The following is a 41,561-nucleotide window of genomic DNA, read 5'->3' as shown; positions in this document are numbered from 1 at the left end:
GATAGTTCGTGCTGGTTGCCGTAAACGTGGTCGAGCCGCCAGAGCCCGGCACACCAGCACCCCAGGTCACGCTTTCCTGACCGGCAAAGCCCTGGCTGTCCTTGAAGATGACCGAGAAGCTCGCACCCACCAGCGTCACAGCCTGCAGACCGTCGGAACCGGCAGTAAACAGGGTGCCGGGACCACCGGATACCGTCTTGTAGTTCGGGCTCGCATCCGTGCCGTTGAACGGCAGGTTCGAACCGTTGTTGCCCGGGAAGACGGCCTGTGCTTCGTCGTCCAGAACACGCGCCACAACCACGTCCTTGGCAACCGGAACGTCATCGTTGACGAGGACCTTCAGCGAGCCGGTCGACTTGTCGCCGTCGCCGTCCGTTACCGTGAAGCCGATCGTGATCTCTTTGTTCTCTTCCGTCGTGCCAGCCGTCTCATGCGCAACAGGCGCCTTCAGCTCGAACGAGTAGGAACCGTCGACATTGATCTTCAGAACAGCGGCAATCTGACCCGACGACGCACCCGTCGCGGTGAAGGTCGTTGCACCGTCCAGGCCCTTGGCGCCAGCGTCCCACTGAACGTCTTCGACCTGAGCAAAGCCACTTTCCGAGAAGACCACCTGGAACGCACCGCCGGAGATCGTCATCTCCGACACACCGTCCGCGCCAGGAGCAAAGAGCGCCCCGGCGGGACCGGTCGCGACTTTCGCATCTGCGACGTCGCCGCTACCGCCGGAATTACCCGGGAACAGCGTCTGCGCTTCATCGTCAAGCGTCACCGCATTCGTGACGGTCTCGGCGACCGGCGCGTCGTCTTGAATATCAATATTGAAGTTGCCAGTTACGAAATCGCCGTCGCGGTCGGTGACCGTGTAGGTGAAGCTGAGCCGCAGCAGATCCTCGAGACCAGCCTGCGAGCCGTTCTCGCCGGCGTCTGGATGATCCAGCTTGCCGAAGAGTTCGAACGTGAAGTCACCCGTAACACGGTTGGTGACCGTAATGGTGAAGATGAGATTGCCGGCGGAATCGCGACCTTCGAGCGCGAGGAAGTCGAGGTCAGCACCATCGGTAGGCGCCGGGAAGCTCGTGACGGTGATTGGAAGACCGCCCGAGGTGAAGCCGCTCAAGGTCTTCAGACCATCGCCTTCGTCTACATCAGATGCACCAGCGAAGCCGATGGCAGAAATGGTGCCGAAATCCGGACCCGGATTGAAGGGCAGACGGCCGCTGATGACCTTTAGGCCTGCGCCGCCGACAATGACGGCTTCGTCGTAGAGGAACGGCTCTGTCAGAGGCGTCGTAATGGACGGACGTCCATTGCCACCGAAAATGGCGGCAGAATTCACCTCGTCGCCAAAGCTTGTATCGCCCAGCAGATCCACCAGGGCAAAGTCTTCCGGGCCCGCATCGATCGCATTGTCGACGAAGTTGCGGCTCGCCTCAGGCGACGACAGGGCCGAGAAGGTGCCGTCGGGACCTGCCGCGACGTTGATGTTGCTTTCCTCAAGTGCGGCGAAGAGCGCGACCTGCGGCAGCTCGACATCGCCGATCACGAAGGTCGGGATGTTGGCGGCGCCGCCGATCACGGTGATTTCGGTGCCATCCGCCAGAACGAGGACCAGATTTTCGCCGTCCACCTGAAACTCGAGATTGTCGAGCTCGATGCCGGCGGGCAGGGTCACGATGTTTTCGGCGTTCGGCGTCACTTCGCCGGGAACGACTGCGGCGGCAACCACGACCGGCGGCTGAGCCGGCAGGCGATCGGTGCGGCCGGCGTCGGGCGTTTCCGCCTGAGCCACTTCAATTCCGCCTACGGTCTCGCTTGCGAAACCCAGATGCTGCTCGACCGCGGAGTCGAACTCGTCGGCTGCGGAAGTATTGTCGATGCTGGACAGGCGCGGATCTTCGATGGACATGGTAACTCACCCCTTAACAAGTTGATCGCAGTTAAATCGCGATGAAGGGGCGAGCGCAATAGTCTGTTAACCCATTGCGCATAACCGGTTATGCCGCTACCGACCATTATTGAAAATGGAGTTAATTTCGGGAGTGAAAAGCAAACAATTTCTGTAGTTTATTAAAATTTTACCAATCGGGAGCGGGTTCTGATGGGCCGCGAGACCGGGACGGTTTCAGCAAGTGGAGACTGCCAGATCTTCGTGAATAGCGATCGAGTTCCTCTGCCGGAACAGAGCAAGTCCGCAGCAGAAGACCTCAGTGTGTCTAATACTTGGCGCCATAATGTTATCAGCCATCGAAGACATCATGGGTCTGTCGTCAATGGCAGTGTGACGGCAAGCAGCTACGCGGAAGAGCAGGGATTGCGAAGAACCCGCCCGAAATGCAACTTCTGAATCTTTGGAGGGGGCTCGTGATGTGCAATTTATACAGTATCACCACGAACCAGGAAGCGATCCGCGCCATCACCCGCGCGATGATCGATCACGTCGGCAACTTGCCGCCTTCACTGGATGTCTATCCCGATCGTGCGGCCCCGATCATCAGAGCAACCGCAGACGGCCGCGAGCTCACCAACCTGACATGGGGCATGCCGTCACCTCCTTCCGTTACGGGTGGCAAGCCTGACAGCGGCGTGACCAATATCCGCAACACCAGCTCGCCGCATTGGCGCCGCTGGCTTGGACCCGAGAACCGATGCCTGGTCCCATGGACGAGATTTTGTGAGTGGGAAGACACCAAGCCGAAAAAAACGAAACGGTGGTTCGCAATCAATGAGGAGATGCCCCTCGCTTTCTTTGCCGGCATTTGGACGTCTTGGAAGGGCGAGCGTGGCTCGACGAAAAACCCAAGACCTGGGGAGCACCAGCTTTTCGGGTTCCTGACGACTGAGGCAAACGAGGTGGTGAAGCCGATCCATCCCAAAGCGATGCCAGTAATCCTGACAACAGAGGAAGAGCTGGACACCTGGCTTCAGGCCTCTTGGGCTGAGGCAAAGGATCTTCAACGCCCGCTATCAAGAGAACAGCTGGTATTGCTGCCGGTTACCCCATGAGGTGGGAAATGCTCCTGATCGCAGCGCTGATAGCCATGACCCTGATTTCGGCAGGCGGGGCAATTTACCGTTTCATCGGACAATAATAGGCGGACAAGGTCGTTCTGCTTTGCTCACAACGAAGAAGGCGAACAAATTGAATGCCTGTCTGGCCGAAATGGGTTTTAACACCGATTGGCACGCCGCCTTCGCCCCAAGGAAAACCTCGGACCGGACCAAGCTCCGGGACAGGCCATGGCTATGAACCACGTGGGGGGGTCATCCACGATGTGGGCGACTGGACCGAGTTGTCCGTGCGCAGACATCTAAAGACGTAAAGCGTCTGGTCACTCGCTTGTGTCCAGGCATAAGGACCTGCAGGGAGTATGCCCAGCAGCGGACAAGGACCGCTTTGAAGAAGAAGTGTTCCAACGCGAGACTTGCTTGACAAGAACTCAAGGCTCCTGAACATGAACACGTGGGAACCGTGAGCGTGCAAGGCATTGTAGTGACGACTGAATCCGAAGATCTCCAGCTTATCGCTCAGAAACTGAAGACGACACGCAAGGAACTCGGCTACTCGCAGAAGCGTGTTGCAGAACAAGCTGGCATTTCGCGGCTCCGATACCAGGATATCGAAGCCGGACGCAGCTCCGCACGTGCGGTCACGCTCATCAATATCGGACGCGCTTTGGGTCTTGAACTGGTTTTTGTTCCTCAGCCCTGGGTGCCGGCCGTCAACGCGCTTATCCGGCCTGACAACCACGTCGATGATACCCCAGGGCTCATCTTTACCCAGCTTGACGATCCTGACGAATGACTTACGCGTCAACGAGCGCCCGCTTGCCCATTCAATGGAATGTCGTGCGGGCCTGGCCACAAGTGTCACGCCGAAGCAGGCGAAATGGCGCAGCCCATTAGTCGCATTGAAGCCTGCCGCATGAATACGGCGTTGTAAGCCCAGTCACAACCTAGCCGCTCTCACCTGCCCGATCGTCTCAGCATACTGGCAAAATCAATGAGGTCGTCACGAGTGGCCGTCTCATCATCCTTGCGCCAGGGCGTACCGAGCTCAATCAGATCGAGGCACTGCACCTTCTTCACCGCCACATCCCTGCTGGTCAGCTCTCGTTCATTCTGGGACAAAGGCGGCACCAAGACCTGGTGACACAAGTAAGATAAGCGAGAAGACGCCTGTGGCAGCTTTATCCACCCCGGGTTTGGCGATTGCCTTCCATCGCAATGACCGCGATCAAAAGGAGCCGCGTCCTCTTCTGACATGTCTGTCCGCATGGATCGCTCCATCCGCAAACATCATTTCCCCTCACAAACGAAAGTTGACATCCGGTTTGGCTCATCCTTCGCCGACGACAGATCTTCAGACATGCCCTCCCATCCGCGAAATCACAGAATACACGCAAAAGTCGTTTCGACTTTCCTCGGTCGATCGTCTTGATCAAAACTTCAGTTCACGACGCTCCAAGTCTGCCCCCATCCGGCGCGACAGAAGAGAGCGAGTGACAAAGGATTTAAACATGTCTCCCGCCACGATCCAACTGTGCCTATACAGAGAGCCTGCTCTGCCTCATCAAACAGGATAAATTCAAATATAGCATGTACTTGTCAGAAATACTGACGTGAACTTGGTCCCCGGATTCATGGAGGCAGCACTTCACCAGCTCCGGTCTCAGACAGGCCCGGCGTACGACTGATGCAATTTGGTAACGCATTTCTGATTCTTTTCGTAAGCGCGCTAGAGTTGTCTTGCCAAATATCCTCTACTGGCTAATGCGTGGCATTAAGCAACATGGGGTTGAAATTTATTGATGACCAGATTTCTGGCCGGAGCGGGATTTCTCGTTCCGGGAGCTAGCAAATCATCGACAGAAGGTGGCTCCGACAGGAGTGTGATCGCGTATGTCGCACCCACGTCACTCACGTCACCCGCGTTGCGAAACTCGGCCGTCATTCTCTGTGCAGTTCTTTGCTTCGCGCCACAACCCACATTGTCACGAGATCAACTCGAAGGGCGGGCGCCTTCGGAGGCAACCGCGGTCGAGACAGAGCCAGATGTGGGTGCATCGCAGGAGCCTGCCCTGACGATCCAGACATTCCCAGGTCCCGCATCTAATCCCACATCCGACAATGCGAAGTCGGGTCCATCACCCTGTTTTCCCGTAGACGCCATCCGCATCGAAGGCGGCCACCAACTCGTAGGCAGCCAAGCTGTGGAGAAGGCGACCAGACCCTTCGCTCTTTCCTGTCAGAGCAATGAAAGCGTCGGTGGATTGCTCAAGGCAGTAAACGGCCTTTTTGCCGAAAGAGGCTTTGCTACGACGCAGGCCTGGTTGCCGGAGCAAGACATCGCCGCCAGCAAGACCCTTGTAATTCGCGTTGTGCCCGGGCGGATCAATACGATTGTCTACAAGGAGGAGCGGCAGCCTCACAAGGGTTTCTTCCCCCGAATGAGGGAGCTCAGTGGCAATGTGGCAAAGTCCACGTCCCTATCCGAATTCGTGCAGCGGGCCGATGCCTGGCTTGAGGGTATAGACGACGATCTGGAACGGCTGACCTTGTTGCCGCCATCCGCTCGGATCGCATTGACCAGCACAATTGCAAAGAACGATGTCCTGCACGTCGATCGCCTGCAGGACACCCTCGACAGTCTCAACAGGGTTCCTTCGAACAAGGCAAAGGCGGAGCTCATGCCGGGCCAGAGGCCGGCGACTTCCGACGTGCAGATCACCAACCGCGTCGATGATGCCTTCAGGCTCTACGGCGGCTACGACACGGAATCGATCGAAGGTGTCGACAAGCTTCGCTTCGGGATCACGGCGGAGAAAGACAATCTGATCGGCATCAACGACATGTGGGGCCTGACGCTTAAATCTGGCATTGAGACCAACGAACTGAGCGGCAATATCGCTGTTCCGGTGGGACGCGCCACAATGCGGCTGAAGGGCGACTGGTCCGAAAACATGATCGACCTTGGCCCGCTTTCCGAGTTGTTCATGACCACCTGGAACGTCAGCGCGGGCGCCGACTGGATCGTACATTCGTCGCGTACCGAGCGGCTGGTCGCCGATTTCTCGGTCGCCCATCGTGAACAGAACCGTTACATCAACGGCGTTGGACTGATGGACCAGCGCGTCTCTCCGCTTCAGGCAGGTCTGACTTACAGCCGCTTTTTCGAGCGCGCCAGCCTGTCGGCCCGGATCGGTGCCAGCCAGGGGCTGTCAATCTTCAACGCGCGCGACGACGCCGACGATATCGACGCGTCTACGCCCCACAGCCAGTTCACAAAGCTGGATGCTTCCCTTTCTGGGTCTTATGTCTTTCCTGGGCATGCCTCCGTTACCTCCAGCCTGTCGACACAATGGGCGGCAACCGCGCTTTATTCCGACGAACAGATGACGATCGGCTCGCGCAGTTCGGTCCGTGGCTACTCCAACGGAAGCTTCAAGGCCGACCAGGGGGCAGTGTGGCGAAACGAGGTCGCATTCGCCATGCCGGTCGACTGGCTTTTAGGCAAATCCGGCTCAAGCACGCAATCAGACAGCCAGGGCCCGGTGCAGGTATCCGCCTCGCCGTCGGAATGGGCGCGATCGTCCCTCTCGCGTCTGAACCCCTATCTCTTTCTCGATGCAGGGCTCGGCCGCGACATCGCGAATGAAGTCACCGGCTATCGGGTCGGCAGCGGGGTGGGGCTTAGGTACGGCGGCCCCCGGCTTTCCTTCGACCTCGGATACGCCTTTAGGATTGCTGAAGATCATCGAAGCCAGCGCGTCAGCGAGGAAAAAGGTGAGTTGTTCATGTCAATGCGTTTGAAGGTTTTTTAAGCCATGCCGGTTTTGTTCGATCCTCCTTCAAGAGACGCCGGCGATAGCAGCCTCAAACTCGGCCCCAGTTCTCGGTGGCTCGCATCGGCGCCCGGCATCGGCATGGCGCTTTTTGTCGTCGGATTGCTGCTGGCCGCTCCTGCCTCAAAAGCAAATGCGCAGGACGGCGGGGCTCCAGCTGTTCGGGACGACGCTTCCGGTGTTGTGGCAGAACCGGCCGCAGGAGCCAGGCTTTATGGCGACTGGGAACTGGTCTGCAAACAACAGACAGATACTGCCACTGCGAAAGTGGAAAGCACGACATGCCGCCTGCAGCAGGCACAGGCCGTCAATGGCGGGAAAGATGTCGTCTTCCTGTTCAACATCGCGAGGCAAGGAAAGCAGCGGGTCGCGATCATTTCGACGCCGCTGAATGTCTATTTGCCGGCAGGCCTTGAGTTGAAGATCGATGGTGGACAGGTTCAGCGCGTTATCTTCGAGACCTGTAACATCGCCGGATGCCATGCCGGCTTTGCTCTCAACGGCTCGCTGCTCGGCGCGTTACGCAAAGGGAACGTTCTGACGGTCGCTCTCAAGGACACCAAGGCGACCACTATTCCGCTCAAGGTTTCACTTCGTGGGATCAGTGCGGGGATCGACGCGCTGGATGCGGCCACGCCATGAGACCAGACAAGGATATAGGCGTGCGGATAGCGCCCCGTGTGCTGGCCGCCGGGCTGATGGCGGGAATCTGGCTATCAATGGCTGCGCAAGGGTTGGCGGCACCCGGCGAGTTCCCAGAATGCCCAGGCAGGATCGAAGAGGTGTCCAGCCGTCGCCCGATCTCGTTTGCAGACCTCGCTGGTCGCGTCGGCAAGGTGGATTATCTGCTCTTTGGTGAGCGGCATGGCGTCAGGGAACAGACGGTTGCGTCGGCTTGCGTGCTGTCGGCTATGGCCAAGGATGATCGTCGGATTACCGTCGTCATGGAAATGCTTTCACGCGACGATGACACGGTAATTGCCCGCTATCGCGAAATGCACCCGGAGAGCCCGGCCGGACTGGGTACAGAGCTGAAATGGTGGACACGAGGCTGGCCAGCATTCGACAACTGGTTGCCTCTCGTCCAACGCGCATTCAGCCTTCGCGCTCCGTTACGGGGCGGCGATCTGGCGGAGAACGAAGGTCGCCCCAGCGAGCTGACGCCAGACGAGAAAAACGCGATCCGCAAACGCCTCGGTGCCGCGGAAACTTCCATCCGTCAAAGCTGGACGACAGCAATGATGGCTGCGCATTGCGGATTGATCTCGGACCGGCAGGCCGGGCTAAACGCCGACCATCAGATCCGCCGGGATCTTTCCATGGCAGACGCGGCGGAGCAGGCCGGGGAATTGAAGCATGGTGTCCTGCTGCAAGTCGGTCGAGGCCACAGCCGGAAGGACCGTTCTCTTTATCAGGCCCTTGCGCAGGCAGAGGCGTCGGTTCTGACCGTTGGTGCTTTCGCCGAAGGTGAAAACATCACTGACGAGGAGCGCGCGCTCTTCGATTACCTTTGGATCGTCGGCAAGGCCGAGCAGGCCGACCCATGCGCTTTGATAAAGCTGACGAGCAATTCAGGGGAGTCGATCTCCAGATGAGACCTACGTTCCACTTGGCAAACATGCAGCCTGTTCTCGCAGCGAGCCTGTCCTTGCTGCTGTGCGGCGTCTCACTGCCCGCCAGTGCGCAAGTCATTCCCGACGGAGGCAGCAATACGACCACCAGTATCGACCCCACTGGCGGCGCCACGAATGTCCAGATCGCGCCAGTCGGCAACCCGACATCGGCCATCAGCCACAACAGCTATACGGAATTTTCCGTCGATCCGCTCGGCGTCAATCTCGACAACCGGACGGTCAACGCACGCACCATTCTCAATGAGGTAACGTCTTCCCGCATTTCGAACCTTAACGGTCCTCTGGAAGTGCTCGGTGCCCGCGCCCATGTCATCATTGCAAATCCGAACGGCATTGCCGTCGACGGAGCAAGCTTCCGCAATACCGGAGGTGTCGTGCTCTCTACCGGCACGGCATCTGTTGTCAGCCGGCAGATCACATCTGGCTCCTTCCAGGATAATGTTGTGCTCAAGACGGCCGGTGGGACGATCAATATCGGCGCGGGCGGCCTCTCCGGCGCAATGTCTACCCTGCATTTGCTGGCAGATCGGATCCGGATCGACGGTCCTGTCGAAAACGACTCCCTGCAGCTGCGCTCATCTATCGAGATAACCGCGGGCGGCAGTTCCGTTGAATACGATTCAGCGATCGTGCCGAACTCCGATCTCGAGAACTGGGGGCGGATGATCGATGAGGGAAGCAACGACAATTCTGTCGCCATTGAAATAACGTCGCGCGGAACGCTCAAAGCCAATACGGTTCGCATCCGCGCGACCAGCAACGGCGCAGGTGTCAGTCACGCGGGCAACGGGCTCGCAAAGCTCGGTGATTTCGTGATCGACGCCTCTGGCAAAGTCACAACGAGCGGTTCGATTGAAGCGAAGCGCAATGTCCACATCAACGCAGGCTCGATCGAGGCCCGGTCGCTGTCCAGTCAGCCACAAAGCAAAATTGAAGCCATCAACGGCGCCTTGACGCTGCTTGCCGGAACGGGTGACATCCAAAACACAGGTGTTCTGATGAGCGGCAGCAGCCGCGACGGAACGAATGCGGACTCCAAAGGCGCCGCGACCCTCAAGGCGGCAGGGGATATCGCTCTGCTGAGCGAGAATGCGGATCAGCTCGCAATCGTTTTCGGAGCCACGGACAATCTTGATGTCCGCGCCGAAGGCTCCATCATCAACAATACCGGCAGGTTCCTCTCGAACAGCGAGACGATACTCGAGGCAGACGGCGATATTTTCAACATCGCCGATGTCCTCAACGGCGAAGGTGTCTGGCATTACCAGAAGGAGGACGGCAAGCGGCTCTGGTACTCCCTCTGGCAATCGCGCGAAACGCTCGAAACCATCAGCCTGGATTATGGTCAACAGCGGGTACCGGGCCAGCAGGCCTATATCATCGGTGACAGTGTCGCGATGAAGGCCGGTGGAAACATCACCAACCGCGGCAGTTCGATCAATGCCAACACCGGATCGGTGCTGATTGACGGGACGAACATACTGAACGAAGGCGGTCTGTCCGGCTCACTGCAGTTCATCAGGCGCTGCAGATTGTTCTGCATCGGTTATGGCTCTTCCACGACACATATCTCGGGTGGCGCCATCAATGCCAACGGCAATATCGAACTGCGCGCCTCATCCTCGATCCAGAACAGATATGGCCAGATCATCAGCTACGGTAGCATCAATGCGACTGCTCCCACCGTGGTGCTGGAAGGTGGCTCAATCCCGACCGTCGTTCAGCGTCCAGCCGGCCTTTACAATCTTTGGGGCGGATCGACCGCGTGGATCGGGACCGGCGATCAGGGCGGCATTTTTGATGCACCTCAAGGCAGCATCACGATCAATGCCTTCCGTCCGGTTCAGGTGACGGCCGGCACGCTGCGGGCACGAGATGGTGTCTTGGCCTCATCAGGTATCGAGACCTCCAAGGAAACGGCAGGCGAAGAATACCCGTTCGGCCTGGATTCTATCGGGCTCTTCCAGCAGTTGGTGGGGCGATGATGGCAGTCCGAATTCACCGGAAATCACCCTTCTTGTTCGCCGTAGCTCCAAATCTCACGGCACCAGAAAAAGACGAAACCGCTCCCGGGCATGACCCGGAAAGTCGAGATCACGGAGTTCAATCTATGCGCACCACCCCATGCCGCCGACCCACTCTCACCTCCCTGGCCGCTATCGCGCTTATGGGCATATTGGGTTTGGCGCAGCCCCTTTCAGCTGGCCCGCTTGAGGATGGCAAGACGCTTCTCGAAAAGAAGGACTTTGCCAATGCGGCGAAGGCATTTGCCGAGGGTTTCGACGAGGGCGACGGTGATTCCGGCTTTCATCTGGCACGGATGGTCGAACTTGGCGTGGGCTTTACGCCGGACTCGGTCAAAGCACGTGCCCTCTATATTGCCGCTGCGGAAAAAGGTTCTGCTGCAGCCATGAACCGGCTGGGTCTCATGCATCTTCGCGGCGAAAATGTCCGTCAAGACTTTGCCGCTGCGTCTGAACTGATCTGCAAGGCTGCCGATCTCGGTAATCTGGAAGCGCAGTTCAATTGCGCAGGTCTTGCTCTCGATGGTCTTGGCCGCGCCAAGGATCCTGCGATTGCCTTTGGTTATTACGAGAAGGCCTCGCAAAACGGGCATACCGGCGCGCGCAACATGGAGGCTGCACTTCTTCGCACCGGGACCGGAACCGGTCAGGACCTCTCCAGGGCAGTGAAGCTGTTCGAACAGGGCGCGTCGCTGGGAAACCCGGTTTCGCTCTACGGTTTCGCCGAGATGCTGGAAAATGGTGAAGGCGTGGCGGCCGATCCGATCCGTGCTCACCTCTATTACAATCTCGCCAATGAGCGCGGACACCCGGGTGCGCGTGACGCTCTCGAGCGTTTGACAGCGAGCATGACACCGACAGAGATCGAGGACGCCCAGGCGCGTGCCCGCAACTGGAAACCTGCTGAAAAGGCTGAAGCCAATTGAGCAGCAGGATGAGTGCATGGCTAGTGCAGATGACCGGGTTTCTGCCCCTTTGCCTTCTTCTGGTCATTGCTGCTGGCTGCCGGCCGACCGATCCGCACCCCGTGGCCACAGGGAACGGGGACAGGATTATGTCGGCGCAGTGCAACAACTCGATTGTCACGCCAACGGAGCATTCCTGTAAAAAGGCGCTCCTGGAAAAATGCAGGCCGGGTGCAACGATCGCCAATGTGAGCGAGCGATCCCGGCCAGTCTACCGCCATCCGGGATGGACCACGCAATATGTGTGGACCGTCTTCATAAACGACTGCTGATGAAACCGTTTGCGCCTGAGCGAACACGAATTCAATTGCCCTTGTAAGTTGGAGTACGCGAATGAATGCGATGGTGGTCAAAGTGCTGAACCGCAAGACCAGACCGGGCAAGCTGGTCAAGAAAGCGACCGCATTGGTGACGTCGGCAAGTCTGGTGCTGACGACGATCGCCGGTTCATTTGCGCCCGCCAGTGCCCAGGTCATCACAGACCCCACCGCGCCAATTGAATTTCGTCCAAATGTGACGTCTTCAGGGAATGGAACGCCGACGCTGGACATCGTCAAGCCATCGAGCGGCGGCGTCAGTCACAACAAATTGCGCGAGTACAATATAGATGCGCGCGGTCTGATCCTGAACAATTCCGGGCTGGGCGGAACCTCGATCATCGGCGGCAAGGTCGAATCCAACCCCAATCTCGTCGGTGGCAGTTCCGCCAAGATCATCGTCAATGAAGTCACGGGGAGCAGACGCTCCAACCTCAATGGCGTCACGGAGGTCTTTGGTTCGCGTGCTGACGTGATTGTGGCCAATCCCAATGGCATTGATTGCATGGGTTGTGGTTTTATCAACACGGGCCGCGCGACGCTGACCACCGGAACGCCGCTTGTCGACTACACCGCGGGCACGGTGGGATTCGAAACGAAATCCGGCGACATCACCATTTCCGGCACCGGTGTTTCAGCTGCCGACAGCCGGTCGCCGGACGAGATCCGGCTTGACGCAAAGTCAATCCGGATCGATGGCCTGATCGATGCACGCGGTCGTGTCAACCTCAGCGCCGGCTCCAATCGGACGGATGGTTCAACGGGCAAAACGACGGCCATCGACGGTGATGCAGCAGGCCAGGGGATCGTATCGAGCGCGGCTGGTGTTGTACGCGCGGCATCGATCGCAGCACTTTCCAGCGATCTGAACACAGGTATTTCGCTGACGGGCAATATCCAGGCTCTTGGGATGCTCGATGCCAATGGCGATCTCTTGCCGGGCGCGCTTTCGCTTGTCTCCGCCGGTCAGATCCAGCTGGTTTCGGGCGGAGTGGCCGGCAACGCTGAACTTCGTGCAGCAGGCACGCTTCAGATTGCGCGTGATTTGGCGGCCCAGGGGGAAATCTCCATCACTGCCCACGATGTTTCTCTGCTTGAGACGGCAACCGTAGAAGGTGGTCGCGGCCTTTCCATCCTCGCAAATGCCAACATCGTTTCCGGTGCAGTCCTCAAATCCGGCAATATGCTGACGGTGGAGTCTGGCGGAACTGCTTCTCTGTCCGGCATTGTCGCCAGCGCCGGCGATATGAACCTGCGCGCAACAGACAAACTTGCCACCGACACCGCGACCCTTGTCGCGCCGAATATCGATATCAGGGCTCGGGATGTCGCGATGACATCGACCTGGTTCGAAGCTGAAACCCAGGGATCGATCACGGCGACCAATGTTGAGATCGGTGCCGGCACCCAGTTCAAAAAGACCTCCCCGGTCTTCATCAACGCGGCCGATCAACTGACAATCGGGACACGGATTGATACCGCGGGCTATCCAGCACTTTCCATGGCGTTCCGGGACCTGGTGATTTCGAACACCGGCGTCTTCACGACTGACGATCGCCAGTTCGATGTCCGCAATTTCAGGAATGCCGGCGTACTCCTTTCAAGCGGCCAGCTTGCGGTCAACGCTCGCGACGCGATCATTGATGCAACGGGTGTCATCAAAGCGGGAACGCTCAAGATAACGACGCAAGGTAATCTCAGCAATCTGGGAAGCATCCTCTCTGAAACGACGCTCGCGCTTCTATCGGACGGAAGCATTACAAATGACGGAAAAATTAGCGCACTAGGCGAACTCCAACTCGACGCCCAGAGCTACATCGCCAACTCACAGGGCGCTCAACTGGCGGCTAACAAGGCAGCGCTTATCCTTGGGAATGACCTCCGCAACAACGGAGCGATCAGCGCACTCGAAACCGTCGCAATCAGAGCCGGTGGCACGATCACGAACACCGGTGCAATCAGTTCGAATTCTGACCTCACACTCGTGGCAGCAGATCTCAACAATTCCGGGTCAGCGGCATTAATTGGGACATATGCGGCAAACGTAGCAATCACCCTATCGGGCACTCTGCGAAACGGCGGGCTAATCGCTGCGTCCGGGGATTTGATCTTGCAGGCCGGACAGGCTGCGCAGAATGCGGCAAGCGGCGAAATCCTCGCCAAGACAATAGAAACCCGGGTCGCCGGCGATCTGGTCAATCTCGGCAAACTCGTTTCTGACACAACGTTGAAAACAACCGTTTCCGGACTTCTTGCTAACAGCGGCTCCATCCATGCCGCCGGTGATCTGGAATTGAATGTGGCCGATCTGATCAACAGCGGTCCCGGCTCAAGTATTGCCAGCAACGGTGACATAGCCATTCTGGCGTCACGCAGTATCATCAACGAGGCAGGTTCAGTCACTTCCAGCCGAGCGCTCACACTTTCTGCAGACGCGGCATTATCGAATTCCGGTCTTTTGCACGGTCGCGAGGGACTTATCGCATCGGCGCAGATCCTCGATAACCAGCAGGCAGGGCGTATTTATGCTGGCTCCACACGCGAAACGGAGAATGGCCCGGTACCGGTTGGCGAACTCACCATAAACCTTTCCGGGACCCTCTCCAATCTCGGTCAGATCGTTTCGGCCAACGGCGCCCTGCTTTCGGCGGCGGCGAACGTCGGGAACAGCGGATCGATCGAAGCAGGTGGAAACCTGCGCCTTCAAACATACAGCTATAGTCCTGGCTCTTCGTCTGCCCGTGTGGTGGCCCGCAATCTCGATCTCATCTTGGGATCGTCCTTCACGAATGCGGGGCTGCTCACCGTTGCAGGCAAGCTGGGCCTCGATGTCAAAGGCAATTTTATCAACAGTGCCAGCGGCAAAATCGACGCCGGGGCAATAGAGACCTCCGTCAGTGGAAACCTGCACAATCTCGGTTCGATCCTGACACCGGGAACACTGAACGTCGTGGTTGGCGGCCTGCTGACCAACGAAGCGCTGATCCATGCCGGAGCGGGATTGAGGGCCCAGGCCGCCTCGCTTGCGAATGTCGGAACAAACGCCGCAATGAAGTCCAGCGGCGACATGGCCCTCGACATACGCGGCAATCTCGACAACAGCCTTGGTCGTATATTCGCCGGCGGGAACCTTGCAATCGAGGTCCTGGCAACGCTGACCAACGCCTCAGCCCGCATTGAAAGCGGTGCTGACATGCAGGTCAAGGTGGCTGCCCTGATCAATACCGCTTTGGACGGAACGGACAGCGCACAGGACTATTACCAGCTCGGTGATCTCAGCATTCTTTATGCGACCGAGCGTACCAGTAGCCCTGCGCGATACTGGGGGACGATGACTGCCACGCGCGATGAATTCTCCGGGATTGTGCGCGTTCGATTGCCCGGCATCATCCGCGCTGGCGCCAACATGGCGATTACAGGTGATGCCCTTGAAAACCGCGAAGGTCGTATCCTTGCAGTCAACGACCTGTCCATCGACATGAACCGTGTCCTCAACGACATGGTCAGCAGCACCATTGACCACTACCGCGTGCAATGGGGCGGTGTTCGCGGTTTCATGGATAACGGGTCCGGCAAGTTTCATGCACCTGTCAGTGCCGATCCAAGATGGCTCGTGGCACAATTCAATCCTGCCGTTTTCAAAGACCCGGCTCTTGCAGGACGCGCTGAAGGCGGCAACCGGATGATCGTCATTTCGAAGGGCAAGTCTCCTTTGACGATCACCTATTCGGGCAAACAGAAATACAAGGATGGGGTCATGGACGGCGGCGCCGTCCAGATCATCGAATACGCTGACGTGGCGAGTCTGCTTGACTTGGCTGCGCTCGGTATCGATCCGAACAACATTCCCGACGTGATCATGATCGGCAACCGTATGGCCGAGGTCGGGAGTGGACCCTATGGCAACGTTACCAAAACACATGTTGGGACCGCCACCGTCGGTGTCGGCTCCATGATAAAGTCGGGCGGCTCTCTGTTAATCGACGCAGGAGCGGCAATTAGCAATCGCGGTACGCTTTCCGGAAGCCTTGTGTCGATCGAGGCGGGCGAGTTGCAAAACGGCCTCAACACGCCCGGCGGCATCGATGGCTCCGGCTTCGGCAATTACAGCGGCACGACGCCCGGTGGCATCAGTGGAAACGCCGCAGACCAGTTGGGCATCGTAAACTTCATACTGGACGATGTCTCGGTTCCGCCTCTCGACCTCGGGGCTTTCGAAGCGCGCAATCTCCACAGCGTCAACGCCTCCGATTTCGGCAATCTCGTGCGCGTTACCGGTTCCGCGGAAGCTGCGCGCCTGCTCGGCTCGGCACGCATAGATGGCGCGGCGCTGACCTTCTATGCAGATCCAGTCGCGGAAGCCAAGGCTCTTGCCGAGGCGGCCCGCCAACAGACAGGTTCCCATCTGATCGTCGATCCGTCCCTTACTGTGGAAGAACAACGGGAGCAGCTTTACCGCAATGCGGCGGAATTCGCGGCAAGCACTGGGGCGCAATACGGAGTGGCTTTGACCGAGGCTCAGCGTGCCGCCCTGGAAAAGCCGATGGTATGGCATGAGACCCGCATCATCGACGGCAAGCCGGTGCTCGTTCCCCGGCTGTACCTGCCCTCGCAGGATGAACTGCTGCGCGTTGGACGTGGCGCCGGTTTGATTGCCGCTGATGATCTCCTGATCGAGCTTGACGGCAAGCTGAACAACAGCGGGGCAATTGTCGCCTCTGGACTTGCCTCGATTTCCGCGTCCGCCATCCTGAACGAGCGCCTCATTGATCTCGATGAGCGCGACCGCGCGCTTGCCGGTGGTCGCAGCGACAGTGGTCTCGTCTCTGCGGGAACGCTGTTTATGGCAACCGATGGAGATCTGTTGAACCGGGGCGGCACACTTGCCTCGGCGGGCGATATTGACCTTCGGATTGGCGGTTCGCTCATCAACGAAACGCAGCGTTATACTCGCAATGTCGATTCTCAAGACGGATGCGTTGGCAAGGCCTGCGGAAGCCTCCGGACCGACTATAACCTTGCCTCCATCTCTGCCGGGCGGGATCTTACGATCGTCGCAGACCAGGATATCGTCAATCGCGGCGGCACACTTGGTTCCGTGACCGATATGCTGCTCGCAGCCGGTCGTGATGTGACCTTTGAGACGCTGAAAGACAGTTTCGTCGCAGAGGATTACAAGAAGCGCGGTTTCCTGTCTGGGATCACAGTTCTGCGCAACGAGATCACCACGGCTGAGGCGAGCGCCCAGTCACTGGTGGGCGACCTGTCGATCCTGGCAGGATACGGGGTCTGCGATGGCGGCAGCCTCTGCGCAAAAGGCAACGCTCCTGGCGATGTTCTACTCGATGGAGCGCTGATCAGCGCCTTCGACAAGCTTTCGATCGACGCCACCGGCAAAATCGACATGGGCGTTGTCAGCCAGGCAGTTGACAACAGATACAAGGAATGGGGTTTCCAGGGACTCGGCTGGGGCTCTGTCAAACAGCAATGGAATACTGTCGACACCTCCGTAACCCGACTTTCTGGCAACGATGTTTCACTCAATGCCAAGGGCCCTATTACGGGCACGGGTGCAAAGATTGCGGCCGTCAATGACCTTCTGATGAAGACGGATGACACGATCCGGCTCGAAGCGGCACAGGATGCTCTCTACTTTACGGAGAAAGGTTTCCATATCGGCCTGAGCTTCCCAGGGTCGGCTGGTATCGATGCTGCGCTGAAAGGCGGCTCGGGCGGACAGGTCCTGTCCGGGCTTGCTGGCATTAACCCCGTCGCGGCGAAGCTCGCAGCTCTTGCCAATGCTGATAATGGTCTGGCGGCAGGTTTGGCGGTGGTCAATTTGGCGACTGGTGGTTTGAGCGCTTTTCATAGTGCCGGCCAAGCAGCCAAGGGCCCATCGCTCGCCAACCCGATTGGCGGAATGCTGGACCCATTGGGACAGTTCCGGGATGCCGCAACCGGTCAGCTTACGCTGAATTCTGTTGCATCGAGTATGGGAGTCGGATTCTCCACCTGGAAGAGTGAGCAGCGCTGGAGCGAGAGCCAGATTTCCGAACTGACTGCTGGCGGTGATATCGTCATGAAAGCCGGTTTGGACGTAATTCTCGATCAGGGCACGAAGCTGGTGTCCGGGGGTAATGTTTCCGTTCAAGCTGGCCGAGACATTCTGCTCGCCGCCCTTGTTGACTACGCCAAGGACAAGTCATCCTCCTTCGGCCTGCAGCTCTCGCTGACTTCAATCGGCTTCGATATCGGCAAATCCAAGGGCTATGACGAGCGGTTGACGAATGCTGCCATCACCGCAGCCGGCAATGTGTCACTGGTGTCGGGTCGCGATACGGCGCTACTGGGTGGCAATATCACTGGCAAAACGGTTGAGCTTGATGTCGGACGCGATCTTACCGTCCTGTCTCCGCAGGCGCAGGGTTGGCGCGACGGCTTTTCCTTCGGCCTGACCATTGGAGTTAATCCCGCTGAGTTCGGTGTCCGTGGCTCGAAGGAAGATGGTTCAAAAGCCTGGTCCTTTGGCGGGGGCATCATTGCCGTAGACGGCATCGACATCAAGGTCCGTCAGGATACGACGCTGGTCGGCGCGCTCCTTCAGGCCACTGACGGCGATATTAAACTTGACACCGGCACGCTCGCTGTCGCCGACCTGAAGGACACTGACCAGTACAAAAACGTCGGCGGTTCGATCGGCCTCAGCGGCGGCGGGCTAAGCTCTGTCGGTGTCTCCTACGAGCAGAAGGACAAGCAGGGCGAAACCCGCACTACGCTCGATGCCTCCGGTGATCTGAAAGTCACCATTCGCGACGCCGACAAGGATGGTGTTGCTGGAACGGAAGCGGACAAGGCGGCAACCGGGCAGCTCCTCGCGTCCATCAACAAGGACGCCTCGAAGTATCAGGAGGTCACGAAGGACAGTCACACCAAGCTTTCGGGTGAGCTTGATGTCGAGGCCCTTGCCAACCTCAAACGTAATCTGGATTTTGCCCTTCGGTACAGCCAGGCCCAGAATGCGATAGTTCCGGGTTGGATTGCGGCAGAAGGTCCGCAGGCGATAGACCAGTATCGCGAGGCCATTCTGTATGGCGGGGCGACACCTGCCGAAGCCGAAGAGTTGATGAAGACACCGCGCTTCCAGGCCATGCTGAAGGAACGCAGATCCTTCGAGGCATTGAAGCAGAGCGACCTCGGCCACGAGGACATACTCAAATCGATCATGTTGATCCAGCAGGGCGAGGAACTGTATCGCGATCCGACGAGCGGCCACCTCATGGTTCGTACCGCCTGCGGCACCAACGGGCCCTGTGGCGTTGAGATTTCCAAAGTGCGGCCGCTGGCAACACAGGACGTGGCAAACTTTATCGAGCAGAAGTTAGCGCAAGGTGGCGATAAGGCACTGCAGGAGGCGCTGGAATGCGCTCTGGCTTTTGCGCTCATTCGCGGCGACCTAAGCCACTTCGAAACTCTGAAATCATCAGGCAAGTTTGATGCCGCAGCGATTCAGAATTACGCCGACGCGGCAAAAAGCATCGTCGGTAGCAATCTCCAGAACGAGGCTCCGGCTCTTGCTGCCGATGGCATCGACATCACCATGACGCTCACGAAGATCGTTATGGCCAGCCAGCACGGCCAGATTGATTCTGCCCAGTTTAATCAGCTGATCGATATCTTGAAGAATGGGGGACCAAGCGGTCAAGCAGCGAGCGTTCGTATCGCTGCCGCTCTAAGCACGCTCGGCGGGGAAGACTCTGTTTATCTCAAGACGCTTTCTCAAAGAATGCTGGATGACTATGTGGCGGATGCCACGGTCGAACGTGAAATGCGCGAGTTCATAACTGCCAATCCCGACTCGCCCGAAGCACAGGAGATTAAACAACTTCTTTCGCAGGGCATTGCAATGTCAATTGCGATGGCGACGATTGGTGTCAGGTTTTTGGGCGGGAAGTTCAACAGGGACATCCCGAGCTGGAACGGGGCCGGGCCTATAGCGGGAACAATCGGAGTCAACGCAAACTCGAAATCTATCCAGTTGCTGTCAAAGTTTGACCCCGGAGAAAAAGGGGTCGAGTTTATCTTTGATACTAACAGCGCCACATTCGTGGTTACGACGAAAAACAGCCCGTCGTTTCACAGAACCTTAGCAGCTTCGATTGGATCGAATAAAGACGCTACAGTCGCTGGGATGCTAACGCGAAACGCTGACGGTACATTTAGTACAAATGAAAAATCGGGGACATACTTCCAAAACTGGACGCCAGAAAGAAGGGCCCAATTCGTGACAACTATGAGTAATTACGGCATAACAATTCATCACAGCACAGGAATGTGAATATGCCGATATTATGTGAAGAAAATGGGATGCACCTCTTCTTTGATAAGCATCACCATCAGTGGTTATATTCTATAGGAGGCAATACATACGCGATCAGTGACGAACATCCGTCATCGGTTGCTCTTCTTCCACTGCTCCGCATTAGATACAATGATTTTCAGGACAATCTGAGGCATTATCTGTCTGACGAATGTAAAATAGGTATGTCAGACGCTCCATTTCCGTATCGCGATGTTATTGGCACGGCGCTTTCAATAGGTTCCGAGGGATGGATATCTTTAGCTCTTAATTGGATTGAGGACTCGAACTTCTCCATTGGGATGCCTTATACTACAGCATTGCGGCGCATAGGGCGTTCAGGTCATTATAGTCAAAACGTTAGACATAGGGCAGTCCGAGCATCAGCCCGGCTAGGAAAGCCGCAAACTGATGTGTAATTTAGACTAAACATTATCCCATCGCGTGCTGCCCTCGGCTCATTTTTGGTCCAGGCAACACCGACTCCAATATTTAGCTCGATGGCGCTTCGACACCCGTGGAAGTAAACAACATTCTTGAGGAGACGCGCTGAACGATCGCGTCCTGCCAAATGCACGTCACTGCTCAGGAGGATGTTATTGACGATACAACGTAATAAGTTTGACGCACTATGCAATGAAGGTTTTTTCTCAGGCCCAGTGTCGGACGAGGAGGTCCAAGCCGCAGAAGCAGCGTTAGGTCTCAGGTTTCCCCAAGAGTACCTAGACATGCTGAAAACTTATGGTGCCGTAGTCGGTGCTGGATTTGCGATATACGGCCTGCCTCGCCCTGAACAAAATGCCCCCCTCTCTGGCAAAACGTAGTTTTGGTCACACAAGAATTGAGACAGTTGAAGCAAATTGGAACCGAGACAGGGAAGCTTATTGCAATTTCAGACAACGGTTTTGGCGGGTACGTTTTTCTTGATACTTTGAGTCAATATGAAAGCAGAATTGCAGTTATAGGGCCCGATGATTACAGGACATACGATATGAGCCTGTATGATTTCTTTGTGAAGATTTCAGCTGGTAAATTGGCGATCTAGGATTCCAGTACTTGTGATTTTTCCCCAAATATCGGGGCCACAGAACCTTGGGCGAAAGAAATGGCAGTAGTGCTGAGTACTGATCCCGATCGACAACGGATGTTCGAAAAACGGGTTGCAATCAAGCTGCTGAACTCAACAAAGTTGCCAGAAAGCTGCTACCTGCACCGTCCGCAGTGACGGTCAGGCGTGATACGCGGCCATGACGTTCCGCATGAAGGGGCAGTGCTAATCTTCGCACATGCCACCGCCCTTACCTGCCCGACCGCCCCAATGTCTTTGCAATATCGATGATGTCATCACGCGCCGCCGTCGGATCATCTTTGCTCCAGGCAACACCAAGCCCGATCTTCAGATCGATGCCCGTCACCTTCTTCAGCACCACGTCCCTGCCCGGCAGATCTCCTGTCCATTCCGGCGCAAAGCCAACGCCAAGCCCGGACGAAACGAGCGAGATCAGCGAGAAGGTGTCGTCACAGGTATAGGCGACATTGTCATTCAGCCCATGCTCCTCGAAGGTCTCGGCAAAATAGCGCTCGGTGTAGGAGAGGTTCTGCCGCTTGAACGCGATGATCTTCTCAGCCTTCAGATCCTCGATCGTGACCTCGTTCTTTGACGCAAGCGGATTGCCCGACGGCACCGCCAGCAGATACCGCTCATGGGCAATCGAGAAGAAGCGTAGCGAGCCAATGTTCTCGACAGGCCGGATGAAGCCGAGGTTCAGCTTGCCGCATTCGAGCTGGCGGATGATCTCCGACGTCGAGCCATTGGAGACATGCAGGCGGATATCGGGAAACTTCCGACCGATCCGCGCCAGGAAGGCCGGCAGCACACCCGTGGTCGCCGGATAGATCGTGCCGATCCTGATTTCCCGCATGGTGCCACCTCCTGCCGCACGCGCCATCTCGGCTGAGAGATCAAGCTCTCCCAGCATCCTGACACAGCGATCGTAGAACACCTCCCCTGCCCGCGTCAGCTCCACCTTGCGGGTCGAGCGCGTCAAAAGCTGCACCCCGAGCCCCTTCTCGAGCGCCTGGACCTGCGTGCTCAGTGCCGGCTGGGCGATGTTCACCCGCATGGCGGCACGACCGAAATGCAGCTCCTCGGCTACGGCGACGAAGTAGGAGAGTTGGCGGAGTTCCATGTATGCCTCCAGCCACACTGCGGCTCACTGCACGACAGAGGGCATCAGAAAACGCATTATGTCGGATATATCCGATGGTTTAATACAATGCAAGATGGTGGCCATGCTTCATGGACACTCGTACTCGCATTGCCTGGAACCTGAGACGCCTGCGGATCGCCAAAGGCCTGACGCAGGAGAATTTGGCGGTCGATGCGGGTGTTGACCGAAGCGTCATCAGTGACCTTGAACGCTCAAAACACAATGTCTCTGTTGACCTACTCGACAGACTGGCCTCAGCCCTGGCTGCTGACATATCAGTATTCTTCGTAATCCCGCCGGAAGACGACGAAGCCGCTCCGCCACTCAAGGTCGGGCGAAAACCAAGGGCGTAACCAGACGACGCCGAAATCCCAGATGCTCAGATCCCGTCATTTAGATCACCCGGATCTGGTCTAAGTGGACTCAATCAAACAGAAAATCGGCAATCTGTACGGCTGACAACGGCATTGCCCTTCCATGGGCTTCAGCCGCTATCCGCCGAGGGCCAAATTCAAATCACCTCTCTGCATCACAATTATGATCACAATCGGCAGCATTACCGTCCGAAGCGTCCTGCGCTGAGCTTACTCAGGCTACGGAACGTCAATGGCGTCCCGCCCCTCACGCATCGGCTTGAAGCCGACGTCAAACCTGTTATGTTCTGCCTTTGTTCAATAATTCATCGAACCTGGCTGCTTGCACCGTCGAATGTGGTTTGCAGCAGTTTGGCCCAAGCTTCAGACATCAAGCGAGACCGCATGACCGCCCATCTGGAAACCCTCAACGAACGGCAGCGGGAAGCGGTCACCCATGGCTCCAGCCTTCCCGACCAATCCGTGGCAGGCCCACTCCTCATCATCGCAGGCGCCGGGTCCGGCAAGACGAATACCCTCGCCCATCGTGTCGCCCACCTGATCGTCAACGGCGCCGATCCTCGGCGTATCCTTTTGATGACCTTCTCGCGTCGCGCGGCCTCCGAAATGGCACGCCGGGTCGACCGGATCTGCCGACAGGTGCTCGGCGACAAGGCACCCGCTGACGGTCTCTTATGGTCGGGCACATTCCACGGTATCGGGGCAAGACTGCTGAGGCTCTATGCCGAGCAGATCGGCCTTCCCGTCGATTTCACGATCCATGACCGGGAAGACAGCGCCGATCTTATGAATCTTGTACGCCACGAGCTTGGCTTCTCGAAAACGGAAACCCGCTTTCCAACCAAGGGAACGTGCCTTGCGATCTATTCGCGCGTCGTCAATGCCGAAAGCTCGATCGCAGAAGTGCTCAAATCCGCCTATCCTTGGGCGATCAACTGGCAAGACGAGCTGAAGACGCTGTTTGCAACTTATGTCACGGCCAAACAGACGCAGGGTGTTCTCGATTACGACGATCTCCTGCTCTATTGGGCGCAGATGGTCTCGCATGCGGAACTGGCCGACGATATCGGCAACCGCTTCGACCATGTGATGGTCGATGAATACCAGGACACCAACCGGCTGCAGGCGCAGATCCTGATGTCGCTCAAACCCGGCGGCCGCGGCCTGACCGTCGTTGGCGATGATGCCCAGTCGATCTATTCCTTCCGGGCCGCGACCATCCGGAACATCCTCGACTTCCCGACTGAGTTTTCACCGAAGCCGGCCGACGTCATCACGCTTGAACGCAATTACCGCTCGACGCAGCCGATCCTCGCTGCCGCCAACGGCGTGATTGGTCTTGCGCGCGAGCGCTATACCAAGAACCTCTGGACCGACAGGCTGTCGGAACAGAAGCCGCGACTGGTGACCGCCAAGGACGAGAATGACCAGGCAGGCTTCATCGTCGAAGAGGTCCTGGCAAACCGCGAGGTCGGCATCCCGCTGAAGCAGCAAGCGGTTCTTTTCCGGACCTCAAGCCATAGCGGTACCCTCGAAGTTGAACTGACGAGACGCAATATTCCCTTCGTCAAATTCGGTGGCCTGAAGTTCCTCGACAGCGCGCATGTGAAGGATCTGCTCGCCATCATCCGCTTTGCCCAGAACCCGCGTGACCGGGTTGCCGGGTTTCGGGTATTGCAGATGCTGCCTGGCATCGGTCCGCAGAGAGCGGCGACAATTCTCGATACGATTGCAGCCGATCCTGAACCTTTAGCATCGCTTGCCGAGATCCCGCCACCGTCCAAGACCGGTGATGATTGGGCGCCCTTCACTACTCTGCTGACCGGTCTTCGCAGACAGGAACATGGCTGGCCTGGCGACATCGAGAAAGCGCGGCTCTGGTATGAGCCGCATCTCGACCGGATCCATGAAGATCCCGAGACCCGCAAGGCCGACCTCCTGCAGCTCGAGCAGATCGCGTCCGGTTATCCAAGCCGCGAACGCTTCCTGACTGAACTGACGCTTGATCCGCCGGACGCGACTAGCGACCAGGCAGGCGTGCCGCTGCTTGACGAAGACTACCTGATCCTCTCGACGATCCATTCGGCCAAGGGTCAGGAATGGCGAGCCGTCTTCATGCTCAATGTCGTTGATGGCTGCATGCCATCCGATCTCGGAGCTGGCACGACCGACGAGCTCGAAGAAGAGCGCCGACTGCTCTATGTCGGAATGACCAGAGCTCGCGACAGCCTGAGCCTGATCACACCGCAACGCTTCTACACTCATGGGCAGAACAGCCGGGGTGACCGACATGTCTATGCCTCGCGAACGCGCTTCATCCCGGCCATGCTCTTGCAGTTTTTCGAGCAGACGAGCTGGCCGAAGGTGGAAGCAACGACCACGGGACGAAGCGCCAGTCAGATCAGGATCGACGTCGCCGCCAAAATGCGCGGGATGTGGGGGTAACAGAGACACCTCCATAACCGGCGGGCGGCCCATTCTCTATGTATAGGACGGTGCAGATCGAGGGCACGTTGCCTGACTGAGAGTCCCCTCACAGGGATGTCATCAGCGGCCTGTATCCGCCTCAGAGCCGCGCGAGCGTCTGAAGGCTCTCATTGTGTTCAACGCAAAGACAAGCTTTGGCCGATTCACGCATTTTATGTAATGAACCCAAAGACCTGATGGCACGTCAGCGCGGCGAGCGGCTCATTGCAAACGTGCAGCGCAGCGCTGTTAAACGATTTCCAGTATAAGCTAAGCAGCACTGCCGCGTGAGCGGTTTTGCCTTCGCGGCACTTCCGAAAAGATCTTTTCACCGATTCCCGCCAAGCGAACCGGTGCGCGCCCCTTGAACTTGACCACAAGCTCCAGCTCTCCCCCGAGAGCCTCCACGTAATTGCGAAGCGTGGAGAGAAGATAATCAGAGCGCTTTTCGAGCTGCGCAACGGAAACCTGTTTCGTACCCATCTGCTGTCCGATATGCTCCTGCGTGAGGTCGAGCGCCTTGCGCAGCTTTTGAAGCGTGTCATATTCCTCGAGCAATTCTTTGGCCCGCAGATCCGACGCCTCGATCATCTCGGGAGTCATCGCTTCGGCAAACACGTCATTTGCGGATATAGCCATCACTCGGCCTCCTTCTTGCTCAACTCTTTCAAATGCACTTTGAAACGCGCATCCGCAGTCTTGATGAGCTTCTTGTAAAACTTCTTTTCGTTCGTACCAGACTTATCTCCGGCGACCAGGATTACAGCTTTTCTCTCCGGATCGAATGCAAACGCCGCTCTCCAAACTCCGCCAGCGGCATCGAACCGTAGCTCTTTCATGTTTGCGTAGGCCGAGCCTTTCAGCGTGTCAGCCCTTGGTCTTCCAAGCTCGGGCCCGCGATGCTCTAGAAGCAGTGCCATAGCTCGAAGCTCGACCTTAACCTCCGCATCGAACTGTTTGAACTCACTGGCGAATATTTCGTCAAAGAACACTTTCCACGCCATATATAATAGCTCTCACATTATATAACTTCAACCCTATGAAATGGCTTTTTCACACACTTTGATCGCACAACCAGAGATCAGGCTGACATCCCGCTGACTCTCGCTTTCCTAGCAGATTCAGTAGAGCGGATCCGCTCAAATTTTTCAGCAGAACAAGCCAGCTATACGAGTTCAGAGATTTTCATCCGGCGGATGGAAGGGTGCCATTGAGGTGTGCCGATAAGCGGCACCCTCATACCAAACTGGACGTCACGTTTGGGCCAAATGCCTGGGGACGGCCTCGCAACCGAGGACCTTTTCCCTCCCCCCGCCCGAAAACTCAAATCGATCAGAGCGACCGGAATTCGGCCGGAGATCAGCCAGCGGCTGCCTTGCCGTTTTGGACCTCAACCGCTATGCCATAGCTGCACAACGCATTGAGGATTGCATCATGGCCACTGGTACCGTCAAATTCTTCGCCCAAGACAAGGGCTTCGGCTTCATCACCCCCGACAATGGTGGACCTGATGTTTTTGTCCACATCTCGGCCGTGGGTGGCGGCTCCCTTACTGATGGCGAGAAGGTCAGCTTCGACGTCGGCCAGGATCGCAAGACCGGCAAGTCCAAGGCGGAAAACGTAACCGTCGTCCGCTAGGTCAATACTTCGCAAAAAGGGCGATGCGCGGTTGGATCCAAATCCACAAACGGCGCATCGCATTCGCATAAACCGAACCAGTTCATCTCGTGCGACCTCGCTCGAGATCTTGTGCCGTTCCGGGCATCAGGACGCCGTTCACCTCATTTGCAGCGTCGCCGTTTTTCCAGATTGATGCCGTTGGCATGCCCCTTCCAGCTATGATCGTCGGAACGGGATGACATTGTTGCCGCGCATGAATGCAATCGCACCCGCAGCTTCAATGGTCTTGACCGCGACATCCCGCGCCTCAGCGTCGGATTGAAACTGCTCGTCCCAGACGTGGCTGGTGTTTTGCTGATCGATCACTTCCAGCGTCCAGGTCGCGTCATTCTCCATTCGGAAGATGTCGATGGAAAACGGGTAGCCGTCGATAACGACCCTCGTGCTTTTGCCAGAGGTCACCAGATTTGGTTCTTCATCAATCATGACGTTCTAAGTCCGCTTCCGTATCGCGACAACGAGTATGCCCGTGGCGCTGAACCCGTCAAGCAACAGGCTGATGAGATTCCCAAGCCTACTTAGACATGGGTCTCTTGGATTCTGAGATACCGACATACCGGAGCCTCATTCTATGACATGTCGACACTATCGACATATCCTCAGGACATGTCGTCGAATGGAGGATTGAGCGACATGAGATTTCGCTGGGCCAGATAAGCGCCTCCAGTCAGCGCCCAATCCTGGTCGTGTCACCATGAGCATGGCCCCGCCTCGCCACTGCCTCCACACACAGCAGCCACCTGCTCAGCTTTCGGCCACTGGCCGACAGGGATTTGTGCGTTACCGGCCACCATGTGCCGTCCACCCTCGCATTTTCATCAAGGCCCGCGTCACCCACAGCCCTCCGCTCAGCTCGGGAGATGAGCCGCCGATCGACAATTGACATCTCGATTTCGAGCTGATTGATATGATGTCAGACCAATTTTTGAGGCAGACAGTGAAATCCACGCTCACTCCTCTTCCGCCTGCAGACCGTGGCCGCCAGGTGTCAGAGTCCCTGGCTGCCTATATCCAGCAGGCCGAGCTTGCAGCAGGCGATCGCTTGCCGGCAGAGCGGGAACTGATGGCGGCCCTCGGTGTCGGCCGCTCGACCATCCGCGAGGTCATCCGGCAGTTTCAGGCGCTGGGTGTGATGGAAACCCGCAAGGGAAGTGGTACCTATCTCGTAAAGCCGATCACCTCAGCCACGATCCATATGCCGCTCTCGGTCAACATGGGCAGTCTGCGGGACGCGCTCTTGCAGACACTCGAGGTACGCCGTGGCATCGAGTGCGAAGCCTGCATGGCAGCGGCCCGCCGGCGCACCCAGGACGATCTGAAGCATATCAGTGCAGCGCTTGAGGAAATGGAGCGTGTGCATCTTCAAAAAGGCACCGCCGGCAAGGAAGATCTGGCCTTTCACCTCGCCATCTATGACGCGACCCATAATCCGCTCTTCAGGCAGTTGCTTGAACAGATGCGCGAAGCGTTCGAGAGTTTCTGGGACACGCCGTTTGACCGCCCGGACTTTGCGCGCCGCTCCTTCCCCTATCACCGCACCCTGTTCAACGCGATCCTCGCCCAGGACACCGAGGCTGCACGGCGCGAGACCATCAAGATCCTCGACATCGTCGAGGAAGACATCAAGGAAATGTCCAAATGACCATCGGATCCGATTGGTTTGAACATGCATCACTGTCCGTCGCCCATGACGAGACCAATGCCTTCGAGGCCGTGGTTCCGCCGATCGTGCAGACGTCTCTCTTCACCTTCGAGACCTATGACGAGATGGTTGCCACCTATCGCGGCGAACGCAATCGGCCGGTCTATTCCCGCGGTCTCAACCCGACGGTGCGGCATTTCGAGGAGATGCTGGCAAAGCTCGAAGGGGGTGAAGACGCGCTCGGCTTCGGCAGCGGCATGGCGGCGATCTCAACGACGGTCCTGACCTTCGTCGAGCCAGGCGACCGGATCGTCGCCGTGCGCAATCTCTACCCCGACGCCTATCGCCTGTTCGGCACGCTGATGAAGCGGATGAAGGTGGAGGTCACCTATGTCGACGGCAAGGATCTCGAGGCCGTCGACCACGCCTTGAGCGGTGCGCGACTGCTCTATCTGGAAAGCCCGACAAGCTGGATTATGGAAACCCATGACGTGGCAGCGCTTGCAGCACTTGGCCTGAAACACGGGGCGCTCAGCGTCATCGACAACAGCTGGGCAAGTCCGGTCTTCCAGCGCCCGCTCGAGCTCGGTGTCGACATCGTCCTGCATTCCGCCTCGAAATATCTGGGCGGCCATAGCGACGTGGTGGCAGGCGTGGTCACCGGGTCAAAGACACTGATCGACCGGATCCGCACTGAAACCCTGCCCTATCTCGGCGGCAAGATGTCGCCTTTTGATGCCTGGTTGCTGATCCGGGGATTGCGAACACTGCCGATCCGAATGAAGGCCCATGAAGCCTCTGCAATCGAGATCGCGCGGCGACTGAAATCCCTCGATATCGTCGAAGAGGTCAATCATCCGGGCCTTGCCAATCAACTGCCGCCGGGACTGACGGGCACGTCCGGTCTCTTCTCCTTCGTGCTTCGCCAAGGCGTCGACATCAGGCGGTTCTGCGATCGCCTGCAGCTTTTCAAGCTCGGCGTGAGCTGGGGTGGCCACGAGAGCCTGGTGGTACCCGGCGAAGTCGTGTTGCAGCAAAAGGCCCAACCGAATTCCGCGCATGCCTTTGGCATGAACCCGCGGTCCGTGCGCCTTCATGTCGGCCTCGAGGGAACAGAGGCCTTGTGGAGGGACCTGGAGGGGGCATTTTCTGCCGCCCAGGAAACATAAGCCCTGCCCTAACCCAACCAAAAATAGAGGAGGAACTTCAACATGAAAGCACTTTTGACGGCAGCCCTGATCAGCAGCTTGATGGCGGGAACGGCACTTGCCGACACCACCTTGAAGCTGGTCGAAGTGATCACCAGTCCTGAGCGCACCGAAACATTGAAATCGATCGTCTCGACCTTCGAGGCGGAAAACCCCGGCACCAAGGTCGAGATCATCTCGCTGCCCTGGGGCGAGGCGTTCCAGAAATTTGCGACCATGGTCTCGGCCGGCGAGATCCCCGACGTCATGGAAATGCCCGACACCTGGCTGTCGCTTTATGCCAATAACGGCATTGTCGAGAGCCTCGAGCCCTATCTGAAGGATTGGGATCAGACGGCAGATCTGTCCGATCGGGCGCTTGAGCTTGGCCGCGACGTCAAGGACACCGCCTATATGCTGCCCTACGGCTTTTATCTGAGAGCCATGTTCTACAACAAGAAGCTTCTCGAAGAGGCAGGCGTCACCGAACTGCCAAAGACGATGGACGAATTTGCCGAAGCCTCAAAGAAGGTCTCGGCGCTTCCCGGCAAGTATGGCTACTGCCTGCGTGGTGGACCCGGCGGCCTGAATGGCTGGGTGATGTTCGGCGCGTCGATGGCAGGCTCCAACGAATTCTTCACCGAAGACGGCACCTCGACCTTCAATTCCGAAGGCTGGGTCAAGGGTCTCACCTGGCTCATCGATCTCTACAAGGAAGGCTACGCGCCGAAGGATTCCGTCAACTGGGGCTTTAACGAGATCGTTGCAGGCTTTTATAGCGGTACCTGCGCCTTCCTCGATCAGGATCCGGATGCGCTGATTGCGATTGCCGAACATATGAGCGAGGACGACTACGGCGTCATGACCATGCCGAAGGGCCCCGATGGCAAGACCTTCCCGACCATTGGTTATGCCGGCTGGTCGATGATGGCGTCAAGCGAGAACAAGGATCTGTCCTGGAAGCTGATCGCCACCCTTCAGGGCAAACAAGGCAATATCGAGTGGAACAAGCGAACCGGCGCCCTGCCGGCACTCAAATCGGCCGAAAGCGATCCCTTCTATGCAAGCCCGCAGTTCAAGGGCTGGTTCGAGGAACTGTCTGACAAGGATGCGGTACCGACGGTGATGCCGACGCATCTGGAAGAATTTGCCTTCTTCAAGGATTCGCTCGTCATCAAGACCTCACAGCAGGCATTGCTTGGCGACATCACGCCTCAGGAGCTCGCCGACCAGTGGGCCGATTACCTGACCAAGGCGCAGCAGAAGCACCTGGCGAAACAGTAAAGGCGTCAAAGACCGGGCAGAGCGAGACCTGCTTTGCCCGGTTCCTGAAACAGTCACTGAGACAGATCCAGACACGGACACTTGCACTGACACTTGCCCTGTTATCGACACGTCCAAGCAGATGGAAAGCCTGAACAATGACAGCGACCCTTGAGCGGGGCGATCGGCGCACGATACTCAAGCGCATGGCCGATGCGTCTGAACCCTATCTCTACAGCGCGCCGGCATTGATCCTGATCGTTGCGGTGATGCTCGTGCCTTTGACGCTCGGCATTTCCTATGCGTTTCGCGATATCCAGCTTCTCAACCCGTTTTCTGGCGGCTTCATCGGTCTTGACCATTTCAAGGTGCTGAGCCAGGACGCCGACTTCTACCGGGCGCTGAAGAACACGCTCTGGTGGACGGGTGCCTCTGTCGTCTTGCAGTTTACCTTCGGGCTGATCCTCGCACTCTTGCTCGACAAGCCCTTCTATGGTCGCGGCCTTGCCCAGGCGCTGGTCTTCCTGCCTTGGGCGGTGCCGAGCTTTCTCGCCGGCCTCAACTGGGCCTGGCTCTTCAATCCGGTCATCGGCCCGCTCCCCCACTGGCTCTTCTCGCTGGGTGTGCTCAGCGCACCCGACAACATCCTCTCGGACCCGTCGCTTGCCATGTGGGGTCCGATCATCGCCAATGTCTGGTGGGGCATTCCCTTCTTTGCCATCACACTGCTTGCAGCCCTTCAGGCCATTCCGCGCGATCTCTATGAGGCGGCCGCGATCGATGGCGCGGGACCCGTTCAGCGCTTCTGGTCGATCACCCTTCCCTTTCTCGCTCCGACCATGGCCATCACGATCCTGCTGCGCACTGTCTGGGTCTCGAACTTTGCCGATCTGATCATCGTCATGACCAATGGCGGCCCGGCCGACAGGACGCAGATCGTTGCTTCTTACATCTTCACCCAGGCCTTCAGGCGTCTCGACTTCGGCTATGCCTCGGCAATCGCCCTTGTCCTCCTGGTGCTGCTGCTGGCCTATTCCATGCTGATCGTGCTGCTGCGGCAGACACTCCTAAACAAGGACTGAGCCCATGAGGTCGTCCCGCATCGCTCTGACTGTCGCCCATCGGCTGGCCATCCTCGCTTATATCGTCGTTGCCCTCTTCCCGCTCTACTGGCTGTTGAAGGTGGCGGTTACGCCAAACAACCTGCTCTATAGCGAGGGTGTGCGGATGTGGCCCTCAGCCACGACGTTTGAGCATTTCCGCTTTGTGATTGCCCACAGTGCCTTTCCGACCTTTTTCAAGAACAGCCTGATCGTTGCCGGCTCGACCGCCCTCGTCGTCACGATCATTGCCTCACTGTCGGGTTACGCGCTGTCACGCTTCAGCTTCAAGGCAAAATACTGGATCGTCGGCCTGATGCTCCTGACCCAGATGTTTCCGCTGGTCATGCTGGTCGCCCCGATCTTCAAGATGCTGTCTCCGCTCGGGCTGACCAACAGCCTGACGGGCCTTGTCATCGTCTACTCGGCCTTCAACGTGCCCTTTGCCACCTTCCTGATGCAGTCCTTCTTCGATGGCATTCCGAAGGATCTCGAGGAAGCGGCTATGATCGATGGTGCAACCCAGTTTGTCGCCTTTCGCCAGATCATTCTGCCGCTGACGCTTCCGGGCATCGCGGCCACCCTCGGCTTCGTCTTTACCGCTGCCTGGTCAGAGCTTCTGTTTGCGCTAATGCTGATCTCGGGCAATGACGCGGCCACCTTCCCCGTCGGACTTCTATCCTTCGTATCGAAGTTCTCGGTCAATTTCGGGCAGATGATGGCAGCCGGCGTGCTTGCCCTCATTCCGGCCTGCCTCTTCTTCCTGCTCATCCAGCGCTATCTCGTGCAAGGCCTGACGGCTGGCGCGGTCAAAGGCTGAAAGGACTGTAAACCCATGGCTTCCATTGATGTCCGCGCAGTGACCAAGAGCTACGGCCATTTCCCTGTTCTGCACGGGGTAGACCTCACCATTCAAGACGGCGAGTTCATTGTGCTTGTCGGCCCCTCGGGCTGCGGCAAGTCCACACTGTTGCGGATGATTGCAGGCCTTGAGCAGATCACCTCCGGCGAGGTCGCCATCGAGGGTCGGCGGGTCAATGATCTGCCGCCCAAGGACCGCGACATTGCCATGGTCTTCCAGTCCTATGCGCTTTACCCCCACATGTCGGTGGCCGACAATATGAGCTACAGCCTGCGGCTCAGAAAGACCGCCAAGGAGCGGATCACCGAGATCGTTGCCGACGCCTCTTCAAAGCTTGGCCTCAATACCCTGCTTGAACGCCGACCAAAGGCCTTGTCAGGTGGCCAGCGTCAGCGCGTGGCAATGGGCCGTGCAATCGTTCGCCAGCCCAAGGCATTTCTCTTCGACGAGCCGCTTTCCAATCTTGATGCGCGCCTGCGCGAACAAATGCGTGCCGAAATCAAGAAGCTGCACAAGGAGCTTGGAGCGACATCGATCTATGTCACCCATGACCAGATCGAGGCCATGACGCTTGCTGACCGTATCGTTGCCATGCATGGCGGCGTGGTGCAGCAGGTCGGTGCACCACTCGAGCTTTACGATCGCCCAGCCAATCTCTTCGTTGCCGGGTTCATCGGATCACCGGGCATGAACTTCCTGGAAGGGCAATATGTCAGCAGGGGTGATAAAGCGGCTGTCCGGTTCAAGGACGGAACGGAAATTGCCGTCAAAGAGCGAGCGGCCTTTGCGCAAGACGACAAGGTGACACTCGGCATTCGGCCAGAACATGTGGTGATATCGCCTGATGGGGCGATCGAGGCCGGCGTGGAGCTTGTCGAGCCGACCGGTTTCGGCATCATCATGCATCTGTCGGTTCATGGGCTGCCATTCAAGCTCTTCACGCTCGACCGCAGCGTGCTTAGCGCGACAGCCAAGGTCCGTGTCGATTTTCCCATCGACCACCTGCATGTCTTCGATCATGAGGGCAAACGCATCAAGGAACGGTCCTCAACCGATTGATCCGAGAACCGCTGTGTCAAGGTGCAAGGCAGGTAGCTCAACTGCCGGACAAAGCGCCAGCACGGAGAAATACGGCGACATCACTGCATCCCGCTTTCGTCCGCCTGGTTTGCAGTTGCGGGGGGCTGGCCATCTCAAGACCGGCACCTCGTCCAGACCGTGACCGTGTTACGCGAGGACCGGGCAGGAGGTGGAGCGAGCCGACCGATCGAGCCAGCGCAGCACCCGGCATTCGCCATGGCCATCGATATCGAGCCCAAGGCTTGCAAGGTGGCTGGAAATTTCGGTCTGCAGGTGATCGCGCGGACCATAGCGCTCACAGATGCCGTTGACGCGCGCTGCAATCTCCTCGGCTTTGTCATGTGGGACATCCGGCTTGCCAAAGAGATAGTGGTTTTCACCCGCAGCATAAAGCGTGGCGCCGGTGCTTGGGACCTCTTTGACAAAGGATGGGATCTGATCAATGCGTATCGCAACTCCTACCAGGAGCAATATGGGCAAGGATCACGTCTTTCACGCTACAAGATTTCAGGGGACGTTTCTCGCGAACGCTGTCCTGCCGGGCTCGACTGTAATCACCGCCCATCGAGGGCACTGACCAAACCTAGCAGCCGGTTACAGGCCCTGGATCATATTTTGTTTGACGAAGTCAGCATAGCTGTCCGGGGGGCTGGGCCACCACGCAGACATTGAGATCATACGCAGTGCCATATGCGGCCGCCCCGTGCCGATTGTGGTTGAAGCCCAGCAATATTGACGCTATATTCAGTCAGAATGATCGGCACTCCACTAAGGACGTCACACTATGAGCCTCACCCAATATGCTGACGACGGACTGTTCTCCCCACGCAAGTTTGCGGAAACTTTGCTGACGACCAGCGAGGACATTGCTCGGACGGCGGGACTTGGGAAGGATGCGGTTCAACGGAAGGATAGGATCCGTTCAGACAAGACGCAGCGTCGTTTGCGCGAAGTGGCTGAGATCATTAACAAAATCGAACCTCGTTTTGGCTCGGCGCTCATGGCCTATGCCTGGTACCGCTCACAACCCCTCCCCGGTTTCTCAGGCCTGACAGCTATGCAGCTTGTCCGGGATGGACGCGCCGACGATGTGCTTGATTACATCGACGCCGTTGATGCCGGCATCCATGCCTAGTCAAATATCGCACGATGTTTAAGGGCACGTTGTACAGGGCACTCAACCCGATCTACGCCCGTGAACCGCTGTCGGGCAACGGCGCTGAACGGCATGGCGGGCGTTTCAACAAGAAGGGCGTTCCTGCGCTTTACACTTCTCTTTCGATCATGACCGCCATCCGCGAAAGCAATCAGGTCGGAAGCTTGCAACCGACGACAATTGTATCTTACAGGGCAGAAATCGAGCAGGTCTTCGACAGTCGCAACGAGGTTGCTCTGGCGGCCTACGGCATGGATGCTGCAGCACTCGCAGACATCTCCTGGCGCGACCAGATGCGATCGAGCGGAACGGCAAGAACCCAGGACTTTGCTCGGCAGCTGGTCGAGGATGGCTATCACGCACTGCTCGTCCAAAGTTATGCGCATGGTTCATCGGCAAGCGATCTCAATCTCGTACTTTGGCATTGGGGCGACGAGGCGTCATCCCGCCTGATTGTAGTCGATGACGAGAACCGTCTTGCTTGAGAAAAACTTCTTATTGGCGAGCACTGGTTTCCGTGCTCTGGCCCGAACGCCTTCCAAGAGTTTGCGACCGCGCGATGGTCAATGAGGCGAACAAACGAGTTCGCGCTGTCTCAGCCCGCACATGAACACTCAAGCTTACATCGCGCGGTCAACGAGGCTGACTGTCTTTGAATGATCAGAATGTCGATAGAGGGAATGCAAACAGGTTTTCGTCAAAAGGGAGGACGCGCTGCCCCACATAGATGACGATGACGACGACGGAACGGACCGCGCTTGGGCTCTCGTCTCAAGACCATCGCAGGCGGGGGAAAGCGTCAATAGAAGAGCGGGGAAAGTATCAATAGAACTGCGGGGGAAGTGTCATTAGGAGGGTGGTGGGCGCGCCATCAAGGCTGCGAAAAGGCCGATCGCTTTCTGGCGACCCGGCATGCACCCGTTTTTGAAATTGACGAACGCAAAACAGGTCATCGCGCACACTCGGGCGATAAGGCCAAGGGGCGGTGCCCCAGAACCCCAAACCCTCTGCCGCTGCTGCTCGATTCCCGGGATTACAGTCACCACTCGTCTGGAAGCGACAGCAAGAACTCATAGCCTGGTTCAAGCAAGCAAGCGGCAAAGAGAGACCTAGTCAGCAAGCTGCCGGCCGGCCTCCCAAGGCGCCTCGATTTCTGGACGCGCGACAGCATCGACGGCCCGAGTGAAAGGCATGACGCCTTTGCCATCCCGTCGGTCACGACTACATTTCCTTTCAATGGAACATTGAGCCGCTAACCAGCGTCTCGTCTCCTGGAAAACGGAGATTTGACATGGAGTGGCTGACATCGCTGGCTGGCACCTTCGACATTTTCAGCCATCTTGCGGCATTGGCGTTTGCCTACGCGCTGGCTTTGCCGATCGCCTGGGACCGGGAACGCCACGAACGCAGCGCAGGACTAAGGACATTCCCTCTGGTGGCGATCGCGGCCTGTGGCTTCATCCAGGCAACCGAGGGGATCACGCAGGGCAATGCCGAAGCGACAGCGCGCATCGTCGAGGGCTTGATCAACGGGGTCGGCTTCATCGGCGGCGGGGCAATCCTGGTGGGCAAAGCCGGGACAAAGGGTACCGCAACGGCTGCAAGCCTCTGGGCCACCGGCGCGATCGGCACATCTGTCGGGCTTGGAGCCTATGACACGGCGATTGTCCTATCGATCGTGACATTTGCCACGCTGCGGATCATGACCAATTTCAAGGTCGAAGAGGTGCTTCGTCATGCAAAGGAAGAAGGCGAACACTGATGACGCTGAGTGAACAGACCGACGCGATCTAAAGCCCGGGACAAATGCCTTTGCCGGGCGACCACGGCACTGCCATCACCGGCTCGCTATCCGTGATCTGCAGCAATTTCGCCAGCGCCGGTCAGTGTCAAACACCTCGGATAGAAAGCGCAGTTACGATCGAAAAGCTGTGAGCCTGGTCATCAACGCTACGTTGGGAAAGACAACAAATGCGGATCTACTTATAAAGCAGGCAAGATTCATTCCGCCGGGATTTCGCCGATCTATGATTGTGAAACCGCCCGAAAACTGGATGCTCCGCTCAGTCCGGGGAATCTGGCCCTGTTGCAACGGGTTCTCAAGGATGTGTGTGATATTCGTGGCGACGAAGATGGGTCGCCGCAAGCCGAGCAAAACGCAAAGATACTCATCAACTTTTTCGAAAGCGGCATTCGCAACAGACACCAGCTGGTTGCAATTTTGACGGGCCGCAAATTCCCTTAAGTCATCAATCGCCAGGCCTCTGCTCCTGACGCCGCCATCTTTGCTGGCTCCTTCAATAGTCTCAACAAAGAGCGATGCGCTCGTGCAAACCACTTCTGGCCGCGATCGGCGAAATAACCGAGCAATTATAAGCTCACCTCTTGCGTTGTCTTTATAACCCATAGGTGATAAAGTGAGCAAAAATCAATATCACCACCGATCAGTGATAGAATGCGTATTCTTGCCGTCGATGACCTCCGTGAACTGGTAAAAAACGCGCGCAAGCAACGCGGCTTGACGCAGTCTCGCGCCGCAGGCTTGGTTGGTTATTCCCAGAAATGGCTTTCGGATTTTGAACGTGGCAGGGTCAACCCACCCATCGACATGGTGCTGAACATCATAACCTTGCTGGGCATTCGTCTCGAAGCGAATGTAACGGCAGGGTTTAATGCCCATGCATCAGATGAGGAGCCAAGCCTCTGATGTCAGCCTCCGCTCGACTTTACCGCCTTCATGTCAGCACCCTCGATGTTGCAAGGGACAGCCTGCCAGAAGGGCCGCGACCAGCATCAGACCAGGCCGGAATACCAGTCAGCATAGGGCGTGTTTTTCACGAGATGCCGGTTGAAATCCGGTGCCCCGTCGTCCCACCAGACCGGCCCGCGCTCGCCGAGTGCAATCTTGGCGGCATTAACGCGTTGACGCATCTCGCCGACAGCCCGTTCGTCGCGCCTGGGCTTTGACAGCGCACGACGCGCCGCCATCAGTTCCTTGATCAGTGCTTCAGGGCGAGCAGGCGCAAGTGAGGGATCGCTCTTTCGCCAGAGCCGACCTTTGACCACGAAATATCGCCCGTCCGGCGTCTCCGGATAGACATCTGCCTTGTCCCTCAAGGAAGCGGAGGACCTCTCTTTGCCGGTCATTCCAGTTCGATCCACACAGGCGCGTGGTCACTGGTCTTTGGCAATGCCCGGACCCAACGATCGACGCCTGCCGCCTTCAGCTCCGGCGCGAGCTGAGGGCTCAGCAAGAAATGGTCGATCCGCAGGCCCGCGTCCCGTTCGAACGCATTTCTCCAGTATTTCCAGAAGGTGTAGATCCGCTCATCCGGGAATAGCCGCCTTAGGGCATCCGTCCAGCCCTGATCCAGAAGAGCTGCATAGGCATCTCTCACCTCAGGGCGAAACAGTGCGTCATCGCGCCATCGCTCCGGCTTATAGACATCGAGATCAGCAGGCATGACGTTGAAATCGCCAACCAGCGCCACCGGGATTTCGAGCTCGAGCAATTCTTGCGCATAGGTGCGCAACCTTTCGAACCAACGTAGCTTGTAGTCGAATTTTTGACCCGGCACCGGATTGCCGTTGGGAAGATAAAGACAGCCGATGATTACGCCATTGACGGCTGCTTCAATATAACGGCTTTGCCCGCCATCTGGCTCGTCATCTGGCGCGCCCGGCAAGGTTCTCTTCGTCTCGATTGGATCCGTGTCGCGCGCCAGAATTGCCACGCCATTCCAGCTCTTTTGACCGCGCCATATGGCACCATAGCCTGCCCTTTCGAGTGCCTTCAGCGGGAATCTCTCCCCGGGGGCCTTGAGCTCCTGCAGACAGACAATGTCGGGGGCGGCTTCATCCAGCCACTGCAGCAGGATCTCCAGCCGCCCATTGATGCCGTTGATATTGTAGGTCGCGATTTTCACCGCTGATCATCACCTGGTGCGATGATCACCGCGATCGCCTTCGCCAGGCTTTGCATCGCTCTTTGCTTTGTGGCGCTTGTCGGCAGACAAGGAGCGACCGACATCGACGCTCTCCTTGAACTTGCCGTCCTCTTCGCGGCGGACATAGCGCTTGTCCGTGCCGGTATCGATCAATTCGCGCTTGCTCATGGGGGTTCTCCTTCTCGACTGTGGTGGGAAAACAACGCATGGATGGCAGAAAAGATGCATGTGGTCACCGCCTTAGAGTGAGGCTGATGCCGCCCAACGGAAAGTCATCTACGGCTTGCGAACGGAAGACGCCTAGCACCATTTCAAATTTTCGACCGTCAGCCCGTTCTACGAAGCGAAACTCAGCTGATCTCTCTTCGTAGAGTCGTCTGTGAACCAAGAAATGAGATCTCCAGATGGCGGCATGGGCAGTCTGCGACGCAGCGCGCTGTATCTCTACGACGAGGTCGGCTAGGATGGACGAGATGCTATCCTCAAATAACGCAGGTTCAATACGGGTAGGCACTTCTTCCATGTTTTTTGCCGATCTTGCGATACCTGAAACGCATTTATTATCAGTGTTTTAGAACGCATATATCAACAAAATTGCCGATGTTTATTGCCGATCGCTGGGTCCAGTCACTGTGCAGACTTGAGAGCGATCACGCGAAACGATAGGTGGAGAGCGTGTCAGCCATTGAAGCCCCCCGCAGATCAGTGGTCGGACACCCTGATAGCACCAAGCTCGCCGAAGGCCTGTTGAACCGTCGAAATGAGACTCGACTTAATATCTGCAGACACTTCGATTTCACCATTCAGCGGCGCGTCGCGGCGCGGCTCTCTTTCGTGAGAGGCGTCGCCACCAGACGGAGAAAATCCGGACGTGTTGTCGCTGGTGGCAGACTGGACGAAGATATCCGCCCGGGCGACACCATGTTGCTGGACAAGATGCTCGACGGCTAGGTCAGCCGCCTCCCGCGTCCCAAAGGCCGCATTGATGGTGGTGGTGCTGTCGTCGGCCATGGAAATCCTCCGTTTTCACACAATCATCGAAACGAAACGCCTGGATACGTCAGGAGTTTCCACCGTGGCGTGGCCGATCCGGATTTGACAGGTGCACGGGCGGCAAAACATTGATATGTTCTTGTTTCGTTTCCATTTGAATTGAGTGCAGACAATCATGGATGCCCGACCCGCGCCCCTCCGTAAAATCATCCATGTGGACATGGACGCCTTCTATGCCTCGGTCGAGCAACGCGACAATCCGGAACTTCGTGGCAAACCCTTGGCAGTTGGTGGAGCCGCTGAACGGGGCGTGGTCGCTGCGGCCAGTTACGAGGCCCGGTTGTTTGGGGTTCATTCTGCCATGCCATCGGTCACGGCCGCCCGCAAATGTCCCGGGCTGATATTCGTGAAGCCGCGTTTTGACGCCTACCGCGAGGTCTCTGAAAAGATCCGCGCGATATTTTCCGAATACACTCCGATAATCGAACCTCTTTCGCTCGATGAGGCCTATCTCGATGTGACAGAGAACCTGAAGGACATGCCGATTGCCACCGAGATTGCGCTTCAAATCCGCGCCAGGATCAAGGCGGTGACCGGGCTCAATGCGTCGGCCGGCATCTCCTACAACAAGTTCCTGGCCAAGATGGCGTCCGATCTCAACAAGCCGAACGGCCAGGCGGTAATTACGCCGAGACACGGCCCGACCTTCGTCGAAGAGCTGGCGGTCAAGAAATTTCATGGTGTCGGACCCGCCACCGCCGAGAAGATGCGCCGATTGGGAATTGAAACCGGCGCTGACCTGAAAGCAAAATCTCTGACCTTTCTGAGCCAACACTTCGGCAAGGCCGGCCCATTCTTTTACGGGATTGCCCGCGGCATTGACGAGCGCCCGGTCAGGCCGGATCGGGAGCGCAAATCCATTGGCGCCGAAGACACCTTCGCCGCCGATATCAGCGCACTTCAGGCAGCATCAGACGAGCTTAGACCGCTGGCACAAAAGGTCTGGTCCTCCTGCAGGGCGAAAGGACTGAGTGGCAAGACACTCACTTTGAAAGTCAAATACGCAGATTTCACCCAGGTGACCCGCAGCCGGACGACGTCCGTCCCATTTGCAGGCGTCGAAGACATGCTGGAACTGGCCCATGTCCTGCTTGTTGGGCTCCATCCGTTCAAACGCCCGGTCCGTCTTTTAGGATTGACCCTGTCGTCACTCGTGATCGACAAGCAGGCCGATCAAATCGACAAACCCCAGCTCGGTCTTGGTTTATGACGGTAAGCAGGCCTTGCGCATCGACGATTGAGAAGGATGCGTTCCTCGGCTCACACGAGCCCTGACACCAACAACCGAGCTACCTTTGCACGACAGATCATCTCGACAAGGAGCGCAGACCCTAACGGGGCTGGGGCTGGGGCTGGGGCTGGGGCTGGGGCTGGGGCTGGGGCCGAGGCCAGGGACGGGA

General features: G+C 57.6%; 34 protein-coding genes. 24 read left to right on the top strand and 10 right to left on the bottom strand.

Going from position 1 to position 41,561, the window contains the following annotated elements; genetic code table 11:
* On the bottom strand, positions 1-1,909 hold a 1,909-nt coding region (locus QWE_RS23715; protein ID WP_006728726.1), incomplete at its 3' end, for a DUF5801 repeats-in-toxin domain-containing protein.
* A gap of 458 nt (positions 1,910-2,367) precedes the next feature.
* On the opposite strand from QWE_RS23715, the gene QWE_RS23710 reads away from it, so the two are divergent.
* Together QWE_RS23710 and QWE_RS23705 are read left to right on the top strand one after the other, a co-directional pair.
* Positions 2,368-3,006 (top strand): SOS response-associated peptidase, encoded by a 639-nt coding sequence (locus QWE_RS23710; protein WP_040300931.1) that lies wholly within the window; start codon positions 2,368-2,370, stop codon positions 3,004-3,006.
* Positions 3,007-3,478: 472 nt separating this feature from the next.
* Positions 3,479-3,805 carry a helix-turn-helix domain-containing protein gene (locus QWE_RS23705; RefSeq protein ID WP_240532613.1) on the top strand — a complete coding sequence of 109 codons (327 nt, stop codon included), beginning with the start codon at positions 3,479-3,481 and terminating at the stop codon, positions 3,803-3,805.
* A 161-nt stretch (positions 3,806-3,966) separates the two neighbouring features.
* On the opposite strand, the gene QWE_RS23700 is transcribed toward QWE_RS23705, so the two are convergent.
* Entirely contained in the window at positions 3,967-4,278 is a 312-nt protein-coding gene (locus tag QWE_RS23700; RefSeq protein ID WP_157790756.1) for a hypothetical protein, read from the bottom strand.
* A gap of 533 nt (positions 4,279-4,811) precedes the next feature.
* On the opposite strand from QWE_RS23700, the gene QWE_RS23695 reads away from it, so the two are divergent.
* The 7 genes from QWE_RS23695 to QWE_RS26075 all read left to right on the top strand — a co-directional run bounded on the left by QWE_RS23695 (position 4,812) and on the right by QWE_RS26075 (position 20,965).
* Positions 4,812-6,824: a ShlB/FhaC/HecB family hemolysin secretion/activation protein gene (locus QWE_RS23695; RefSeq protein ID WP_240532612.1), complete on the top strand. Its 2,013-nt coding sequence runs from the start codon at positions 4,812-4,814 to the stop codon at positions 6,822-6,824.
* A 3-nt stretch (positions 6,825-6,827) separates the two neighbouring features.
* Positions 6,828-7,487 carry an invasion associated locus B family protein gene (locus QWE_RS23690; protein ID WP_006728721.1) on the top strand — a complete coding sequence of 220 codons (660 nt, stop codon included), beginning with the start codon at positions 6,828-6,830 and terminating at the stop codon, positions 7,485-7,487.
* The gene (locus QWE_RS23685; RefSeq protein ID WP_240532611.1) at positions 7,484-8,440 is read left to right on the top strand and encodes a ChaN family lipoprotein; all 957 of its coding nucleotides are present in this window, start codon (positions 7,484-7,486) and stop codon (positions 8,438-8,440) included. Before QWE_RS23690 ends, QWE_RS23685 begins: the two co-directional genes overlap by 4 nt.
* Positions 8,437-10,464, top strand: coding sequence for a filamentous hemagglutinin N-terminal domain-containing protein (locus tag QWE_RS23680; RefSeq protein WP_240532610.1), 2,028 nt, complete (start codon positions 8,437-8,439; stop codon positions 10,462-10,464). Before QWE_RS23685 ends, QWE_RS23680 begins: the two co-directional genes overlap by 4 nt.
* 197 nt (positions 10,465-10,661) lie before the next feature.
* The gene (locus tag QWE_RS23675; protein WP_006728718.1) at positions 10,662-11,429 is read left to right on the top strand and encodes a tetratricopeptide repeat protein; all 768 of its coding nucleotides are present in this window, start codon (positions 10,662-10,664) and stop codon (positions 11,427-11,429) included.
* Positions 11,430-11,801: 372 nt separating this feature from the next.
* Positions 11,802-20,120 (top strand): two-partner secretion domain-containing protein, encoded by an 8,319-nt coding sequence (locus QWE_RS23670; RefSeq protein WP_006728717.1) that lies wholly within the window; start codon positions 11,802-11,804, stop codon positions 20,118-20,120.
* 614 nt (positions 20,121-20,734) lie between these two features.
* Complete coding sequence (locus QWE_RS26075) at positions 20,735-20,965, top strand: SMI1/KNR4 family protein (RefSeq protein WP_006728716.1); 231 nt, start codon at positions 20,735-20,737, stop codon at positions 20,963-20,965.
* A 474-nt stretch (positions 20,966-21,439) separates the two neighbouring features.
* On the opposite strand, the gene QWE_RS23655 is transcribed toward QWE_RS26075, so the two are convergent.
* Entirely contained in the window at positions 21,440-22,330 is an 891-nt protein-coding gene (locus QWE_RS23655; RefSeq protein WP_006728714.1) for a LysR family transcriptional regulator, read from the bottom strand.
* 110 nt (positions 22,331-22,440) lie between these two features.
* Between QWE_RS23655 and QWE_RS23650 the strand changes: the two genes are divergently transcribed.
* Positions 22,441-22,704, top strand: coding sequence for a helix-turn-helix domain-containing protein (locus QWE_RS23650; protein WP_006728713.1), 264 nt, complete (start codon positions 22,441-22,443; stop codon positions 22,702-22,704).
* Positions 22,705-23,109: 405 nt separating this feature from the next.
* On the top strand, positions 23,110-25,170 hold the full coding sequence (locus QWE_RS23645) for an ATP-dependent helicase (RefSeq protein WP_006728712.1): 2,061 nt from the start codon (positions 23,110-23,112) through the stop codon (positions 25,168-25,170).
* Positions 25,171-25,461: 291 nt separating this feature from the next.
* Here QWE_RS23645 and QWE_RS23640 read toward each other — a convergent pair whose 3' ends face one another.
* Positions 25,462-25,830: a helix-turn-helix domain-containing protein gene (locus tag QWE_RS23640; RefSeq protein WP_006728711.1), complete on the bottom strand. Its 369-nt coding sequence runs from the start codon at positions 25,828-25,830 to the stop codon at positions 25,462-25,464.
* Positions 25,830-26,195, bottom strand: a complete 366-nt coding sequence (locus tag QWE_RS23635; protein WP_006728710.1) for a type II toxin-antitoxin system RelE/ParE family toxin — start codon at positions 26,193-26,195, stop codon at positions 25,830-25,832. The genes QWE_RS23640 and QWE_RS23635 overlap by 1 nt, the downstream gene beginning before the upstream one ends.
* 430 nt (positions 26,196-26,625) lie before the next feature.
* On the opposite strand from QWE_RS23635, the gene QWE_RS23630 reads away from it, so the two are divergent.
* A complete protein-coding gene (locus QWE_RS23630; protein ID WP_006728709.1) occupies positions 26,626-26,829 on the top strand; it encodes a cold-shock protein in 204 nt (67 codons plus the stop codon).
* Positions 26,830-27,027: 198 nt separating this feature from the next.
* On the opposite strand, the gene QWE_RS23625 is transcribed toward QWE_RS23630, so the two are convergent.
* Complete coding sequence (locus QWE_RS23625; RefSeq protein WP_006728708.1) at positions 27,028-27,297, bottom strand: hypothetical protein; 270 nt, start codon at positions 27,295-27,297, stop codon at positions 27,028-27,030.
* A gap of 484 nt (positions 27,298-27,781) precedes the next feature.
* On the opposite strand from QWE_RS23625, the gene QWE_RS23620 reads away from it, so the two are divergent.
* The 11 genes from QWE_RS23620 to QWE_RS23565 all read left to right on the top strand — a co-directional run bounded on the left by QWE_RS23620 (position 27,782) and on the right by QWE_RS23565 (position 37,868).
* Positions 27,782-28,513, top strand: a complete 732-nt coding sequence (locus tag QWE_RS23620) for a FadR/GntR family transcriptional regulator (protein ID WP_040300928.1) — start codon at positions 27,782-27,784, stop codon at positions 28,511-28,513.
* A complete protein-coding gene (locus QWE_RS23615; protein ID WP_006728706.1) occupies positions 28,510-29,682 on the top strand; it encodes a PLP-dependent transferase in 1,173 nt (390 codons plus the stop codon). The genes QWE_RS23620 and QWE_RS23615 overlap by 4 nt, the downstream gene beginning before the upstream one ends.
* A 42-nt stretch (positions 29,683-29,724) precedes the next feature.
* Entirely contained in the window at positions 29,725-30,984 is a 1,260-nt protein-coding gene (locus QWE_RS23610; protein ID WP_006728705.1) for an ABC transporter substrate-binding protein, read from the top strand.
* A 137-nt stretch (positions 30,985-31,121) separates the two neighbouring features.
* Positions 31,122-32,045 (top strand): carbohydrate ABC transporter permease, encoded by a 924-nt coding sequence (locus QWE_RS23605; RefSeq protein ID WP_006728704.1) that lies wholly within the window; start codon positions 31,122-31,124, stop codon positions 32,043-32,045.
* 4 nt (positions 32,046-32,049) lie between these two features.
* Complete coding sequence (locus QWE_RS23600) at positions 32,050-32,883, top strand: carbohydrate ABC transporter permease (protein ID WP_006728703.1); 834 nt, start codon at positions 32,050-32,052, stop codon at positions 32,881-32,883.
* A 15-nt stretch (positions 32,884-32,898) separates the two neighbouring features.
* Positions 32,899-33,984, top strand: coding sequence for an ABC transporter ATP-binding protein (locus QWE_RS23595; protein ID WP_006728702.1), 1,086 nt, complete (start codon positions 32,899-32,901; stop codon positions 33,982-33,984).
* 237 nt (positions 33,985-34,221) lie between these two features.
* Complete coding sequence (locus tag QWE_RS25405) at positions 34,222-34,677, top strand: hypothetical protein (RefSeq protein ID WP_157790754.1); 456 nt, start codon at positions 34,222-34,224, stop codon at positions 34,675-34,677.
* A gap of 112 nt (positions 34,678-34,789) precedes the next feature.
* On the top strand, positions 34,790-35,140 hold the full coding sequence (locus tag QWE_RS23585) for an MbcA/ParS/Xre antitoxin family protein (RefSeq protein WP_006728700.1): 351 nt from the start codon (positions 34,790-34,792) through the stop codon (positions 35,138-35,140).
* A 14-nt stretch (positions 35,141-35,154) separates the two neighbouring features.
* A complete protein-coding gene (locus tag QWE_RS23580) occupies positions 35,155-35,646 on the top strand; it encodes an RES family NAD+ phosphorylase (protein WP_040300921.1) in 492 nt (163 codons plus the stop codon).
* An 806-nt stretch (positions 35,647-36,452) separates the two neighbouring features.
* Complete coding sequence (locus tag QWE_RS23575) at positions 36,453-36,923, top strand: MgtC/SapB family protein (protein WP_006728698.1); 471 nt, start codon at positions 36,453-36,455, stop codon at positions 36,921-36,923.
* 693 nt (positions 36,924-37,616) lie between these two features.
* Complete coding sequence (locus QWE_RS23565; protein WP_006728696.1) at positions 37,617-37,868, top strand: helix-turn-helix domain-containing protein; 252 nt, start codon at positions 37,617-37,619, stop codon at positions 37,866-37,868.
* 86 nt (positions 37,869-37,954) lie between these two features.
* Here QWE_RS23565 and QWE_RS23560 read toward each other — a convergent pair whose 3' ends face one another.
* From QWE_RS23560 to QWE_RS23540, 4 genes are all read right to left on the bottom strand, one after another.
* Entirely contained in the window at positions 37,955-38,308 is a 354-nt protein-coding gene (locus QWE_RS23560; protein WP_006728695.1) for a hypothetical protein, read from the bottom strand.
* The gene (xth, locus tag QWE_RS23555; RefSeq protein WP_006728694.1) at positions 38,305-39,087 is read right to left on the bottom strand and encodes an exodeoxyribonuclease III; all 783 of its coding nucleotides are present in this window, start codon (positions 39,085-39,087) and stop codon (positions 38,305-38,307) included. Before xth ends, QWE_RS23560 begins: the two co-directional genes overlap by 4 nt.
* Positions 39,088-39,096: 9 nt before the next feature.
* The gene (locus QWE_RS23550) at positions 39,097-39,276 is read right to left on the bottom strand and encodes a hypothetical protein (RefSeq protein WP_006728693.1); all 180 of its coding nucleotides are present in this window, start codon (positions 39,274-39,276) and stop codon (positions 39,097-39,099) included.
* 534 nt (positions 39,277-39,810) lie between these two features.
* A complete protein-coding gene (locus tag QWE_RS23540) occupies positions 39,811-40,119 on the bottom strand; it encodes a hypothetical protein (protein ID WP_006728691.1) in 309 nt (102 codons plus the stop codon).
* 157 nt (positions 40,120-40,276) lie between these two features.
* On the opposite strand from QWE_RS23540, the gene dinB reads away from it, so the two are divergent.
* Positions 40,277-41,371, top strand: a complete 1,095-nt coding sequence (dinB, locus tag QWE_RS23535) for a DNA polymerase IV (RefSeq protein WP_006728690.1) — start codon at positions 40,277-40,279, stop codon at positions 41,369-41,371.
* Positions 41,372-41,561 lie beyond the last annotated feature (190 nt).

The organism is Agrobacterium albertimagni AOL15 (assembly GCF_000300855.1).
GTDB lineage: Bacteria > Pseudomonadota > Alphaproteobacteria > Rhizobiales > Rhizobiaceae > Allorhizobium > Allorhizobium albertimagni.
The sequence above is the reverse complement of the archived record's forward strand: the minus strand, read 5'-3'. Positions and strand labels throughout refer to the sequence as shown.

What these genes read in the sequence shown, in the direction of transcription:
- QWE_RS23710 (WP_040300931.1), top strand. Translation starts at nt 2,368, where the DNA reads ATGTGCAATTTATACAGTATCACCACGAACCAGGAAGCGATCCGCGCC.
- QWE_RS23700 (WP_157790756.1), bottom strand. Translation starts at nt 4,278, where the DNA reads ATGCGGACAGACATGTCAGAAGAGGACGCGGCTCCTTTTGATCGCGGT.
- QWE_RS23695 (WP_240532612.1), top strand. Translation starts at nt 4,812, where the DNA reads ATGACCAGATTTCTGGCCGGAGCGGGATTTCTCGTTCCGGGAGCTAGC.
- QWE_RS23690 (WP_006728721.1), top strand. Translation starts at nt 6,828, where the DNA reads ATGCCGGTTTTGTTCGATCCTCCTTCAAGAGACGCCGGCGATAGCAGC.
- QWE_RS23685 (WP_240532611.1), top strand. Translation starts at nt 7,484, where the DNA reads ATGAGACCAGACAAGGATATAGGCGTGCGGATAGCGCCCCGTGTGCTG.
- QWE_RS23680 (WP_240532610.1), top strand. Translation starts at nt 8,437, where the DNA reads ATGAGACCTACGTTCCACTTGGCAAACATGCAGCCTGTTCTCGCAGCG.
- QWE_RS23670 (WP_006728717.1), top strand. Translation starts at nt 11,802, where the DNA reads ATGAATGCGATGGTGGTCAAAGTGCTGAACCGCAAGACCAGACCGGGC.
- QWE_RS26075 (WP_006728716.1), top strand. Translation starts at nt 20,735, where the DNA reads ATGTTATTGACGATACAACGTAATAAGTTTGACGCACTATGCAATGAA.
- QWE_RS23655 (WP_006728714.1), bottom strand. Translation starts at nt 22,330, where the DNA reads ATGGAACTCCGCCAACTCTCCTACTTCGTCGCCGTAGCCGAGGAGCTG.
- QWE_RS23650 (WP_006728713.1), top strand. Translation starts at nt 22,441, where the DNA reads ATGGACACTCGTACTCGCATTGCCTGGAACCTGAGACGCCTGCGGATC.
- QWE_RS23645 (WP_006728712.1), top strand. Translation starts at nt 23,110, where the DNA reads ATGACCGCCCATCTGGAAACCCTCAACGAACGGCAGCGGGAAGCGGTC.
- QWE_RS23640 (WP_006728711.1), bottom strand. Translation starts at nt 25,830, where the DNA reads ATGGCTATATCCGCAAATGACGTGTTTGCCGAAGCGATGACTCCCGAG.
- QWE_RS23635 (WP_006728710.1), bottom strand. Translation starts at nt 26,195, where the DNA reads ATGGCGTGGAAAGTGTTCTTTGACGAAATATTCGCCAGTGAGTTCAAA.
- QWE_RS23630 (WP_006728709.1), top strand. Translation starts at nt 26,626, where the DNA reads ATGGCCACTGGTACCGTCAAATTCTTCGCCCAAGACAAGGGCTTCGGC.
- QWE_RS23625 (WP_006728708.1), bottom strand. Translation starts at nt 27,297, where the DNA reads ATGATTGATGAAGAACCAAATCTGGTGACCTCTGGCAAAAGCACGAGG.
- QWE_RS23620 (WP_040300928.1), top strand. Translation starts at nt 27,782, where the DNA reads ATGTCAGACCAATTTTTGAGGCAGACAGTGAAATCCACGCTCACTCCT.
- QWE_RS23615 (WP_006728706.1), top strand. Translation starts at nt 28,510, where the DNA reads ATGACCATCGGATCCGATTGGTTTGAACATGCATCACTGTCCGTCGCC.
- QWE_RS23610 (WP_006728705.1), top strand. Translation starts at nt 29,725, where the DNA reads ATGAAAGCACTTTTGACGGCAGCCCTGATCAGCAGCTTGATGGCGGGA.
- QWE_RS23605 (WP_006728704.1), top strand. Translation starts at nt 31,122, where the DNA reads ATGACAGCGACCCTTGAGCGGGGCGATCGGCGCACGATACTCAAGCGC.
- QWE_RS23600 (WP_006728703.1), top strand. Translation starts at nt 32,050, where the DNA reads ATGAGGTCGTCCCGCATCGCTCTGACTGTCGCCCATCGGCTGGCCATC.
- QWE_RS23595 (WP_006728702.1), top strand. Translation starts at nt 32,899, where the DNA reads ATGGCTTCCATTGATGTCCGCGCAGTGACCAAGAGCTACGGCCATTTC.
- QWE_RS25405 (WP_157790754.1), top strand. Translation starts at nt 34,222, where the DNA reads ATGGCCATCGATATCGAGCCCAAGGCTTGCAAGGTGGCTGGAAATTTC.
- QWE_RS23585 (WP_006728700.1), top strand. Translation starts at nt 34,790, where the DNA reads ATGAGCCTCACCCAATATGCTGACGACGGACTGTTCTCCCCACGCAAG.
- QWE_RS23580 (WP_040300921.1), top strand. Translation starts at nt 35,155, where the DNA reads ATGTTTAAGGGCACGTTGTACAGGGCACTCAACCCGATCTACGCCCGT.
- QWE_RS23575 (WP_006728698.1), top strand. Translation starts at nt 36,453, where the DNA reads ATGGAGTGGCTGACATCGCTGGCTGGCACCTTCGACATTTTCAGCCAT.
- QWE_RS23565 (WP_006728696.1), top strand. Translation starts at nt 37,617, where the DNA reads ATGCGTATTCTTGCCGTCGATGACCTCCGTGAACTGGTAAAAAACGCG.
- QWE_RS23560 (WP_006728695.1), bottom strand. Translation starts at nt 38,308, where the DNA reads ATGACCGGCAAAGAGAGGTCCTCCGCTTCCTTGAGGGACAAGGCAGAT.
- QWE_RS23550 (WP_006728693.1), bottom strand. Translation starts at nt 39,276, where the DNA reads ATGAGCAAGCGCGAATTGATCGATACCGGCACGGACAAGCGCTATGTC.
- QWE_RS23540 (WP_006728691.1), bottom strand. Translation starts at nt 40,119, where the DNA reads ATGGCCGACGACAGCACCACCACCATCAATGCGGCCTTTGGGACGCGG.
- dinB (WP_006728690.1), top strand. Translation starts at nt 40,277, where the DNA reads ATGGATGCCCGACCCGCGCCCCTCCGTAAAATCATCCATGTGGACATG.